The organism is Burkholderia sp. A2, from assembly GCF_001729305.1.
Taxonomy (GTDB): domain Bacteria; phylum Pseudomonadota; class Gammaproteobacteria; order Burkholderiales; family Burkholderiaceae; genus Burkholderia; species Burkholderia sola.
This window is the reverse complement of sequence record NZ_LZXX01000112.1, coordinates 1-56,452: the sequence shown is the minus strand read 5'-3', so window position 1 is coordinate 56,452 and position 56,452 is coordinate 1. Positions and strand designations below refer to the sequence as shown.

The 56,452-nt window shown below is 63.7% G+C and carries 52 protein-coding genes, 1 rRNA gene and 5 pseudogenes (1 of these 58 cut by a window edge); 23 read left to right on the top strand and 35 right to left on the bottom strand.

Annotated features, from left to right (window positions below; all coding sequences use genetic code 11):
• From A9Z05_RS25935 to A9Z05_RS25860, 17 genes are all read right to left on the bottom strand, one after another.
• A protein-coding gene (locus A9Z05_RS25935) for a hypothetical protein (RefSeq protein WP_069620613.1) crosses the window boundary here: on the bottom strand, positions 1-139 show its start. 287 nt of this gene lie to the left of the window's left edge; the window shows 139 of its 426 coding nt (coding positions 1-139); its start codon is at positions 137-139; its stop codon lies beyond the left edge, outside the window.
• The gene (locus tag A9Z05_RS36460) at positions 136-423 is read right to left on the bottom strand and encodes a flagellar biosynthesis anti-sigma factor FlgM (RefSeq protein ID WP_141723481.1); all 288 of its coding nucleotides are present in this window, start codon (positions 421-423) and stop codon (positions 136-138) included. The genes A9Z05_RS25935 and A9Z05_RS36460 overlap by 4 nt, the downstream gene beginning before the upstream one ends.
• A gap of 79 nt (positions 424-502) precedes the next feature.
• Positions 503-1,528, bottom strand: a complete 1,026-nt coding sequence (locus A9Z05_RS25930) for a flagellar motor protein MotB (RefSeq protein ID WP_084044443.1) — start codon at positions 1,526-1,528, stop codon at positions 503-505.
• Positions 1,525-2,397 (bottom strand): flagellar motor stator protein MotA, encoded by an 873-nt coding sequence (gene motA, locus A9Z05_RS25925; protein ID WP_069620612.1) that lies wholly within the window; start codon positions 2,395-2,397, stop codon positions 1,525-1,527. Before motA ends, A9Z05_RS25930 begins: the two co-directional genes overlap by 4 nt.
• A 55-nt stretch (positions 2,398-2,452) precedes the next feature.
• A complete protein-coding gene (locus A9Z05_RS25920) occupies positions 2,453-3,181 on the bottom strand; it encodes a FliA/WhiG family RNA polymerase sigma factor (RefSeq protein ID WP_069620611.1) in 729 nt (242 codons plus the stop codon).
• Between the two features lie 274 nt (positions 3,182-3,455).
• The gene (locus A9Z05_RS25915; protein ID WP_084044442.1) at positions 3,456-4,667 is read right to left on the bottom strand and encodes a flagellar hook-length control protein FliK; all 1,212 of its coding nucleotides are present in this window, start codon (positions 4,665-4,667) and stop codon (positions 3,456-3,458) included.
• Positions 4,664-4,963 (bottom strand): hypothetical protein, encoded by a 300-nt coding sequence (locus tag A9Z05_RS25910; protein ID WP_069620609.1) that lies wholly within the window; start codon positions 4,961-4,963, stop codon positions 4,664-4,666. The genes A9Z05_RS25915 and A9Z05_RS25910 overlap by 4 nt, the downstream gene beginning before the upstream one ends.
• Before the next feature lie 6 nt (positions 4,964-4,969).
• Positions 4,970-5,359: a flagellar export chaperone FliS gene (fliS, locus tag A9Z05_RS25905; RefSeq protein ID WP_069620608.1), complete on the bottom strand. Its 390-nt coding sequence runs from the start codon at positions 5,357-5,359 to the stop codon at positions 4,970-4,972.
• Positions 5,356-6,717 carry a flagellar filament capping protein FliD gene (gene fliD / locus A9Z05_RS25900; RefSeq protein ID WP_069620607.1) on the bottom strand — a complete coding sequence of 454 codons (1,362 nt, stop codon included), beginning with the start codon at positions 6,715-6,717 and terminating at the stop codon, positions 5,356-5,358. Before fliD ends, fliS begins: the two co-directional genes overlap by 4 nt.
• A gap of 15 nt (positions 6,718-6,732) precedes the next feature.
• A complete protein-coding gene (locus tag A9Z05_RS25895; protein WP_141723480.1) occupies positions 6,733-7,197 on the bottom strand; it encodes a hypothetical protein in 465 nt (154 codons plus the stop codon).
• Positions 7,194-8,501, bottom strand: coding sequence for a FliI/YscN family ATPase (locus tag A9Z05_RS25890; RefSeq protein ID WP_069620605.1), 1,308 nt, complete (start codon positions 8,499-8,501; stop codon positions 7,194-7,196). Before A9Z05_RS25890 ends, A9Z05_RS25895 begins: the two co-directional genes overlap by 4 nt.
• A complete protein-coding gene (locus A9Z05_RS25885; protein ID WP_069620604.1) occupies positions 8,498-9,175 on the bottom strand; it encodes a FliH/SctL family protein in 678 nt (225 codons plus the stop codon). Before A9Z05_RS25885 ends, A9Z05_RS25890 begins: the two co-directional genes overlap by 4 nt.
• Positions 9,172-10,224, bottom strand: coding sequence for a flagellar motor switch protein FliG (locus tag A9Z05_RS25880; protein ID WP_069620603.1), 1,053 nt, complete (start codon positions 10,222-10,224; stop codon positions 9,172-9,174). The genes A9Z05_RS25885 and A9Z05_RS25880 overlap by 4 nt, the downstream gene beginning before the upstream one ends.
• A complete protein-coding gene (gene fliF, locus A9Z05_RS25875) occupies positions 10,208-11,854 on the bottom strand; it encodes a flagellar basal-body MS-ring/collar protein FliF (RefSeq protein ID WP_084044440.1) in 1,647 nt (548 codons plus the stop codon). Before fliF ends, A9Z05_RS25880 begins: the two co-directional genes overlap by 17 nt.
• Positions 11,854-12,174, bottom strand: a complete 321-nt coding sequence (gene fliE / locus A9Z05_RS25870) for a flagellar hook-basal body complex protein FliE (protein ID WP_069620602.1) — start codon at positions 12,172-12,174, stop codon at positions 11,854-11,856. Before fliE ends, fliF begins: the two co-directional genes overlap by 1 nt.
• Before the next feature lie 213 nt (positions 12,175-12,387).
• Positions 12,388-14,787, bottom strand: a complete 2,400-nt coding sequence (locus A9Z05_RS25865; protein WP_069620601.1) for an ATP-binding protein — start codon at positions 14,785-14,787, stop codon at positions 12,388-12,390.
• A gap of 23 nt (positions 14,788-14,810) precedes the next feature.
• Positions 14,811-15,587: a response regulator transcription factor gene (locus A9Z05_RS25860; protein ID WP_371090919.1), complete on the bottom strand. Its 777-nt coding sequence runs from the start codon at positions 15,585-15,587 to the stop codon at positions 14,811-14,813.
• Between the two features lie 901 nt (positions 15,588-16,488).
• Here A9Z05_RS25860 and A9Z05_RS25855 point away from each other — a divergent pair.
• From A9Z05_RS25855 to A9Z05_RS35320, 10 genes are all read left to right on the top strand, one after another.
• The gene (locus tag A9Z05_RS25855) at positions 16,489-17,397 is read left to right on the top strand and encodes a flagellin (RefSeq protein WP_069620599.1); all 909 of its coding nucleotides are present in this window, start codon (positions 16,489-16,491) and stop codon (positions 17,395-17,397) included.
• Between the two features lie 219 nt (positions 17,398-17,616).
• A complete protein-coding gene (locus tag A9Z05_RS25850; protein WP_069620598.1) occupies positions 17,617-18,393 on the top strand; it encodes a FliM/FliN family flagellar motor C-terminal domain-containing protein in 777 nt (258 codons plus the stop codon).
• Between the two features lie 9 nt (positions 18,394-18,402).
• Positions 18,403-18,744: a FliM/FliN family flagellar motor switch protein gene (locus A9Z05_RS25845; protein WP_069620597.1), complete on the top strand. Its 342-nt coding sequence runs from the start codon at positions 18,403-18,405 to the stop codon at positions 18,742-18,744.
• A complete protein-coding gene (gene fliP, locus A9Z05_RS25840; RefSeq protein ID WP_069620596.1) occupies positions 18,741-19,487 on the top strand; it encodes a flagellar type III secretion system pore protein FliP in 747 nt (248 codons plus the stop codon). The genes A9Z05_RS25845 and fliP overlap by 4 nt, the downstream gene beginning before the upstream one ends.
• Positions 19,487-19,759, top strand: coding sequence for a flagellar biosynthesis protein FliQ (gene fliQ, locus A9Z05_RS25835; protein WP_054928525.1), 273 nt, complete (start codon positions 19,487-19,489; stop codon positions 19,757-19,759). The genes fliP and fliQ overlap by 1 nt, the downstream gene beginning before the upstream one ends.
• A gap of 7 nt (positions 19,760-19,766) precedes the next feature.
• A complete protein-coding gene (fliR, locus tag A9Z05_RS25830; protein ID WP_069620595.1) occupies positions 19,767-20,564 on the top strand; it encodes a flagellar biosynthetic protein FliR in 798 nt (265 codons plus the stop codon).
• A complete protein-coding gene (gene flhB / locus A9Z05_RS25825) occupies positions 20,561-21,700 on the top strand; it encodes a flagellar type III secretion system protein FlhB (protein ID WP_069620594.1) in 1,140 nt (379 codons plus the stop codon). Before fliR ends, flhB begins: the two co-directional genes overlap by 4 nt.
• Positions 21,697-23,787, top strand: coding sequence for a flagellar biosynthesis protein FlhA (locus A9Z05_RS25820; RefSeq protein ID WP_069620593.1), 2,091 nt, complete (start codon positions 21,697-21,699; stop codon positions 23,785-23,787). Before flhB ends, A9Z05_RS25820 begins: the two co-directional genes overlap by 4 nt.
• 137 nt (positions 23,788-23,924) lie before the next feature.
• On the top strand, positions 23,925-24,077 hold the full coding sequence (locus A9Z05_RS38470) for a DUF5993 family protein (protein WP_222150282.1): 153 nt from the start codon (positions 23,925-23,927) through the stop codon (positions 24,075-24,077).
• Positions 24,078-24,097: 20 nt separating this feature from the next.
• Positions 24,098-24,679 (top strand): disulfide bond formation protein B, encoded by a 582-nt coding sequence (locus tag A9Z05_RS35320; protein WP_256122091.1) that lies wholly within the window; start codon positions 24,098-24,100, stop codon positions 24,677-24,679.
• Between the two features lie 255 nt (positions 24,680-24,934).
• Here A9Z05_RS35320 and A9Z05_RS35315 read toward each other — a convergent pair.
• Positions 24,935-25,175 (bottom strand): annotated as a pseudogene (locus A9Z05_RS35315) (integrase core domain-containing protein); the annotation flags it as partial.
• On the opposite strand from A9Z05_RS35315, the pseudogene A9Z05_RS25815 reads away from it, so the two are divergent.
• Positions 25,170-26,155 (top strand): annotated as a pseudogene (locus A9Z05_RS25815) (IS256 family transposase); the annotation flags it as partial. The pseudogenes A9Z05_RS35315 and A9Z05_RS25815 sit on opposite strands and share 6 nt — an antisense overlap.
• Before the next feature lie 17 nt (positions 26,156-26,172).
• Here A9Z05_RS25815 and A9Z05_RS35310 read toward each other — a convergent pair.
• The 4 genes from A9Z05_RS35310 to A9Z05_RS25800 form a co-directional block, all read right to left on the bottom strand.
• Positions 26,173-26,505 carry a hypothetical protein gene (locus A9Z05_RS35310; protein ID WP_256122094.1) on the bottom strand — a complete coding sequence of 111 codons (333 nt, stop codon included), beginning with the start codon at positions 26,503-26,505 and terminating at the stop codon, positions 26,173-26,175.
• A gap of 14 nt (positions 26,506-26,519) precedes the next feature.
• A complete protein-coding gene (locus tag A9Z05_RS25810) occupies positions 26,520-26,960 on the bottom strand; it encodes a HEPN domain-containing protein (protein ID WP_212195597.1) in 441 nt (146 codons plus the stop codon).
• Positions 26,957-27,298: a nucleotidyltransferase family protein gene (locus tag A9Z05_RS25805; protein ID WP_069620592.1), complete on the bottom strand. Its 342-nt coding sequence runs from the start codon at positions 27,296-27,298 to the stop codon at positions 26,957-26,959. Before A9Z05_RS25805 ends, A9Z05_RS25810 begins: the two co-directional genes overlap by 4 nt.
• A gap of 298 nt (positions 27,299-27,596) precedes the next feature.
• Positions 27,597-27,845: a hypothetical protein gene (locus A9Z05_RS25800; protein WP_069620591.1), complete on the bottom strand. Its 249-nt coding sequence runs from the start codon at positions 27,843-27,845 to the stop codon at positions 27,597-27,599.
• A 749-nt stretch (positions 27,846-28,594) separates the two neighbouring features.
• On the opposite strand from A9Z05_RS25800, the pseudogene A9Z05_RS25795 reads away from it, so the two are divergent.
• Together A9Z05_RS25795 and A9Z05_RS38465 are read left to right on the top strand one after the other, a co-directional pair.
• Positions 28,595-29,429, top strand: a pseudogene (locus tag A9Z05_RS25795) (DUF932 domain-containing protein).
• Positions 29,430-29,955: 526 nt separating this feature from the next.
• The gene (locus A9Z05_RS38465) at positions 29,956-30,438 is read left to right on the top strand and encodes a transposase (RefSeq protein WP_069620590.1); all 483 of its coding nucleotides are present in this window, start codon (positions 29,956-29,958) and stop codon (positions 30,436-30,438) included.
• A gap of 98 nt (positions 30,439-30,536) precedes the next feature.
• Here A9Z05_RS38465 and A9Z05_RS25785 read toward each other — a convergent pair whose 3' ends face one another.
• Positions 30,537-31,904, bottom strand: coding sequence for a site-specific integrase (locus A9Z05_RS25785; protein ID WP_069620589.1), 1,368 nt, complete (start codon positions 31,902-31,904; stop codon positions 30,537-30,539).
• Between the two features lie 300 nt (positions 31,905-32,204).
• Between A9Z05_RS25785 and msrB the strand changes: the two genes are divergently transcribed.
• The 4 genes from msrB (at position 32,205) to A9Z05_RS25765 (ending at position 36,792) form a co-directional block, all read left to right on the top strand.
• Positions 32,205-32,735: a peptide-methionine (R)-S-oxide reductase MsrB gene (gene msrB / locus A9Z05_RS25780; RefSeq protein WP_069620588.1), complete on the top strand. Its 531-nt coding sequence runs from the start codon at positions 32,205-32,207 to the stop codon at positions 32,733-32,735.
• Between the two features lie 35 nt (positions 32,736-32,770).
• Complete coding sequence (locus A9Z05_RS25775; RefSeq protein ID WP_069620587.1) at positions 32,771-34,630, top strand: cytochrome c biogenesis protein DipZ; 1,860 nt, start codon at positions 32,771-32,773, stop codon at positions 34,628-34,630.
• A gap of 58 nt (positions 34,631-34,688) precedes the next feature.
• Complete coding sequence (gene msrA, locus A9Z05_RS25770; RefSeq protein ID WP_069620586.1) at positions 34,689-35,432, top strand: peptide-methionine (S)-S-oxide reductase MsrA; 744 nt, start codon at positions 34,689-34,691, stop codon at positions 35,430-35,432.
• 244 nt (positions 35,433-35,676) lie between these two features.
• Entirely contained in the window at positions 35,677-36,792 is a 1,116-nt protein-coding gene (locus A9Z05_RS25765) for an aromatic ring-hydroxylating dioxygenase subunit alpha (protein WP_050016159.1), read from the top strand.
• A gap of 33 nt (positions 36,793-36,825) precedes the next feature.
• On the opposite strand, the gene A9Z05_RS25760 is transcribed toward A9Z05_RS25765, so the two are convergent.
• The 8 genes from A9Z05_RS25760 to A9Z05_RS25725 form a co-directional block, all read right to left on the bottom strand.
• A complete protein-coding gene (locus A9Z05_RS25760; protein ID WP_069620585.1) occupies positions 36,826-37,215 on the bottom strand; it encodes a cytidine deaminase in 390 nt (129 codons plus the stop codon).
• 25 nt (positions 37,216-37,240) lie between these two features.
• A complete protein-coding gene (deoA, locus tag A9Z05_RS25755) occupies positions 37,241-38,557 on the bottom strand; it encodes a thymidine phosphorylase (RefSeq protein ID WP_069620584.1) in 1,317 nt (438 codons plus the stop codon).
• A gap of 39 nt (positions 38,558-38,596) precedes the next feature.
• Complete coding sequence (locus tag A9Z05_RS25750) at positions 38,597-39,871, bottom strand: NupC/NupG family nucleoside CNT transporter (protein ID WP_069620583.1); 1,275 nt, start codon at positions 39,869-39,871, stop codon at positions 38,597-38,599.
• 247 nt (positions 39,872-40,118) lie between these two features.
• A complete protein-coding gene (gene hydA, locus A9Z05_RS25745) occupies positions 40,119-41,576 on the bottom strand; it encodes a dihydropyrimidinase (protein ID WP_069620582.1) in 1,458 nt (485 codons plus the stop codon).
• A gap of 66 nt (positions 41,577-41,642) precedes the next feature.
• Positions 41,643-43,151, bottom strand: coding sequence for an NCS1 family nucleobase:cation symporter-1 (locus A9Z05_RS25740; RefSeq protein WP_069620581.1), 1,509 nt, complete (start codon positions 43,149-43,151; stop codon positions 41,643-41,645).
• 101 nt (positions 43,152-43,252) lie between these two features.
• A complete protein-coding gene (preA, locus tag A9Z05_RS25735) occupies positions 43,253-44,569 on the bottom strand; it encodes an NAD-dependent dihydropyrimidine dehydrogenase subunit PreA (protein ID WP_069620580.1) in 1,317 nt (438 codons plus the stop codon).
• Positions 44,570-44,624: 55 nt separating this feature from the next.
• Positions 44,625-45,962 (bottom strand): NAD(P)-dependent oxidoreductase, encoded by a 1,338-nt coding sequence (locus A9Z05_RS25730; protein WP_069620579.1) that lies wholly within the window; start codon positions 45,960-45,962, stop codon positions 44,625-44,627.
• A gap of 129 nt (positions 45,963-46,091) precedes the next feature.
• Positions 46,092-47,372, bottom strand: coding sequence for a Zn-dependent hydrolase (locus A9Z05_RS25725; RefSeq protein ID WP_069620578.1), 1,281 nt, complete (start codon positions 47,370-47,372; stop codon positions 46,092-46,094).
• Positions 47,373-47,692: 320 nt separating this feature from the next.
• On the opposite strand from A9Z05_RS25725, the gene A9Z05_RS25720 reads away from it, so the two are divergent.
• Positions 47,693-48,385: a TetR/AcrR family transcriptional regulator gene (locus A9Z05_RS25720; RefSeq protein ID WP_069620577.1), complete on the top strand. Its 693-nt coding sequence runs from the start codon at positions 47,693-47,695 to the stop codon at positions 48,383-48,385.
• A 125-nt stretch (positions 48,386-48,510) separates the two neighbouring features.
• On the opposite strand, the gene A9Z05_RS25715 is transcribed toward A9Z05_RS25720, so the two are convergent.
• Genes A9Z05_RS25715 through A9Z05_RS25705 form a run of 3 tightly spaced genes read right to left on the bottom strand, consistent with a single transcriptional unit; the run spans position 48,511 to position 52,168 of the window.
• Positions 48,511-49,701: an acetyl-CoA C-acetyltransferase gene (locus tag A9Z05_RS25715; RefSeq protein WP_069620576.1), complete on the bottom strand. Its 1,191-nt coding sequence runs from the start codon at positions 49,699-49,701 to the stop codon at positions 48,511-48,513.
• An 18-nt stretch (positions 49,702-49,719) separates the two neighbouring features.
• On the bottom strand, positions 49,720-50,487 hold the full coding sequence (locus A9Z05_RS25710) for a 3-hydroxyacyl-CoA dehydrogenase (protein WP_069620575.1): 768 nt from the start codon (positions 50,485-50,487) through the stop codon (positions 49,720-49,722).
• A gap of 13 nt (positions 50,488-50,500) precedes the next feature.
• Positions 50,501-52,168, bottom strand: a complete 1,668-nt coding sequence (locus A9Z05_RS25705; RefSeq protein WP_069620574.1) for an acyl-CoA synthetase — start codon at positions 52,166-52,168, stop codon at positions 50,501-50,503.
• A gap of 144 nt (positions 52,169-52,312) precedes the next feature.
• Between A9Z05_RS25705 and A9Z05_RS25700 the strand changes: the two genes are divergently transcribed.
• From A9Z05_RS25700 to A9Z05_RS25680, 5 genes and pseudogenes are all read left to right on the top strand, one after another.
• The gene (locus tag A9Z05_RS25700; protein ID WP_069620573.1) at positions 52,313-53,317 is read left to right on the top strand and encodes an AraC family transcriptional regulator; all 1,005 of its coding nucleotides are present in this window, start codon (positions 52,313-52,315) and stop codon (positions 53,315-53,317) included.
• Positions 53,318-53,436: 119 nt separating this feature from the next.
• Positions 53,437-54,690 carry a hypothetical protein gene (locus A9Z05_RS25695; RefSeq protein WP_069620572.1) on the top strand — a complete coding sequence of 418 codons (1,254 nt, stop codon included), beginning with the start codon at positions 53,437-53,439 and terminating at the stop codon, positions 54,688-54,690.
• A gap of 198 nt (positions 54,691-54,888) precedes the next feature.
• A complete protein-coding gene (locus tag A9Z05_RS25690) occupies positions 54,889-55,488 on the top strand; it encodes a hypothetical protein (protein ID WP_069620571.1) in 600 nt (199 codons plus the stop codon).
• A 51-nt stretch (positions 55,489-55,539) separates the two neighbouring features.
• A pseudogene (locus tag A9Z05_RS36455) lies at positions 55,540-55,674 on the top strand (DUF4440 domain-containing protein); the annotation flags it as partial.
• Positions 55,665-55,916 (top strand): annotated as a pseudogene (locus A9Z05_RS25680) (GNAT family N-acetyltransferase); the annotation flags it as partial. The pseudogenes A9Z05_RS36455 and A9Z05_RS25680, both read left to right, overlap by 10 nt.
• Before the next feature lie 235 nt (positions 55,917-56,151).
• Here the strand turns inward: A9Z05_RS25680 and rrf are convergent.
• Positions 56,152-56,264 (bottom strand): 5S ribosomal RNA (gene rrf, locus A9Z05_RS25675).
• Positions 56,265-56,452: the final 188 nt, after the last annotated feature.

Sequence of the window (56,452 nt, the reverse complement as noted above, 5' to 3'; positions counted from 1 at the left end):
CGAGCACGCCAAGCCTCACGGTATCGAGTTGCCGCGCCGCGGCAAACTGATCTTCCAGCAGTTGCACAAGCTTGCGGTAGCCGACGCAGTCGGCGATAACATCCACGAGCAGTTGGTGCGGGGAACCCGTGCCCGTCATTCGCTACCTCCGTGATAACGTTGAATCGTGCCCGCAAGCTTGCAGGCATCGAACCGGATTTTTCCGGCGGCCAGCGCGGCCTGAACGCGAGCCACCCGAACCATGTCGATTTCCGGCGTCTCGTCCAGCACGGCGCGTGCTGCATCCAGCACCAGGCGATCACGGGTCTTTTCGTGCACCACTTCGGTTGACGCCACAGTACGCTTGTGGCGCACGCCCTCGGAACGCTGTACGCCTTCCGCTCCATTGACTGCGGCGTGTGCCGCCAGATTAGCAATTCGCATGATGTCACCCTAAGGCCCCGCGGCCCTCAAAATTGTTACCCGTTCACACTCCTTCAGAACGAGCAAGCGGATCGATCTGTTAAGTCCTTTTTTTGTCGAGCTTCACACCGACCTCCGCACCGACTCGGCCCGCGTCAGGATCGCCGGCCGACGTGGCGTTAATGCCGGGCGTCAGCGGCACGACTTGGTCGACTGGGCCGAACATGGAGCAGATAGCGCGGGCGCGTTCCGGCGTCAGCACCAGAAATTCAATGCGTCGATTGATTGCGGCGCGAGGATTGTTCACCAGCGGCGCCCGGTCGGCCATGCCGATCACTTGCATCACTTGCTCGGCGTTCACGCCGCCTCGCAACAGCCACGACCGGGCGGACATCGCGCGATCCACCGACAGATCCCAGTTCGAACGCGAGCCGGCGTCCGAGTTGCGATACGGCACCGAATCAGTGTGCCCCAGTACGAACAGTGGATTGCCGATCGAGCCCATGAGCGCGCCCAGCTTGATCAGCATCGGTCGAAACGGCTCGGAAGGTACCGCACCACCACTGACGAACACGCCGCGCTCTTCGGTATCGTGCAGCATGACCCGCAGGCCCATTGGCGTGACGATCGCTTGAACGTTGTCGAGCACCCCCGCGTCCTTGCCGAGCTTGCGCACACGCTCGGCAAGCGCGTCCATCGCCTCGCGGCTGTCCGCCATCGGCTGGCCGCGCTTCACGTCGCCGGCCTCCTCGTTCGCCACGTGCGACGCCAACGTGTCCTGCAGCGCGTGAGTATTCGGCCCCAACGGCGCACCGGCCGGCATGTCCGAGTCGTCGTCGTACAGTGCACTGTCGACCATTGCGTCCATTTTGCGGCGCGTCTCCTCGTCGCGCGCACTGAGTGCCCACAACAACATGAACACACACAGCAGTGCGAGGCAGAAATCGGCGAACGCGACTTTCCAGCCACCGCCATGATCGTCGTCGTAATCGCGCCGAACCGGGCGTTTGACGATCAAGTCGATTGGGGCCGCCCGGCGTTCACCTCGCTTGGCAGGATTAGCCGTCGCGGGCGCGACGGGTGCATCTTCGGCTGTGACGCTTTCGTGGGTGCTATCCAAGCTCATTCACGCCCCGCGTCCAATTGCCCGATCCAGCCCTCGAGCTGCGCGAAGCTTGGCTTGCAGGCCGGTTGCATCATGCGACGGCCTGCATCGATCGCCAGCAGCGGTGGCTTGCCGCCAGCAAAGGCGACCAGTATCACTTTCATGCATTCCATTTCCGACATCTCGGCCTTCATCGCCTGCTTGATCAGGTTCGACACCGGATCCAAGACGCCATAACAGAAGAAAATGCCGATAAGCGTGCCAATCATGGCGGCTGCAACATTCTCGGCCAGTTCGGCCGCGCTGGCGCCGTCGCCAAGTCTGCCCATGGCAATCACCACGCCCAATACCGCCGCCACAATGCCAAAGCCGGGCATGGCTTCCGAAATCTTCTTGATCGAGCGCGACGGCAACTCGATGTTCTCTTGAATGGCAACCAACTCCTGCTCGAGCACGCTTTCCAGCTCGTGGGAACTGATCTTGCCCATCGCCATCAAGCGAAGGTTATCGACGATAAAGGTAAGCAGCTCGGGACCCTGTAGCACCAGCGGGTAGCGCTGGAACAGCCGGCTTTCGTGAGGGTTCTCGACGTGGTTGTCGAGCGCCTTGAGGTCTCTGCCGATGTTCAATAGCTCATACATCAGCAGCAGTTGCTGACGCTGGAGTTCCTTGTTGGCCGTGCGCTTGCGCCTGCCCATCACCTTACGCAATTGCTTGCCCATGTCGACGAGCACGTGGCGCGAATTGCCAAGCACCAGCGCACCAACGGCCGAGCCGACGACGATCAACAGCTCGACAGGCTGCCAGAGCTTGCGGAAATCGCCCCCCATGAATACGAAGCCGCCGAATACGCAGCCAAGCACGATCAAAATTCCAAATATCTGTTGCATGATTTCTTCCCGACCTGCGCGCCGTCCGATGCCAGCGGCGCAATATTCTTCAACGTCAATGCTGAGCGAGGCGCTTGCGCATCTTGACCAAAGCGCTCTTGTTGATCTGACAGACTCGAGCCCGCGTCAGGCCCAGCACCGCCCCGATCTCCGCTTGACTCAGATCGAATTCGTAATAGAGCTGGATAATCTGCTGCTCGCGCACATCGAGCACGCCCAGCGCCTGTTCAAGCGAGCGGCGCAGCATGGCCCGGTTTTCAATGCCGTCGCTGCCGCCGCACTCGTACCGTTCCGCGTCCTCTTCCAGCAAGGCGTCAAAACTCACAAACTCTTGTGCGCAGTCGTCCAGTTGCAACTGCTCGTATTCGTCGTCGCCGATTTCCAGCGCGTTGCACACTTCTTCTTTCGTAGGATCGCGGCGCAGCTCCCGGCGCAGTGCTCGCTCAGTGCTGCGCAGACGGTGAGCACCTTGGCGTGCCGAGCGCGGACGCCAGTCCTGGCGGCGCAGTTCGTCCAGAATCGCGCCCCGCACGCGAAATAGCGCAAAATGCTCGAATTCGTCATCGGGCTCGCCGTAGCGACGCAGCGCTTCGAGCAGGCCCATCAGCCCGAGTTGCTCGAGGTCGCAGGCCTCCATCGCTCCACCCGCCTGCGACGCGAGCTTGCGCACGATGCGCTTCACCAGCGGCGCATACTGCGTCATCCAGCGTGCCTCATCAGCAGGGGACAACGTCTGGTTCTCTCGCTGTACACTTTGGTATTCGGTGTAGATCGTTGCAGTCATCGTATTCGGTCCATCATGGCCTTCGTTACCGTCACGTTACGAGAGCGTGCGATTGGTGCCGCAGCACAATGTTCGTATTCCAAATTGAGCAATGCTGCTGATTCGAGCTATTCCATGCACTGCACATCGACCAGCGTGCACGCGGCCGGTACGCCTCGGACCATCTCGCTCAGCGCCGGCAGCCCTTCCCGCAATTCGTTTCGTTAGCCGAAAGCAGCAGATCCGGCATCAGATTGCACGGCCGCGTGTTGCCCTTGTTGCCGTGCGTTCCGATTCATGTCGTCATCCTCTTCACGTACGCTAATTCGCGAGGCGGCAATTCGAATATTGAATCGCCTCCTGCGGAGGCCAATCCGCCACCAGGCCCTCGCGTGGGCGCATCATCGCTTGGGGGGTGCTCGCGGCCGCCCGAGCCGCTCGCCTCCCCATGGCCTTGCCGACCTGCCGAGACCTGCACGGTCACGTCGCCACCATGGCGCGCGCCGAGATCCTGGCGCAAGCTTTCTCCGATCGCCTGCAACTGGAGAACGACCTCGGGATGAGTGGCCGACAAGTGAACTGCCATGCCGTTGACGTTCTGGCGTAGGTCGATGCGTATCGATCCGTTCGAACCCGGTTCGAGTCGGATCACGGCTTGACGCATGCCTTGAGCCATCTGCACGCTCAGGCGCTCTCCCAACGCGTCGATCAGCTTCTGCTGACGCGCGGTCGGCGCACCCGTAGCCGTTGTCGGTACCATTGCCGCTTCCGGTGCCTTTGCCAATTCCGGTACCCTTGCCGCGTCCGTCAACAGTTCGGCTTGTGTCGCGCGGGTGCCTACCTCGCAGTCGGGCGTGACGGCCGATGGCCCTGTCGGAGCGATTGCGTCACCGAACGCGAGCGGGCCGAAGATCGGCGACACGTGCGTCGTCGCGAGATTCATGCTTTGGTTCAACAGCGCCCCAGGTACCGCACTCGACCGATGGTCGAACAGGCGTGCGGCCAGCATGGGCGCGACCGGTTCCTTCGCACCAACTTGCGGCAAAGCCGCTTGCTCGATCGCGCCGCGCCGGTACAAGTCCACTGGGTGCGCTGTCCCATGCGTGTGTGCCGGCAACGAAACGATGGTGGAAAGGCGTTGCGTTGCTACGGTATCGACCGGTGTGTCGCTTGTCGTCCGGTCCGGTGCGACAGTGTCGACTGCACGTGCCTCAAGTGCCTGCATAAGGCCCGGTGCGGCCACCACGCCGTCCTGCAACGACGGCATGTCGCTAGCCGGCGGTTCGGTTTCAGGCGCTCGCGCCAGTGCCAACCACGGATCCAGCACCGACACCGGATCCGCCGTAGCGTCCGTGCCGTCGTCCAGTCCGGAGCCTTCCACCAGCAAGGACTCGAAATCATCGGTTAACACGGATGGCTGCACGCCGAGCACTGCAGCCAGCACGGCGCTACCGTCGGCTGCCGTTGCCGGCGCAAGGTCGGCCATTGCCGAAAGACCGCTCATCATTGCTGGCTCCCTTGAACTGCATAGGCCCGCCAGACTTCGCGGCGATCATTGAGATCGCTCATCGCCTCGATCAGCCGTTCGGATTCAATTTCCAATAACGAAATAGCGACGCGGTGCGCGATCGTCAGAAGTCTCAGTGCTTCCAGCTCGGCAGCGGTCAACGCCGTTCCGGTTGCCATGTTGCTCACGATATCGTGTACTTCGACGCTCAAGTACACCAGCGCGTCGAAATCGCACTTCGCAATTGCTTGTCGTACGCGCATTGCAAGTCGTAGCACATAGTCGCTCTGGTCCATGGCCTATCATCCGAATCGTTGATCGACGCCTTCCCACGCCGCGCGCAGCGTGCGAATCAGCATCGAGACTTCATCGATGAGGAGCGGATCCAGAGCGAGTCCGGCTTCATTCAAGCGTACCGTGCAGTACTCGTACAGCCGGGCAAGGTTGACGACGACCTCGTTGCCGACGTCGAAATCGAGTGCACTGGTCAGACCATGCAGCATGCCGATGCACTTATTCAGGCTGTTGCCCTTCTCTTCGTAGCGTCCAGCTTCGATATGGGCGCGCGCGCGCGCCATCTCGTCGAGCAGGCCATCCATCAGCACAATCACCAACCGCACCGGCGACGCGCTTGCCGCCTGACTCGCCAGGTTCGTCGTCTGGTAATTGCCGTAACCATGTCCGGTCATCATTTCTTGTTTCCGCTAAGGAGGTCGTCGAGCAACTGCTTCGTGTATTCCATCCGCTTCTGCAGTTCCGCCACGCGCGTGAACTGGGTCAGATATCGGTCATAGACCTGACGGTATTGCACTTCGAGCGAACGCTCCTTTTTCTTTAACGATTGCTGAATAAGCTCGGCGGAATCCTGACGACGCTTGACCTGACCGTCGACGGAGGAGGTCCATGTCTTCAGGTAGGCGTCCATGCGCGCGACGATGCCCTTCTCAGGATCGGCTAACAAGGCGGCGAGACCATTTGGATTCTTGTCCAGCGAGGCTTTCAGCTTGCCCGTATCGAGCGACAGCTTGCCGGTACGGTCCGCTGAGATGCCGTAGTCCAACATCCGCCTTTCGCCCACTGTGGCGCGCAACAGCGCGTTCATTCGCTGTTGAAGATTGCGCACACCGGCATCGCCAACGAACGGCCCCGCGTTGGATGGATTGTCAGGATTGACCTTGGTCAGCTCGGCCAGCACGCCCATTGCTTTGTTATATGCATCGACAAACGCCTGCACGGCGTCGGCCGTGCCGCCGTGGTCAAGCTTGATATCGAGCAACAATGGCGCGTCGCTTTCGACCATCGACTGCTTGAACGTGACGGACACGCCCTGAATGCCGGTGAAAGTATTGCTGCCCTGCTTGATTTCGACGCCGCTCTTTCCGCCAAGCTTGAATATGGCGTCTCGTGCTACCGACAGTTCGTCCGGCGTACCCGACAGGGCAGTTGACAGCGCTGTATCGCTGATGCCGCTGGTGTCGAGCGAAATGGCACCGGCCTCGCCTGTCTCGCCCGAGGTCAGCACGAGACGCTGCTCACCCTCGATCGTGACGATCGATGCAGATACCTTGCCCTTGTTGCCATCGGCCTGGTTGATCGCGCGAGCCAGTTCGGCCGGCGACACGTTGCCGCTCGCGTCCGCGTTGGCCGCCGATAGGTCCACCTTGAACGATTCGCCGTTCGCGAGTGCGATTCCGAGTGTGCCCGCATCCTTGGCACCGTATGACGAGAGGCCCTTGAAAGCCACCTGATGCGCCGACGCAAGCTGCTTGACGAAGAACGTGTAACGACCGGGCTGCGCATTGGCCGCCGCGGTGGCTTCGCCCAGCGCCGGGTTCGACAGCGCGGCCTTTTGTTTGACGATGCCACCAACACCGGACAAGCCCTTCAACGCGGTCTGAAACGAACTCAACGCGCCTTGTAACCGGGTAAGCCCGGCCTGGGCAACCGCGTTGCCCGCTTGCTGGCTTTTCAGGCGCTGAACTGCATTCTGCATGTACTTTTCGGTAAGCGCCTTGGCGCTTGCCACTGGGTCTCCAATACTGCCGAACATGGCGTCCTCGCTTGATCAGAATGGGTTGGATATCGAACGTTGCTGCGACAGCCGCCTGCGCAGCCATGCCTGGGAAGCCTGCTGGTCTTCGAGTTTGCGATCGCGTGCGCGCTTCTCGAGTTCGAGCGCGCCAAGCTTCTTGCTGCGAACTCGATCGATCTGCTCGTACCGTAGGCGTGCACGGCACAAATCCGCGCGCAAGCCCGCGACCAATGCCTCGTGCTTTGCCAATTGACGCTCGTGCAGATGAATCAGATTGGCGATCGCAGAGCGATAGCGCGCACCGTTCATCGCATGCTCAGGATGTACCTGCGTACCGGTGTCAACGCTTTGCATCAGCAAAGTCATTTGCAAAATATGATGGCGATAGCTAGCGGCTTCCGCGTCGCGCGCGGCGACATCGACTTCCAGCCGATCCACTTCCTTCGCACGCATCGCAACGAGTTGCGATAGTCCGGCAACGACATGTCGGGCGTTCATGCGGCAATCTCCGCCAGAATATCCAGCGTCGCCTGGCGCGGCGCGACCTCGTCCTGCGCCTGACACAGGAAGGCTTCGATCCGGTCGTGCATCTTCACGGCGTGATCGGTAACGAGATCCGCGCCGGTCACGTAGCCGCCCAGCGGGATCAGATCGCGAACATTGGCGTAGCGAGACATCATTTGCTTGACCTTGCGTACCGCGTCGATCTGCTCGCGCGGCGCCACGAGTGACATGCAGCGGCTGACCGAGCGCAGCACGTCGATCGCCGGGTAATGCCCCTGGGAGGCGAGATCGCGCGACAGCATGATGTGACCATCGAGAATCGCACGCGCCGTGTCGACCACCGGGTCCTGTTCGTCGTCGCCTTCAGCCAACACGGTGTAGATGGCACTCATGCTGCCAACACCTTCGCCGTTGCCCGCGCGCTCCACCAAACGTGGCAACATGCCGAACACCGAAGGCGGATAACCGCGCGTGGCCGGCGGCTCGCCCAGCGCCAGCGCGATTTCCCGCTGCGCCATCGCGTAACGCGTGAGGGAATCGATCATCAGCAGCACATCGTTGCCGGCATCGCGAAAGTGTGTGGCAACCGCGTGGCACAGCTCGGTCGCCATCAAACGCATCAGTGGGGATTCATCCGCCGGTGCGACCACGACGATGGCTTTGGACAAGCCTTCGAGGCCAAGCGAGTGCTCGATAAACTCTCGCACCTCGCGGCCTCGCTCGCCGATCATGCCAACCACCACCACATCGGCCGCGGCCTGGCGCGCGATCATGCCGAGTAGCACGCTCTTGCCAACGCCACTGCCAGCAAAAAGGCCAACGCGCTGCCCGCGGCCCAACGTCAGCATGCCGTCGATCGCGCGCACGCCTACGTCCATCACCCCCTCCACCGGCTGCTTGCGCAGCGGGTTCACGCGCGGGGGAGCCAGATCGAGCACGGCGTCGCCGACGAGCGGACCACGGTCGTCGATCGGTTCACCGAGGCCATCGACGATGCGGCCCCGCCATCCAGCGCCGATCGACAGCGTGCGCGCACTTTCATCGCCAAACACGCGCGCGCCCGCGGCCAAACCCTCTGCGGGCCTGAAGGGCATCAAATACGACACGCCTTCCCGAAAGCCGACCACGCGGGCGTCGAGCCAGTCATTCGATGCGGTTTCGATCCGTGCGAGTTGACCGGTCTCGAATGCATAGCCGGTCACCTCAAGCAGGAGGCCCGAGACGGCGGACAAGCGCCCTACCGGCCTTGCGACAGGCACATCGCCAAGGTGAAGCTTGCCGAGTACGGATTCGTTCATGCTGGCACTCCGTCCGAGTCATCGGCATGGGCATGCGCAAGCTGCGAGGTAATCCGTTCGATGCAGGCGACAAGGCGCTGACCACAGCCCGCGTCCATTTCGATGTCATCGGCCCGCACGCGGCATTCGCCAGGCTCGAGCCGGTCGTCCGGCACCACTTGCCAGCCCTGCACTCGATCGGGTGCCGCTTCGGCCAGGCGCGCGTAATCGGCCGGGTTCAGTCGCACGCTGACGGATTCGGGCGGTTTCGTCAGCGTGCCGACGGCTTCATCCACAAACGCGAGGATCCGCTCGGGACGAGTTTCAAGCTCCGCACGCACGACCTGCCGGGCAACGTCGCCAACGAGCTCAACCACTTCGCTGCGCACCTTGGCTCGATACGCTTCCTGCACGCGCTGGAAGCCACGAACCAGCGCGTCGACCGGTGCTACCAGCGCATCGAACCCAGAACGCACATCGCGGCGTGCGCCTTCGGCGCCGACTCGTTCGCCGGCGGCAAAGCCCTCCTCGTAACCCGCTTGCCGAGCTTCTTCAAGCAATTCCGCAGCCGGTGGTACATGCAGTTGCTCGGAGAGCAGATCCACCTCGTCGGGCGCCGTGAATCCGCCAAGCTGCTCGCTTGCCGCGCGAATGCGTGCCAGCGAGGGAAATGCATAGCGTCGGTACGTCCTCATCGAAGTGCTTCCTCCGCCACGAGCCGAAGTTCGATGTCGCCGTCGTCGGCAAGTCTTCGTACGATGTCCATGATTTCGCGGCGCGCCGACTCGACTTTGCTCGGGATTGCGGGTTCCGTCCGGCGCAACATCTCCTCGAAGGCCTGCACCGCGCGCCGCGGCATCGAGCGCAACAGTGCGTCGCGCACAGCTGGGTCGGCACCCTTGAGCGCCACGCCCCACAGCGCCGTGTCGACATGTTCGAGAATGACGGAGATCACCTCATCATCCTGGTTCGCGATCACCGCGAAATCGTAGATAAGGTCTTCCACCGCTGCCACCAACTCCGGGTCTCGGGCACGCAGAATTTCCACCATGTGGGCGCGGTCGCCCGGCATACGGTTAATGATGTCGGCGGCCTGCCGCACACCTTCGACCGCCGTGCTTTGTGTGCCAAGGTTAGCGATGCAGCCGTCGACTACGCCTTCCAAGTCTCGCAGCAGGTCATGATCGATCTCCGTCAGACGCGCGATATCGAGCAGCACTTGCTCGCGTCGCACTTCGGGCAGCGCCTGAATCACGCGGCTCGCCTGCTCCGACGGCAGGAAGACGAGGAATATGGCTTGCATGCGTACGTGCTCATCGCGCAGGCGGTCGGCAAGCCATTGCGGCTGTGCCCACTGCAGGCGCGCCATCTTCGGGCCTATCGCGTCGCCGTAGATCTTGTTGAGCACGCTATTAGCTACCACACCGCCGAGCGCCATCTCCAGCGAGCGCTGCAAGAACGAGCGCGAAGCGCCACGTACGCCGCTCTGCTCGCGAAAATTCGTGAAGAAGTGCTCGATGGTGTTCTGCACAGCCTCCACCTTGACGCCTTGCATGCGTGACATGGCGAGTGTCACGTCCAGCAACTCCTCGCGCGAGAGACATCGCAGCACGCCCGCCGCAGCTTCCTCGCCGATGCTGAGCAGGATGATGGCAGCACGCTCCACCGCGGCAAGAGTCTGGGTTGGCGGGCCTGCCGTTATGGCGGCGTCCACGGTCGCAGGTACGTCAGTTGGTGTGCTCATCGTCTCGAATCCAGGGTTTGATGACTTCGGCAACGCGCTCAGGGTCCTGAGCTGCCAGATGCTTCAGGTGTGCGATCAGCACGTCGGCGCCGGAGCCAATCGGCGGGAGATTCGCGTCGGCCAGCAGCAGGGGCTGCGTGTCGGCGTCGGCGGCTGCCGCAAGCGCCGGGGTTTCCGGACCGCCGGGTACGGCGTTGGCGCCTTGCGACTGCGGATCGCGCCCGCCGTTGGCCCAAATGCGAAGCACCTTAAGCAGTGGGCGGAAGATGAATACGAACCCGAGTAGCGCACCCAATGCCCACGCTGCCCAAGTACCAATCGTCACGATGTTGTCGGGCTGTTTCCACCACGGCTGCGATACGGTCACCGGCGTGCCGCGGAAGTCCAGCGACGACACCGTCAGTGCATCTGCACGGTCGGCATCGATGCCCAAGCCGTTGCGCAGGATCGTGTCCACCTGCGCAAGTTGCGCCGGCGCCCAAGCCTTTCCACCGCCGGGCGCGGCGGCGTTGTTCAGAACCACCGCCACGTTCAGGCGCTTCACGCGCACGGGACTGCGCTTGATCTGTACGACATTGCGGTCGTAAGCGTATTGGCGTGTCTGCGCGTTCTTGGCCGAGTGCGGCGCTTCGGGCATGCTGGCCGTCGACGGCGGTGCCGGGCGGTTCGACAATGAACCCGGTACCCCCAACGCTGCCTGACCGATGTCCTTCTCGTCGCGAATCGCTTCCTGTGTCACCTTCGGGGCCTCGCCGTATTGCTCGCGGGTCTCTTCCACGCGATCGTGGTCCAGCTCGACGGCAACGCTCGCGCGAAAGTTGCCGTCACCCAACGCAGGCGTGAGCAACTCGCGAATATTGCGCAATACCTGTTCACGCATTTGCGCACCCAACTCGCTGTCGAGTGTGGAATTTCCCAGTACCGGATCGATCTGCGCGGACAGGTGATTGCCGGCCTGGTCTATCACCGTCACGCGGGCCGGGTCGAGGTTCGCCACGCTGCCCGCTACCAGCGCGACTATCGCCGCAATCTGCTCCTTGCTCAGCTTGCGGTTAGGCTTGAGCGTGAGCACTACCGACGCCGAACTCTTGTCGCCATCGGCCAGAATGAACGACGCCGATTTGGCAATCGATAGATGCACACGAGCCGACGACACCGGCTCGAGCGCCATCACGCTCTGCGTCAGTTCGCCTTCGAGGCCACGCCGAAACCGGACGTCCTGCACGAACTGACTGACGCCCAGCGGATCGCTCTTGTCCACCTGCTCCAGCCCCTCCGGCAATTTGGCTACCACACCCTTGGCGGCCAGCATCATGCGGGCAGCACCGAGCTTCTGCTCAGGCACCAGCACCTGGCCACTGTCCGGGTGGATACGGTACGGAATGCCATCGGCGTCCAGCGCGGCCATCATGTCGGCGGCGACCACTGCTTCCTGGGAGCCAAAAAGCGGTTTGTAGCGCGAGTCCTGACGATGCATCAGCATCATGGTCAGCGCGGCCAGGCTAATCGCCAGGATGACGATGGGCGCCAGTTTGGACAACGCCGCGGGGGACGGCAATCGGAAATGGCCGGGAGGCGCGAAGCGCGCAATGCGAGCTTTGGCTTGAGCGAGCACGTTTGCGGTCCTCATCAAACCTGCATCTTGATGATGTCGTCAAAAGCACTCATGACCTTGTTGCGCACCTGGACCATTGCGGAGAACGACAGGCTTGCCTGCTGGCTGGCAAGCATGGCGCCCACGAGGTCATCGCTGGCGCCGGTTTCCACGGCGGTGACGAGATCGTCGGCGTGATGTTGTTGCGCATCCGCGCCACGCACGGCCTGCTTGAGTAAATCGGCGAAGCCTCCCGCGATGTCGGCAGAGGCGGCTTCGGTTTTCGGGTCATCGCTTTTTTGGATGACGGATTGGCGAATCGAATCGAGCATCGCGCTCGAGAGGTCGACAGTCATGGCGGCTCCGGATTGGCTATGGCGCAGATTCTGGGACGTCATCCGTCGTAGAACGAGAATGTTCAACGAAACATTGATTGGCCCGCTAACGGCGGCCCGTCACTGCTGCTCGTGCTCGATGGGGCAGAGCACGACCATATGGAAAATGAGCCGGTACACAATGGAGGAACATGGTTCGGGGCGGCTCCGCGCCCGAGCGCCCCTAGCGTCGCGCTATATGGCGAACCGGCAGTCACGCGCGGGCGCGGCAGCCATCGCCATCGTCGCAGGTCGGATTACGCTGACCGTTTCCAGCGATCCGACGCCTCGCTCCTTCGCCGAGATGCGCGGCAGGATCAGCTCGAACACGGTGCCGCTACCAAGCGCACTGTGCACGGCAACCGTGCCGCCGTGTCTTTCGATCACGGCCTTGACGAAAGGCAACCCCAATCCGACGCTGGCGCTGCCGTCGGCCTTGCGCTCGGCCTGGAAGAACGGCTCGAACAGCCGACGGACCGTGTCGTCGGTCATGCCGACGCCGCTATCAGTCACCTTCAGTACCAGCGCGCCGTCGCCAGCCGAGCCGATGGTGAGTGACACTACGGCACCAGGCGGCGAATACTTGATCGCGTTGTCCAACACATTGACGACCGCACGCATGAGCATGTCACCATTTCCGCTAACGAGGGTGTCCTCGACCAAAAATACCGGTGCGCGCAACACGACGCCCTTTTGCTCGGCGGCGAGCCAGTTCTGGTCGATCGCCTCTTCAACCACCTCGCTCAACGCCACTGGCTCGAATTCGGTCCGATCGAGTCGTTCGGCACGGCTCAACTGCATGAAGTCCTTCGCAATACGCAACGAATATGAAGCCTGCTGCCGTAGATCGCTCAGGAAGGCGCGATCCGACTCCACGTCCGGATTGCTGCCAACGGAAGCGCCCCGGCGGTCGATCAACGACAGGATGGCCGTCAGTGGACTACGCAGGTCATGCGCGATATGGCGCAACATCCACTTGTCGTGCGAGACAAATCCCTTCAGATCGCAAAGGTCGATCAGACAAACCAGGTGGGACATCTGCGTGTCGCCGTCAGACGAAGTATCCCCGCTCAGCCCACTCGACAGCCGTTCGCACATCAGCATATAGGTGCGACCGCCCCATTCGATTTCACGACTGGTGTCTCCGCCCTTGCATACGCTCTCGGCCACGAGCCGCTCGACTTGCATGAATGGCAATCGAGCGTCGGTCAGGTCACCTGCGGACTCCTCGCGCATTAAAGTGGCAGCCTTCGCGTTCCACACAGCAACGTGGCCGCCCATCGTGAGAAAGACTGGATACGGAAACTGGTTGACCATGTCGACGTAGAGCTTTTGCCAGCCGCGTACCTGCAGCAACGCGGCCTTGATGCCGACCAACTCGTCGGATCGCCCGGACGGCGCAGCGACCGCGGTGGTACCCTCTCGCGGATGGATTGCGGCGGCGATCGCTCCCCATTCGCGCAATTCGCCTCGCAACATCGAGAGCATGCGAGCATGTCGTTCCCACGCAAAAAAGCCGTAGATCAGCAGGCAAACAACCGGAAGCAGCCCCAGCGGCAACCAGATATGGAATACCAACATTCCCAGTGGAACGGCGAAGATCAGCGCGCCCCAGCCGAGCGCCGCCAGATGCACCGCCCGGCCGGGCACAAACACGCAGATCAGCACGACGCCGAACGCGAGGATCAGATAGATCGACACCCCGACGGCGGCGGGCGCTTCGCGCGCGAGATTGCCTGACGCCACGGCGTCGGCGATGAGCGCGTCGAGTTGTGAGCGCGTAACCTCGTGCGAGTTGAGCGACGAGATCTGGAACATCCCTCCGGCGCCCCACGCGTGACTACCGACGAATACGACCTTCCCATCGAACGCATCCGCAGGTACGCGTTGCTGCAGCACATCAATATCCGAATACTGCGTGAGGTGCATCGATGCGGGCAGCATTGTCATCACCGCCGGCGTGCGGGCGGCCCCGATCGACTGCGCGTACGGCCGGACGAAATCAACGACCGGCAACGGCGGTTCGATGCCTGCCACTCGCAGCGCGTCGAGTGCAACGTGTGCATAACGGACGCCCGCGGACAGACGGTAAGGTACGAAGCCACTCACCACACCGTAGTGACCCATCGTAACGATTCGCTGGCTGCGCGCGGCAGCAAGCGAACTGAGTGCCGGCGGCAGCAGGCTTGAACAGCTTCCTGCGTGCCCGGCGAGGGCTGGCTCGACCAACACGGTATGCGAACATGATCGCATGCCGGCGCGCAGACTCGAATAATCGAACCCGGGCCACAGCGGCAAATCGAGCGTGACGCTGCGCGCCTTCCCAAGAGCGCCGAGCAATTGCGCCAAATACGCGTCCATGCCATGCGGGTCCAGTTGTGCGATCACCCCTTCGTCGATGTTGACCACCACCACCTGGCGCGTCGACCGATGCGCAACCACCTGCGCCATCATATCGAACAGCACACGATCAAGCGCGCCCGACACCACGCCGCTGCCGGGGCTACCGCTCAACGCAGCCAGCGCCAGCATCGCAAGGACCACAATGCCTCGCAAGGGGCCGATCGTCATCAAGCGGGAAATGAGTGCACTCATGGAGCCACCAGCTTGTCGCAAGCTCAATCCAGGTCGTTGTCGGCACCATCCGCCAACCGCTCGAGGCGATACCCGTAGCGATACACGCTCGAAATTCTGAGCCCGTTCGGACGCAGGCGAAGGCCGTTTCGCACCCGCGTGATATAGGTCGCCAACGTGCCGACATTCGACGAATCCGCAGCACCCCAAACTTGCTTGAGCAGCACATCGCGACTCACCACGCGTCCGGCGTGCGCGAACAGATACAGCGCAATGGAAAATTCACGCTCAGGCAGCGAGACTTGCTCGCCGTCGGGCAACGTCGCCGTGCGCGTGGTCTCGTCCAAGATGAAGCCGGAAAATTTGATTTGTTGATTGCGCTGGACCCCCGGGTACCATTTGCGCAACTGGGCGATAACACGCGCAATCAACATTCGCTCGCTGATAGGCTTGACCAGATAGTCATCCGCCCCGCAGCTCAACCCGTGCAGGATGTCGCGCTCGTCGTCATGCTGAGTGAGCAACACAATGGGAATCAGATAGTCGACGCGCTTGCGCATGTCTATCAGCACGTCGATGCCGGTCATGCCGGGCACATCCCAATCGAGTAGAAGCATATCGACCTTCTCGTGGCCGATGCGGTCGATAAAGCGACTGCCGTCGTGCTCGACAATCGCATCGTAGCCCGCGGCCTCGAGCCAGTGCCGGACGGTTCTCGCATGTGCGACGTTGTCTTCCAGGAGCGCAATGCGCGGCTTTTTTGCATCGGCGGGTGTGACTGTCGACATGATTGCGAGACTGATGAGGATTTTGGGAGGCACCCACTGGCGTATCCCGTCAATACGCGATCGAACGGAATTCGTGGAGCCCACGGTTAAGCAGCGGAGTTCCCCCCGCAAGAATAGACAGAATGCAAACTACGAATTGCGGCGCCCTTGATGCGAAAAAATATCGCGAGGCCGCAGACATTTCAGCGGGGCCGAAATCGCTCGGCACTGCGTCAGCAGCCCATGCATGCACATGGTGCGAGAAAGGCCCTGAGAGTGAAGATTAGGCGTCAGTCAAACCGAACTCGCACGTTTCTCAACACGCGTTATGCGCAACGCTCGTCACCGCCGACGAATCGCCAGCAACCTAACGGACGGGCGACCCAAGTACGAACCGGCGGCAAGAGAAATGCCAAGTGTGAAATTTGCGCGGCGAGACCTGAATCTCAAACCAGCTCCTTTTGGACCTTCGATACAGATCCCAATGTAGAGCTAAAGTGTGAGCGACATCCGCCGTGCCCAATATCAGACAACTCTTATTTTCCGGAGTCGCCCCATTACACGGGCCGGATCAATAGCATGTCGCCACGCGCGGGAACGCCAGCACAGCAGTATTCACCGACACCCCCCCCCGTGGCGAGCCCACCTATCTCAGCGCGCACGGACATACGCGAGATCAGTCCACGGCAGAAAGCCACGGCCAGTTTTCACTGGCGCTATTGCAGCGACTCATAGCGCCATCGCTCGGCACCGCTCAAATGGCAAGCCTTCCCCCGCCAGCGGAGAAGCAATCTCGACGTTCGCACGTCCGCCGCGCCGCATCTTCCGCTTGGCCGACTCGATTCGATTTAACGTCTGTGGATTGCCTGCCGTCTTGAACAGGCGTCGCCTCCTGACAAGTGGGAAGCGACAAACAAATACCCCCAACCTAGTCTAGACTTAAGGATTACATACCATGCTGAGCCTGCACACCAACGCCGCCGCCATGAACATCAAAAAGGCCATCGGCAACACAAGCAGCAGCCTGAACACCACGATGACGCGCCTGGGTACCGGCTTGCGCATCAACTCCGCCAAGGACGACGCCGCCGGCCTGCAGATCGCCGTGCGCCTGCAAGCGCAAACCCGCGGTATGGGCATGGCCATGCAGAACACGCAAAATGCGTCGTCGCTGCTCCAAACTGCGGACGGCGCGATGAAGGAAGTCACCAACATTCTGTACCGCATGAAGGATCTGGCCACGCAGGCCGCTGACGGATCGTCCTCGGCAAACGAAAAGTCTGCCATGCAGGCCGAGTACGATGCACTGGGCAAGGAACTGTCGAACATCATGAAAAACACGTCGTATGGCGGCGCCAAGCTGATGCAGAAGGAAGTCCAAGATAAGGACAACAAGGTCGTGAGCGAGGGCGGTCGCCTGACCAAGGCAATCACCTTCCAGATCGGCGCCACCAAGGACGAAACGATGGCAGTCGATTTCTCCAAGCACGTCGCAAACGCGCACACCAAGTTCGAAGGGCTGTCGGCTAGTTACACGGGCCCGGCAGAAGGCACGCCTGAAGTGGCCGGCACGGAGCTGACTGGCAACGCCAATGCGACGATCGATCTGATCAACAACGTACTTGACGACGTCGGCGCGCTGCGCTCGGCTATCGGTGCAGCAGAAAACCGCCTCGAGCACACCCACAACAACCTCGCCAACATGTCGACGAACACGACTGACGCCGAAGGCCGCATCATGGACGCCGACATGGCATCGGAATCCGCCAAGATGAGCTCGCAGCAAGTACTGCTGCAAGCCAGCATGTCCATGCTCAAGCAAACCAGCAGCATGAACCAGATGGTCTTGTCGCTGCTCCAGTAAGCACTACCCCCGATTCACTGGAGTCCAAAATCGGCCCGCCACAAGCGGGTCGTTTTTTTTGGGGGTGTTCAAACTCTGTTCAACATTCTCCGCTCCGTGCCGCACGCTGCAGACAATGGCGCCAACTCTTCTTCAAAAAACGACCCCTTGACCGTGTCAGCATCTCCCTCCCACTCCCGCAGCAGCCGAGCCGCATCTCCGGTGGTGCTTGATCCGTGCATGCTGGGGCGTCCATACCATTTGCTCGAGGATGTGCTGCAAGATATCAAGCGCAGAATCGACCACTCCCTTCATGAACGGTTCAATCTGCGCCGTGGCACGCGCTTCGTCGTCACCGAGCTCTCTGTCGCCGCGATGCGGTCGCGCAATGCGGCCGTCTGGCGCACCTATGCATGCAACCATGGGCAGATTTCAGTGCGCTGCGACCGCACGCTACTGCTGGCGCTGCTGGCCTGTCATTACGGCACTTCGCTGGACGAAGCCGTGCCGAACGCCCCGGCGCCCGTGCCGGAAACCGGGGCGGAACGGCGTTTCGCGGCACAACAACACACCGCGCTGCTAGCCGCGTTTGCTTCAGCAATGCTCGGCGACCACGCAGAGCCCTTTTTGCCAAGTGGGGACATCCTGCCCGGCCCCGGTGTCCGCGTCCTGCGCATGACCATCTTGGACCGCTTGCGCAAAGTCGGTGGCGACGTTGAATTCGCATTGGAAGAAATGTGGCTCGACCGCTTGTTTGCGCGCCTCGATGCTCAGCATCAGCGTGCTGCACCCGATAGTGCTCCGGCCAACGTGTGCATCCCGGTCACGATGTCGGTGCACGTGCTGTCCAAGAACATGCGCCTCGACGAACTGCTTCGTATGAGGCCAGGCGACGTGCTGCCTGTTCGCTTGCCCGATACCGTCGACGTGCTCGTCAACAACGTCCGCCTCTACCGCGCGGCCTTGGCCGAACACCAAGGCGCGCTGTGGATTACTTCTTTCGAACCCGTGGAGTAACCCCCCAACATGACATCGACCACCGACCTTGATCTCTCCGCGTTGGGCGGTCTGGATCTGGGCGACGATCCCAAATCCATCACAGAACCTGCTTCGCCGCGCGACCCGATGCGTATGCTGCGCCGCATTCCCGTGCGCTTGACGTTGGAGGTGGGGGAAGCCACCGTACCGCTAGCCGATCTGCTGTCGTACGAAACCGGCTCGACGGTGGAGCTCAATCGCCTGGCCGGCGACCCCCTCATCATCAAGGTAAATGGTACGCCTGTGGGTTTGGGCGAAGTCGTCGTCTCGGGAGAACACTACGGGCTACGCATCATCGAACTCGACGACCTCAACTCGCTTGCGACATGAAGAATCGCGACCTCCTGCCCCACCTGGGTCTGGCGTTAGCCGTTTTCGCAGTGCCCGCACTCGTGCAAGCCGACACGCTGACGCTCACATCCGATGCCGTCGGCGGCCAAGGCTTCACGGTCAAAACTCAGATCCTCGTTCTGATGACGCTGCTCGGGCTACTGCCCGCGCTGCTGATGACGATGACGAGCTTCCTGCGCTATGTGATCGTGCTGTCACTGGTCAAGCAGGCGCTAGGCCTGCAGCAAGGATTGCCGGGACGCATCGTGACGGGTGTCGCGCTGGTGCTGACCATGCTTACGATGCGCCCGGTCGGCGAGGAAATCTGGCAAAAGGCCTTCGTGCCATACGACCAGGGCAAGATCAGCATGCAGGCCGCGCTCGCGACATCGGAACAACCGCTGGGCCGCTATATGCTTGTGCAGACGAACAAGGCCACGCTTGCGCAGATGGCCAAACTCTCCGGCACCGAAAAAATCACGGACCCGGAGAAGCAGCCGTTCCTGGTTAAATTGTCGGCGTTCGTGCTGAGCGAACTGAAGACTGCGTTCCAGATGGGCGCCATGCTGTTCATCCCGTTCCTGATCGTCGACATCATTGTCGCGTCCGTGTTGATGGCAATGGGCATGATGATGCTGTCGCCACTCGTCATCTCGCTGCCGCTGAAGCTGCTCTTGTTCGTACTGGTGGACGGATGGTCACTTACCGTCAACACCCTCATTACCAGCGTGAAGGCCTACTGATGCTGACTCCCGATCTGGCCGCCAGCTTCGCCGTCGACGCGTTGCGCCTGGTGCTCGTCATCATCCTCGTGCTTATTACACCAGGCCTGATCACGGGTGTGCTGGTGGCCATATTCCAGGCCGCGACACAAATCAATGAGCAGACGATGAGCTTTCTTCCGCGCCTGATCACGACGCTGGTCGCACTCGCGCTGGCTGGCCCGTGGATGACCGGCCGCGTCATGCATTACACGGTTGAGATCTTCAGCCGCGCCGCACAACTGACCGGGTGACTCGGCAATGGAAATTGTCCTTCCCCAGTTCCTGCCGCTCGCGAACACGATCTTCTGGCCTTTCTGCCGAATCGCTGCCGCGCTGGCCGCGTCGCCGATCCTGGGTGACGCAATGGTCCCTGTGCGCATTCGCCTGCTGATCGCCCTCATCCTCGCATTAGCCATACAGCCCGGTATTCCGGCGATGCCCGTGATCGACCTGCTGCAGTTCGAAGGTGTGGCTGCCGTGGCCGAACAGGTCCTGATAGGCGGCCTGCTCGGCTTCGTGTTCCATCTCGTGCTGGGCGCGCTGCAGATTTTCGGTACCGTCGCGTCGTCGCAATTGGGCCTGTCCATGGCGCAAATCAACGATCCGATGAATGGCCAGATGGCCGACGTACTCACCAGCATAATGTACGTGGTGTTCATCCTGCTGTTCTTCGCAGTTGACGGCCACCTGATCCTGACGGCTGTCATCGCGCGCAGCTTTGCAGTCTGGCCGGTCGGTCGTTTTGCCTTCGACCTCGACGCGCTCAAGCATCTCGCCTTCGCAGTAGGCTGGGTGTTCTCCGCCGCCGTGGCGTTGGCGCTTCCGGTGATGTTCGCTACGCTGGTAGTACAAGTCGGCCTGGGCCTCCTCAACCGCGTAGCACCCGCACTGAATCTTTTCGCGTTGGGCTTTTCGATCACGACCATGTTCGGGCTGTTACTGCTGACGCTGCTGTTGCCGTCACTGCCGGATCACTACGGTCGCATGGTGGAGCACGTTCTAGAACTCTACGATCGACTCGCGACGCGGCCCCTCGGCAACGGGGGAATGCAATGAGCGAGCAACAAACCGGCGACAAGACCGAAAAGGCCACCCCGCAGAAACTGCGCAAAGCCAGAATGGAAGGCCAGGTTGCACGTTCGCGAGATATCGGCACGTGTGTGGGAATTCTGATTGCTCTCAAGCTTATCGTCGTATTAGCCCCGGCGTGGCTGGTTGAACTCAAGCACATTTTCGCGCTGTCGTTTGCAGACCTTTCCGGCGACGACAGGATCGGCAATGCGGCGTCGATGCTATTTCCCGCAGCGGCACTGCTATTGTGCAAGATGCTTGCCCCGCTGGCCGCGGTGCCCGCCGGCATCATCGTCGCGTCGTTGGTACCGGGCGGCTGGGCCATAAGCCACAAGAACGTCATGCCGAAGCTGAACCGCTTGAACCCGCTTTCCGGGCTCAAGCGCCTGGTGTCCGGCAAGCATTACGTCCAGTTCGGCACGACCGTGCTCAAGGCCCTCGTATTGATGGCCACGCTCTTCATCGTCTGCCGCTCCAACTTGAGCGGCTTCATCCGCTTGCAAGGCGCGCCGCTCGCCGATGCACTGACCGGTGGGGCAAACCTGTTCCTGACCTCTGCGCTCACGCTGACGTGCATCATCATCGTGTTCGCACTCGTCGACATACCGGTACAACAAATCATCTTCAAGCGCGGCCAGCGCATGAGCAAGCGTGACATCAAAGATGAGATGAAGCAGTCTGAAGGAAAGCCCGAGGTCAAGAGCCGCATCCGCCAAATCCAGCGCCAGCTCGCGCGCCAGGGGATCCGAAAGACCGTGCCAACCGCCGATGTGGTGGTGATGAACCCGACTCACTATGCAGTCGCACTCAAGTACGACGTAACGCGTGCACAAGCGCCGTACGTCGTAGCCAAGGGGGTCGATGAGGTTGCGCTGTTCATTCGCGACGTCGCCCGAGGGCACAACGTCGAGGTGATCGAGCTGCCGCCGCTGGCGCGTGCGATCTACCACACCAGCCAGGTCAATCAGCAAATTCCGGCAGAGCTGTATCGCGCGGTAGCGCAGGTGTTGTCCTACGTTTTACAGATCAAGGCTTTCCGCAGCGGTGGACGCGACGTTTCACCATCGCTGCCCACCGGCATCACCATTCCCGAACACTTGCAAAAGTCCCAATCCCGATGAACGTGATCGACCTGCTCAAGCGCCTGAAGTTTGCTGCGCCTCTCGCCCTGTTCACCATCCTGGCGATGGTAATCCTGCCGCTTCCGCCAGCCGCGTTGGACATCATGTTCACGTTCAACATCGTGCTGTCCATCGTGGTGGTCATGGTAGCCGTGACCGTGAAGCGACCGCTGGACTTCTCGGCCTTCCCGACCATTATCCTGGCTGCCACGCTGATGCGCCTGACATTGAACGTCGCATCCACACGCGTTGTTTTGCTCAATGGCTACACGGGCCCGAGTGCAGCCGGCCAAGTGATCGAATCGTTCGCCAATGTAGTGATCGGCAGCAACTTCGTGGTCGGGCTGGTCGTGTTCGTGATCCTGATGATCATCAATTTCGTCGTGGTCACCAAGGGTGCGGAGCGCATCTCGGAAGTGTCGGCGCGTTTCACCCTCGACGCGCTGCCCGGCAAGCAGATGGCCATCGACGCCGATCTGAACGCCGGTGTCATCACACAGGCACAAGCCCAGCAACGCCGCAAGGACGTTACGACCGAAGCCGACTTTTACGGCGCCATGGATGGCGCCTCGAAGTTCGTGCGCGGCGACGCCATCGCCGGCATTCTGATTCTCATCACGAACATGATCGGCGGCGTGATCATCGGCGTAATCATGCACGGCTTGCCTGCAGGCGAGGCATTCCACAAGTATGCGCTGCTGGCCATCGGGGACGGCCTGGTCGCGCAAATACCCGCCCTCCTGCTGTCCGCCGCCGCCGCGGTCATTGTCACCCGCATCGACGATGCACGCGACTTCGAGGAACAGGTCGGCCAGCAATTGCTGGCTTCGCCGTTGGTGCTGTTCAGCGCTTCCGCACTGATGGCCGCGCTGGGTCTGATCCCGGGCATGCCGACATTGGTGTTTCTGTGCTTTGCAGCAGTGCTCAGTTACGTCGGCTATCGGATGACGCAGCGTACTTCGCCCTCCGCCGCGGTCGAGGCGGAAGAAACCGCCCGTGTCATGCAAGCCACGCTAGCCGCGCCCGGCAGCGAATCGTTCGACTGGAGCAGCCTGCCGTATGTGGACGCGCTTTCGGTATCCCTCGGCTACAAGCTGGTGGAGATGTTGGACCGCGCTCAGGGCGCGCCGCTGGTGCGCCGCCTGCATGGCACCCGACAAACCCTGTCGGAACAGCTCGGCTTCCTGCTACCGGCCATCGGCGCGCGCGACGACATGAGCCTGCCCCCCTCCAGTTACACCATCGTGCTCAATGGCACCACACTGGCTCAGGCCCAAGTGCAACCGGGAAAGCTGATGGCCATTCCGTCACCTACCGTCTACGGGGAACTGGATGGCACACCCGACATCGACCCTGCCTACGGCATGCCCGTCACGTGGATCGAGCCCGACCAGAAGGCCCATGCCCTCGGCCTCGGCTACCAGGTCGTCGATTGCGCGACGGTGATCGCCACGCATGCGGCCAAGTTAATTCGCGAAACGATTCCCGACCTGTTCAGCTACGATCATGTGACCGCCATCATCGAACGCCTGATGGCCATTGCGCCAGCGCTGGCCGATGCGCTGGGAAAATGCCTCACGCACAGTCAGTTGCGCAAGGTGTTCCGTACGTTGTTGGCCGAGAACGTGTCGATCAAGGACATCGAGACCGTGTCCGCCACGCTGGTGGAGGCCGCGGAAACCACCAAGGATCCGCTACTGCTCGTGGCCGAAGTCCGCTGCGCACTGCGTCGCCAGATCGTGGCCGGACTTGGCGCCCAGCACGAGGCGCTCCAGGGTTTCAGCCTGACGGTGGAACTCGAGAACATTCTGCTGAATGCCCTAAGTCTCGCGGAGCAATCGGGAACCCGTGTGCCGCTGGACAATTTCCCGGTCGAACCGAATGTGCTCTCGCAGTTGCAGACCCATATGCCGGCGGTGGTCGAACAATTGAAACAAATGGGCGCCGCCCCAGTGCTGATCGTGGTGCCACGCATTCGCCCGATGCTCGCGCGGTACGCCAAACTGTTCTCTCCGGACCTAACCGTCCTGTCGTACAACGAAGTTCCCGACAACAAGGAAGTCAGCATTGTCGGCACGCTTGGATGACGCCCCTGCCATGATCGCTACGGCGGCCTTGCCGGCTCTTCTATTCCAACCTGTGACAGGCAATCGATTTTCGGTCGTCTGACCCAACCTCGTTACGCTGTTCGTTTTAACCACCACCTGAAGGACTCGAAATTTTTATGTTTCTTCCGTTTCTGTTGTCACTCGCATCGTTCGTCTCAATGATATACGGTACGCGTTCACGTACGATCTCTTTGTTCGTCGTCGCACTGATCTCCACACTTTTCTCATTCTCTCATCACGCGACAGATTCGCTCAATCTATCCCTCTAAATGACATCGCGATAATGGAAATGAAGATTCTACGAAACGATAGCAACGACAACGCGACGACGAACAATACGCTAGATGTTCTTGCATTAATTGCGATTAGTGCAGCACTGCTCATCGCATTCTATTATCAACTTGCATTCAATGAGCTACCCTGTCCACTTTGCTTACTGCAGCGCGTCGGATTGATCCTCGCCGGGATCGGATTCGCAATGAACGTCAGATACGGCGTACGTGGCACACATTATTGCTGCGTGCTCGTCAGCGCTGTCGCAACCGGCGTCATCGCAGGTCGTCAGGTACTGCTACACATCGCACCCGATTCGGGAGCGTACGGTTCAGCTCTGTGGGGCTTGCATTTCTACACATGGTGCTTTATCGCGTCGGTGTTGATCATTTTGTATGTTTCCTTGCTGCTTGCTGTCCGCCGCACAAGCCATACTGTGCAACCCGCGTCGATGAGTACCAGCGGGCGAATCGCGATGGCAGTCTTCGGGCTTACGATCATCGCCAATCTCGTATCGACGTTACTCGAATGCGGTGGCGGTCAGTGCGCGAGCGATCCCGTCGAGTATGAACTGCTCGAACGTCTTCTAAATAATTGAGTATTCCGTAATGCGGCCCGTATTTCTATGATAAATGATGGTATTTTAAAAAAATCAATAGCTCAAGTGATACGCTCGTCCAAGCACCTGAGGAACTCCGGCGCATCCATCAATTCGATCCCGCACATTTTAAATTGCGGCCAGTAACTCGCTCAAAGTATGTGTGGCATCGAAATCGATGCCACACATACCGACCATACGGCGCAACGCGTGTGGGGGTGTCAAGTCATTGAATAGGTTGACAATATCGAGGCGCTAGCATGCCCGATGCATCGCATCGGGCGTTTTGTATTTCAGGGCTGCATGTGATCGTTCAGGGGTGTAGATGCGCGCCGACTGCTCGACCGTCTTGACGGCTTGAGCAAGGTCAGCGAGACGTTACAAGAGGAACTCGTACTGTGAGGATGCCGTTGATCCATTCGGCCAACTGGTTCTGATAGCAGTCGTAGCCATCCGTCCGTCTTCGAATAGCGCAGGCGTGACGCCGGAACTGATCAAGCAACTGGTGCCCGGGGCACTGGACGGCGACGATCAATGAGCAATTGGCCGCACTCAAGAAGGCGATCTTCGAGCGTGCGCTGGGCGGCGAACTGACCCACCACTTGGGTTACGAGAAGGGTGAAGCCAAGCCAGCGAGTAGCACGAACCACCGCAACGGCACCGGCCGTAAGCGCATCAAGACCGACGACGGCCTGCTCGACGTCGAGATTCCGCGCGACCGCGAATGCACCTTCGATCCGGTGCTGATCGCCAAGGGCGAGCGACGCTTCACCGGCTTCGACGACAAGATCATTGCGATGTACGCACGCGGCATGAGCGTGCGGGAGATTCAGGGTTTCCTGCTGGAGATGTACGGCATCGAGGTGTCGCCGGACTTCATCAGTACGGTGACCGATGCCGTGATCGACGAAGTGCGCGAATGGCAGCAGCGGCCGCTCGAGCCGATGTACCCGGTCGTGTTCTTCGACGCCTTGCGAGTCAAGATCCGCGACGAAGGCGTCGTGCGCAACAAAGCGATCTACCTGGCGCTGAGCGTGCGCCGCGACGGCACACGCGACGTGTTGGGCCTTTGGATGGAGCAGACCGAGGGGGCCAAGTTCTGGCTGAGGGTAGTGAACGGCCTTAAGCTGCGCGGCGTGCAGGATATCCTGATCGCCGTGGTCGACGGCCTGAAGGGCTTCCCGGAAGCGATCAACACGGTGTTCTCGGAAACGACGGTCCAGACCTGCATCGTGCATCTGATCCTGAACTCACTGGACTTCGCCAGCTGGAAAGACAGGAAATCGGTCGCAGCGGCGCTCAAGGAGGTCTATCGGGCACCGTCGGCGAAAGCCGCCGCCATGGCGCTGGATGCGTTCGATACGAGCCCCTGGGGTACAAAATACCCCCCGATTGCCGCTCTGGCGCCGGGCCTGGGATCAGGTGATTTCGTTCTACGCCTTCGCGCCCCACATCCGGAAAATTGTATATACGACAATCTTAGCGGCAAGCAGTCATCTGTTCGCATTCCTATTCGGCGAGCGACGCACCTCGCCATTAGCTGAGATTTTTAGCCGCTCCCCAGCACATGACGTTTCTGACACGGCCCTGACTTGAGAATCAAGCCCTTTTTTCGTCCAGTCCAAAATTTCTCGCACATAGGCCCATACCACATCAGGCATATTCCGAAAATCGCTTGTGCTCACCGGTGCCAACCACTTGTCCAGCGTCTTGATCGGAACGCTGATACGCTCTGCGAACTCCATACGCGTCATGCAGAGTGACGCCATCGCATCGCGGAGAAACACCTGCTGCGTGATCTCAGGAGGCGACTTATTGGTGGCCATTCGCGTCCCCTCGCTTACAAGTCCAGATCGGGCGTCGGAGACGCATCCGGATCATCGGGCCTTTGTTCCTGATCAGGCGTCAAAAGCTCCCGCACGACTGCAACGAAATTTTCCGCCTGCGTAACCGCCCAACGCGCCTTGTCCATGGGGATATTACCGACGCCATAATCTGCGATGCCGCGCAAACTCTCGACTTGTCTCAGTGATCGGCCGTATTCGGGCTGCACAAGCCCCTGATTCACAAGCTTTAGACCAAATGCCGCGATCACGCCGCTATGGGTTGCCGGCGATTGCTCAACGACTCCAACGCCGAGCAACGCGGCATGAGCGGCGTCGAACATCGCATAGTACGCGCGATTGCATGCGCCCTCGCGCCCACCGACCTGCAGCAATACATGGGCCTCCGCCAACGCGCGTACGGCTTTTGCCATATAGTCCGCGGAAGTCATCCTCATAGCGTGATTCCTTCGCGGCGGATGTTCTCGATCAAGACCGGATTACTGAACCGTTCCGGGTGCTCCAGTTCGTCCTCCCAAATCGGAAGGGCGCCGACCAGCACTCCCGTTTCCAGCAATACGTCAAACGACGTCCCCGCCATGTCCAGCACGATGTCCGTGCGTTCACCGTGAACGCCGCTCAGGATGACTGCGATATCAGCGTCGCTTTCGTCGGTATGCTCGTGACGCGCTCGGCTACCAAAGAGGATTGCCCGGCGGACCGGGTAGCGCTGCGCGATACGTTTTAGGAACACATCGGCCGCATGGGCGGTTTCAGGATCGACAGCCACGTCCATGTTGCTCTCCTCGACGAGACTTACTGTTATACCCCCCAATGGGGGGTCTTGCAAGACAAATTCCCTGCCATGACAATCTCTCCATCAGCAGCACATGTGCGTGTCGACGCCAAGATCGATACGCAGTCACACACGTGGGAAGTACCCCAATACAGCCACGCGACACTTCGAGTGCAGCAACAGGTCCGGAACGGACGCGAGCACTTCGGACACGCACTGAAGTATTCGACACAACGGCGCGAACGGCCGCTTGCTCCGCTTCGGAAGGAATATCGCTCATCTTGATCTCACGGATCGATCAGGCTGATTGATTGAGGACTTCGACCTCGAAGCCCTCCGGCCAGCCGTAATTCAAGACGCGCATCGCGTCCTCGGTGATCAGTTCAGGCACGACGTCTGCGTAGTCCGCGTCAAGCGGTGTGATCATCATGATCGCGCATGATTGCCTTTTTGCTGCTGCAATCTGCCCGGCCAACCGCTTCAGTTCTGCCGTCCACTCGCGGACTTGCCGCTCAAGGACCTGCTGCTCGTTGTAACTCTTCGTCATCCGTTTTCGGGATTCTCTTTCAGTGCCTCGACGCCATACAGTATTCGTGCTCGGAGGCACCGCGTTGCTCGTCCCAATCCAACAGCTCTCAAATAAAGCATGCTCGGCGAAACCATCCAGACATATCGCGCCCCGTGAATTTTCACAACACCAGCAAGGCGCGGTCATTCATGCATTTTTTCCCCCTCAGGCCTAACGCCCAAAATACCACCGGCGTCTATCAGCCTTGCTCACCATCCGTAGCTCACCGGTAACTTATCGGACACTTCACCGCAACACCGCCTCACGCGCAGTCAACCATGAGCAAAGCACGCGGCGGCGGCGCCGCGTCACCCTCGTCGCGATTTCTTGTCGCCGGCCTGCGCTGCAATGCAATAAAGCGTCACCCGTCTCGACGCTGGCAAGCCAACACGAGTGTCGCGCGGCGCGCCGAGTCCCATCTCACTACGCAGCCTGCGGTCAGCCCGGAGCATGGCACGCACCCGACTCCCAGCTTCGCGCCCTTGACCCGCGACCGTAGCCGATAGCGGGCAGCCATCAAGGGGCGCGGGACCGTGTTGCCCGCCCCCTCCCGCGCCTTTTTCCTTGACGCCTGCCCGCTATCGGCTCCTTCAGTCGCACGGGCGGGAACCCGGGAGTCAGGCGGCAGCAACGCCAACCCCGAGTTCCACCGGGAGATATCCAGCCGCAACGGCATGACATATCTCCTCGCTCGGTTCAAGTCCTCAACCTTGACTGTGGAGAACGTCATGCAACTCGCTTCCTCTTTCCATTACTGCGCACCGATGCTGCGCGCCAGTGCCCCCCTCTCAGACGACCAGATTCGCCGTGTGGCCCCGTCCATCTTCGCGGACGGCAAGCACGAAAGCCGCTCCGAGCGCTACACCTACATTCCCACCATCGACGTTCTGCGCGGCCTGCGTAATGAGGGCTTTCAACCGTTCATGATCTGTCAGACCCGCGTGCGCGACTCCAGCAAGCGCGAATTCACGAAACACATGCTTCGGCTGCGCCATGCCGACCAGATCACCGGTGAGGAAGCCGATGAAATCGTGCTGCTGAACTCGCACGATGGCACCAGCAGTTACCAGATGCTCGCCGGCACATTCTGCTTTGTCTGCCAGAACGGCATGGTCGCGGGCGAGAACATCGCCGATATCCGCGTGCCGCACAAAGGCAACGTGGTGCAGAACGTGATCAACGGTGCGTTCGACGTGCTCGACGGGTTCGAACTGATCCGCGAACAGAAAGACGGCATGCGCTCGGTGACGCTCGACCGCGACGAACAGCAGGCGTTCGCCCGCTCCGCGCTCGCGCTGCGGTACGACCCAACCGACGCCGAAGCGCCTGCTCCCGTCAGCGAAAGCCAGTTGCTGGCCCCGCGCCGCTTCGAGGATCGCCACGACGACCTCTGGACCGTCTTTAACCGCGTGCAGGAAAACCTGACCAAGGGTGGCCTGCGTGGCCGCTCCCGCTCGGGCCGCGCGATGTCCACGCGCCCCATTACCGGCATCGATCAGATGCGTGAAGCTCAACCGTGCGCTGTGGATGCTCGCCGATGCGATGCGGCAGATGAAGGCATAACGACTGACGGGCGGCGTTTGCACGTCGCCCGGCTGTTCGGTTCTGCAGGCAATGGCGGCCGCTAACGTCAAAAAACAAGCCAAACTGGAGGTCTCGACACATGCAAGAATTCGCCAGACTCGCCTGGAAACGAGAATATTTTTGCCTTTGTGCGCGAGCAAGCGCGTATTCAAGTGTGCGTGCCCACAAGCACCGGGTCACACCGCCGATCACACGATCGATTACGTTTCCAAGGCAACGACCACGTCTGAAGTTTGATGCAATCGGGCGTACACGTTTTTACGGATGCTAACGGCGGAACTCTGATCGATTGATTTAATCCTCGCGCCTTGTCTGTCGTTCCGCTTCGATACTGGCGCACCTGATTTGCGTTCGGACGATCGCCCTTCTTGCGCGATACGCAACCTGTGCGCTCTGCGCGATCGCTCTCAGCATTCGGTTTTCCTGTGGCAACAGATCAACCGATTGCCCCGGATCCGCACATGCGGCTGGGACACTTTTCGCATTGTTCAGTTCGCTTTGCTGTATGGCTCACACAATTTTCCTGCGCAAGCCGATTCGTCCTTTCTGCAGCCGAGCTCTGTTTTTTCCGTGCAGCAAAACTCACCAAGCCCGTGGGATTGGCGAACTTCAAAAGCAAAGACATGAAAAGGAGGTAACGCAGGATAGGCTTGCGCCGGTTTTTGGCGCCACGCACGCAATCGTACGACACGAGCAATACGTCACCGAGGTATCTCCCGACTTCATCATCTCGGTCACCGACGAGGTAATGGCCGATGCGCTGAGCTGGCAGAGCCGCCCGCTTGAGACGATGTATCCGGTGGTCTTCTTCGACGCGCTGCGGGCAATATCCGCGACGACGGCGTGGTCAGCAACTAGGCCGTCTCCGGCCTTAGGCATCCAGGCCGACGGCCAGCTCGACGTGCTGGGCCTCTGGATCGAACGGACCGAGGGCGCCAAGTTCCGGCTCAAGGTGTTCAACGAACGCACGCCTGCCAGGACATTCTGATCGCCGTGGTCGATGACTTGAAGGGGCTCACCAAAGCCATTAGCGCGGCTATCCGCGGACGACAGTTCAGACCTGCGTCGTCGACAAGCACTCTCCGATTACGGCGCAAACAGAAAGCGTACGTTTTCTGTACTCATGCCAAGCAAAACCGACAAACGATCGCCCCATCGCCGCCATGCATCGCGCATCTGCGCGTCATAGTCGAACTGCAGATAGATTCGATCAAGCGGATCGTTGCGCGCGTGGTTCAAGCACCGATGCACAATGCTTTCTGGGATGCCGAGAGACTGCATCATAGTCCCGCACGTCCGGCGCAAGTCATGACATTTCCACTGGCCGCCCGCGACAGTGAGCGCATCGGTTGCCGTTGTGCGACCTTCTGTCGGTGCATCCTTCGGGCGTTGCCGGTCATGGATCGCCCCGCAGGTCGTATGAATACTGACGTGCGGCAGTTTGCCCTTTTCCGAGGGAAACACGTATTCGCGGCGTGCGTTGCCTTCGGGCACGCCGGCGCGCACGGCTTGCTGCGCTGCAAACTGTGCCAGAGCGAAATCGGACAGATGAATCGTAATCGCCGTGTTCGATTTCGTGTGTTCCTTTGGAATCGTCCACGTTCGTGCTTTGAAGTCGAGATCGATCCAGCGCGTCAGGAGCGTTTCGCCGACGCGCGTTCCGCACGCGAGCATCACCCATACCGCTGACACGATGGAACGCGGAAGTCGCGCGGCCGGAATCAGTTCACCGAGTGACTGGATTTCATCGTCCGTGAGTGTGCGGTTACGCTCATTGCCACGCACCGGATCGTAATCACCTGAAACGACATCCTCTTTCGCAAGCGCAAGCACGTCGCAATCGATCAGCAAGCGCTTCCACGGCTGATTACGTTCTCCCCATCGAACCATTTGCTGGATCGTTATCAACATCTCGACCGCTTGACGGTTGTGTCCCACGTCGGAAATCGCGGTAAGCAGCGGCAGAACGTTCGACGCAAACACGTCTGCGATCCTGTGTGTACGGAGAGAGGGCAGCACATGCCTTTCCATCCCACCTCGAAGCAATTTACCGCCATCCTTTCGACCCTTTTTGCCGCGTTTCTTGTTGATGGTCACAAACCATGCATCGAATAAATCGCCGAACGTGAGATCTGCCGTCGCCGCTTTTTCGACCTTGGTCTGGCGTTCACGCTTCTTCGCTTCGAGATAGTCGACGCCGTCGCGCGCCTGGGAACGAATCATCGCGGCTGCCGTGCGTGCATCCTCTAGCGACAGCTGCGCAACGCTCGAGCAGCGCCCCCATACCTTGCCCAGCGGCTTGTCGCGTTGCTTGCCATTGATGCTGACGCGAACAAACCACGTTTTCCCGCCGGTCGGGCCGACGCGCAGGAACAGTCCACGCCCATCCGACAGGAAATACCGCTTTCCAGTCGCCCTTGCGGCTTCGATTTGTCTGACCGTCAGTGCACCCATGATCGCCCTCCATCGATTTCGTCATCAGGTCAACCCGCGCATCCCAAGCAGAGCCTACCCCACACGACGAACACTAAAAAGACACTAAAAAGTTGCGGCTCGTGCCGGATTTCCGTGGAAGTGAACGGACCACGAATACCCGGCAAACCCTTGTCAGACGGGGATTTGGCGGATTTCACCGGAACTATTCGGAGCACCCAGAAAATAATCACGATTCATTTAACTTTCCGTGAGGACTTCGACACCGGCAGCCGCCTACGATGGGCGCATGTTTTCAGGACCTGCTTCCAGGAGCCCATCATGCCCACCCGCAGACATCTGCTGTTCGCCGGCGCCACCGGCCTCGCCGCGCTCGCGGCGCTGTCGTCCGCCGGCCGCCGCGCGCTGGTCGGCCGCGCGTTCGCCGCGCCGCCGGCCGGCTCGCCGAAGGCCGTCCCGTTCGAAATCACGCTCAGCGACGCCGAATGGCATCGCCGGCTCACGCCCGCCCAATACACGGTCCTGCGCGAAGCCGGCACCGAGCGGCCGTTCACCAGCCCGCTGAACGACGAGCACCGGAACGGCACGTTCGCGTGCGCCGGCTGCGACCTCGCGCTGTTCTCGTCGGCCACCAAGTTCGACAGCCATACGGGCTGGCCGAGCTTCTGGAAACCGCTCGATCATGCGGTGGGCACCAACACCGATGCGTCGTTCGGGATGGTCCGCACCGAGGTGCACTGCCGCCGCTGCGGCGGCCATCTCGGCCACGTGTTCGACGACGGCCCCGCGCCGACCGGCCTGCGCTACTGCATGAACGGCCTCGCGCTCGCGTTCCACCCGGCTGCCGCCTGATCCGGCCCCACTCCCATCCGACTGGAGAACGCATCATGCTCCTCATCGTTCTTGCCTATCTCGGCGGCGTGCTCACGATCCTGAGCCCGTGCATCCTGCCCGTGCTGCCGTTCGTGTTCGCGCGCGCCGACCAGCCGTTCGTGCGCACCGGCCTGCCGCTGCTCGCCGGCATGGCGCTCACGTTCGCCGTCGTCGCGACGCTTGCCGCCGTCGGCGGCGGCTGGGTCGCGCAGGCCAACCAGGCCGGCCGCTGGATCGCGATCGTGCTGCTCGCCGTGTTCGGCCTGACGCTGCTGATGCCGCGTTTCGCGGAACACCTGACGCGCCCGCTCGTCGCCGCCGGCAACCGGCTCACCGGGTTCGCGCAACGCGACGGCCGCCCGGCCGGCCCTGCGTCGTCGCTGCTGCTCGGCGTCGCGACAGGCCTGCTGTGGGCGCCGTGCGCGGGCCCGATCCTCGGCCTCGTGCTGACCGGCGCCGCGCTGCGCGGCGCGAGCGTCGGCACGACGCTGCTGCTCGTCGCGTATGCGGCCGGCGCGGCGACGTCGCTCGGCGTCGCGCTCGTGATCGGCGGCAAGGTGTTCGCCGCGATGAAGCGCTCGCTCGGCGCCGGCGAATGGATCCGGCGCGGGATCGGCGCGGCGCTCCTGGCCGGCGTCGGCGCGATCGCGCTCGGCCTCGACACGGGCGCCCTCGCGCAACTGTCGACGGTCACCACGGGCGGGCTCGAAACGAAGCTCGTCGACCGCCTCGGCGGCCGCTCGAACGGCGCGTCGGCGGCAGCGGCCCCGAGCGCCGCTACCGACAACGCGACGGGCGGCGCGATGATGGCCGCCGCAGTGGATGGCGCGCAGGCCGGCGGTGGTGCGATGGCCGGCAGCGCAATGATGCGTGCGGCCGGCGCCACCGCGGCCGCGCTGCCGGTCGAAGGCACGCTGCCGTCGCTCGACGGCGCGGTGCAGTGGCTGAACTCGCCGCCGCTGACGGCGGCCGGGCTGCGCGGCAAGGTCGTGCTGGTCGATTTCTGGACGTATTCGTGCATCAACTGCCTGCGCACGCTGCCGTACACGGCTGCGTGGGCGCGCAAATACGCGCCGTACGGGCTGGTCGTGATCGGCGTGCACGCGCCGGAGTTCGCATTCGAGCGCGACATCGGCAATGTGAAGAAGGCCGTTCACGACCTCGGCATCGATTACCCGGTCGCGATCGACAACGGCTATTCGATCTGGCGCGCGTTCAACAACGAATACTGGCCCGCGCACTACTTCATCGATGCGCAAGGGCGGATCCGCCATCACCACTTCGGCGAAGGCGAATACGCGCAATCGGAACGCGCGATCCAGTCGCTGCTCGCCGAAGCCGGCCACCCGGACGCGCTGAACGTGCCGCTCGGGCTCGCCGGCGCACCAGCGAAGGGCGCGCTCGCGGCGGCCGACAGCGCGGACGTCCGTTCACCCGAAACGTATGTCGGCTATGCGCGTGCGGAAAGCTTCGCGTCGCCGGGCGGTGCCGTGCGCGATGCCGCACACCGTTACGACGCGCCGGCCCGGCCGGCGCTCAACGACTGGGGCCTCGCGGGCACGTGGAACGTCGGCGCCGAGCGCGCGTCGCTCGCCGCGCAGGATGGCCGGATCGTCTACCGCTTCCATGCACGCGACCTGCACCTGGTGCTCGGCCCGGGCACGAACGGCCGGCCCGTGCGCTTTCGCGTGACGCTCGACGGCGCGGCGCCCGGCGCCGCGCATGGCACGGACGTCGACGCGCAGGGCTACGGCACCGTCACCGGCCAGCGCCTGTACCAGCTCGTCCGCCAGCCCGGCGCGATCGCCGACCGCACGTTAGCGATCGAGTTTCTCGATCCCGGGGTCGATGCGTATGCATTCACTTTCGGCTGATCGCACGCCGCCGCCATCCCGGCGCCGCCTTTCCCAACGCATTCCGAAGGAGCAAAAGATGAACCCGATCCCTACCCGCGATGCCGCCGCACGCCGGCGCGCGACCATGCTGCGCCGCATCGGCGCCATCGCCGTCGCGGCGGCCGCCGTGTTCGGCTACCAGCGCATCGTCAATTCCGCGGAGCCGATGCGCACCGTGCCCGCGCCGACGCTCGACGAAACGCCCGGCGCGTCGCACGACGAGACGGCCGTGTTCGCCGGCGGCTGCTTCTGGGGCGTGCAGGGCGTGTTCGAGCACGTGAAGGGCGTGAAGCAGGTAACCGCAGGCTACGCGGGCGGCGCATCCGAAACCGCGCACTACGCGCTCGTCGGCTCGGGGCTGACCGGGCACGCGGAATCGGTGCGCATCGTCTACGACCCGACCCAGGTCACGTACGGCCGGCTGCTGCAGGTGTTCTTCTCGGTCGCGCACGATCCGACCGAGTTGAACCGGCAGGGCCCCGACGAAGGCTCGCAGTATCGGTCCGCGATCTTCCCGACCACGGCGCAGCAACGCACGGTCGCCACCGCGTACATCGCGCAGCTCGGCGGCGCGCATGTGTTTCCGGCGCCCGTGGTCACGCGTGTCGAAGCCTACAAGGGCTTCTATCCGGCCGAGGCCTATCATCAGAACTACCTCGAACTGCACCCCGACGCGCCGTATATCGCGTTCAACGACCTGCCGAAGGTCGCCGGGCTGAAGCAGCACTTCCCGGCGCTGTACCGTGCCGACCCGGTGCTGTGGCGCGAAGCCCGCTTATGAGCCGTTGATGAGCCGCTTGTGACCGTCCGCTCGCTGCATGACGAGGCTCCCGCCCGCCGCCCAGCAGAGCCGCAGGCACCCCGCACCAGCGGCTCCCGTTTGCGCCGGATCAACGAACCGGCGGACGCGATGCCGGGGCAAACCCGCATCGCATCCGCCGCGATCGGCAACTTCGCGTAGACTCTCCTGATTCCCGCCGCTTCTTGCGGCGCTCGACATTCAGTCCAGCCAGGAGGCGTCACGCATGCGCGCAGTGCCTTTGCCTGACAGCAACACCCTCGAAGAACCGTCCACCGGCGCGGTCGTGCGCGACCTGCGCCGCGTGCCCATTCACCCGGATCACTGGTACCCGCTCGCGTGGTCGCGCGAGCTCAAGCGCGGCAAGACGCTCGGCGTGCGCTTCGCCGGCGATCCGATCGTGCTCGTGCGCACCGAATCGGGCGCCGTGTATGCGCTCGAAGATCGTTGCGCGCACCGCCAGGTGCCGCTGCACGCGGGCGTCGTGAGCGGCGAAACGCTGCGCTGCTGCTATCACGGCTGGACCTACGCGTGCGACAGCGGCCGCTGCGTCGACGTGCCCTACCTCGGCCGCGAGCGCTTGCCCAACGGCGTGCGCGCGTATCCGTGCCGCGAGGCCCACGGGCTGATCTTCGTGTTTCCGGGCGACGCCACGCTCGCCGACGAACGGCCGTTCCCCGCGCTCGAATCGGCCGACAACCCCGCGTACAAGACGCGCCGCTTCGGCCGCGAGGTCAAGTGCCACTACTCGTTCATGCACGAGAACCTGATGGACATGAACCATCAGTTCCTGCATCGCAAGCAGATGGGGCAGATGCGCGCGCGCTCGGTGGGCCGCCGCCGCGGCGACGACTGGGTCGAGGTCGACTACACGTTCGCGCGGATGGAAGGCAAGCAGCCGGTCGGCGAGGCGCTCGTGTTCGGCGCGAGCAAGAAGCCGGCCGACCAGTCCGACAAGAGCGTGATGACGGTGCGCACCGGCTACCCGTACCAGACGCTGCAGATCCGTTCGAGCGAAGGCACGCTCGTGATGGACCTGTGGATCGTCTACGTGCCGCTCGACGCCGAGCAGCGCACCAACCGCACGTTCGGGCTGCTGTCGATCCACAAGCCCGGCATCCCGTTCGCACTCGATCTCGCGTGGCCGCTGCTCGTGTGGTTCACCGAGCGCATCTTCCGCGAGGATCGCTGGATCGTCGAGCGCGAGCAGGAAGCGCACGACGCCCAAGGCGCCGACTGGAACCACGAGGTGTTTCCGGTCATCAACGAGCTGCGCGACCTGCTGCGCCAGTGCGGCGCACGCACCGTGATCCCGATCCGCGACGCGCGCGACAGCGCGTGACGTGACGCATGCGGCTCGCCGCGGTGCGCGCCGTTACAGCGTGAACGCGCCCGGCAGCAATGCGCGGGCCGTCGTGATCTCGACGGCCCCTTTCAGGTTCGCGAGGATCACCTCGATGTCGGGCTTGCCGATCTCGATGATCACCTGACGACACGCGCCGCACGGCGCGATCGGGCCGTCCGTGTCGCCGACGACCGCGAGCCGCGCGAAATCCCCCGGCCGATAGCCGGCGGCGATCGCCGCGAACAGCGCCGTGCGTTCCGCGCAATTGCACAGTCCGTACGACGCGTTCTCGACGTTGCAGCCGTGGAACACCGTGCCGTCGCGCGCCAGCAGCGCCGCGCCGACCTTGAAGCGCGAATACGGCGCATACGCGCGCTCGCGCGCGGCCTTCGCCTGTTCGATCAGTTCGTCTCGTTCCATCGTGGTGATGCCTCCGCGAGCAGGGTCAGCCGATCTGCTGGTAAAGGGTCGGCGGCGCCTCGCCGGTCTCGCCGAGCACGTAGCTGCGGCGCACTGCGTCCACCGCGCGGGCCGCGGCCGCTTCGTCGCGGGCATGCACGAAGCCGAGCGGCTCGCCGGCCTCGATGCGCTGCCCGATCTCGGCGAGCGCCGACAGGCCGACGCTGACGTCGATCGCGTCCTCCGCACGCGTGCGGCCGCCGCCGAGCGCGACCACGGCCAGCCCGAGCGCGCGGCAATCGATGCGCTGCACCACGCCGCTCGCGGGTGCCGCCACCGGCACGATCGTCGCCGCGCGCGCCAAATGCCGCGCGGGCGCGTCGATCAGATCGGCCGGGCCGCCGAGCGCGACGACCATCCGCGCGAAACGCTCGGCCGCCGCGCCGGAATCGAGCGCCTGCTGCAGCTTCTCGGGTGCGTGGGCGACATCGGGCGCGAGCCCACCGGTCACGAGCAATTCGGCCGACAGCGCCATCGTCACGTCGTGCAGGCGCGAGGGACGTGACTTGCCCGTCAGGTAGTCGATCGCGCACGCCACTTCGAGCGCATTGCCCGCGCACGGCGCGAGCGACTGGTTCATGTCGGTGAGGATCGCGGTCGTCTTCATGCCGGCGCCGTTGCCGACGTCGACGATGCTGCGCGCCAGTTCCGCCGATTTCTCCGCGGTCGGCATGAATGCGCCGGAGCCGACCTTGACGTCCATCACGAGCCCGCCGAGCCCCGCCGCGAGTTTCTTCGACAGGATCGACGCGGTGATCATCGCGACCGATTCGACGGTCGCCGTCACGTCGCGGATCGCATAGATGCGCTTGTCGGCCGGCGCGAGCCGCGCGGTCTGCCCGATGATCGCGACGCCGACCTCGCGCACCGTGCGGCGAAACGCGTCCGTCTCGGGCATCACGTCGTAACCCGGAATCGCGCTGAGCTTGTCGAGCGTGCCGCCGGTGTGGCCGAGCCCGCGCCCCGAGATCATGGGCACGTAGCCGCCGCACGCGGCCACCATCGGCCCGAGCATCAGCGACACGACATCGCCGACGCCGCCCGTCGAATGCTTGTCGATCACCGGCCCGCCGAGATCGAGCGCGCGCCAGTCGAGCACGTCGCCCGAATCGCGCTGCGCGAGCGTGAGCGCGACGCGTTCGTCCGTGCTCAGGTCGTTGAAATACACGGCCATCGCGAACGCGGCCACCTGGCCCTCGGTCACGCTGCCGTCGGTCACGCCGCGCACGAACGCGGCCATCCCGTCGCGATCGAGCGGCTGCCCGTCGCGCTTCCTGCGAATGAATTCCTGCGGTAGAAACATCGTTGCCTCGCTTCGATCGGTCGGAGTCGACTGCACGGTTCAATGCAGCGAGAAAAACAGGCCGGCAATCGCCGCGCTCATCAGGTTCGACAGCGTCGCGGCCGTCAGCGCGCGCAAACCGAGCCGCGCGACGTCCGACCGGCGCTCGGGCGCGACCGCGCTGAAGCCGCCCGCGAGAATCGCGATCGACGAGAAGTTCGCGAAGCCGCACAGCGCGAACGACACGATCGCGAGCGTCTTCGGATCGAGCACCGGCAGGCCGGCCGCCGCCGCGTGCGCACCGCCCCTCAGGTACGGCGACAGGTCGCCGTACGCGACGAATTCGTTGAAGATCAGCTTTTCGCCGATGAAGTTGCCGGCCAGCGCCGCATCATGCCATGGCACGCCGATGATCCACGCGAGCGGCGCGAACAGGTGGCCGATGATACCGACCAGCGTGACCTGCGGAAAGCCCGCGAACGCGGCCGCGCCGCCGACGATCAGGTTCATCAGCGCGATGAGGCCCACGAACGCAATCAGCATCGCGCCGACGTTGATCGCAATGCGCAGGCCGACCGACGCACCGGATGCGGCCGCCTCGATCACGTTGGCGGCGCGCTTGTCGTCGAAATCGAGGCCGTCGACCACCACGCGGCTCGGCTCGACGGTCGGAAACAACAGCTTGCCGAACAGCAGCCCGCCCGGCACCGCCATGAACGACGCGGCGAGCAGGTACTCCATCTTCACGCCGAGGCCCGCATAGCCGACCAGCACCGATCCCGCGACCGACGCCATCCCGCTCGCCATCACCGCGAAGATCTCGGCGCTCGTCATGTTGCGCACGAACGGCTTCACGAGCGCGGGCATCTCGCTCTGCCCGAGGAAGATCGTCGCGACGGCCGAGCACGCCTCGATGCGGCTCACCCCGAGCAACCTTGCCAACCCCGCGCCGAGAATCGCGACGATCCACTTCATCACGCCGATGTAGTACAGCACCGAGATCAGCGCGGTGACGAAGATGATCATCGGCAGCACGCGCAGGCCGAACACGAACCCGCCATCGCCGAACAACTGGAACATCCGCGCGTCGACGAGCCCGCCGAACACGAACGCGATGCCGTGATTGCCCATGTCGAGCACGCGATTGACGCCGTTCGCGGCCGCGGCCAGCGCCGCGCGGCCGGACGGCACGAACAGCACCAGCGCGCCGATCGCGAACTGCGTGAGCAGCGCGGCGATCATGGTCCGCGCGCTGACCGCGCGGCGGTTGTTCGACAACAGATACGCGACCAGCAACAGAAACAGCATACCGAGGAGACTGCGCAGAATATCCACCTTGTGCTCCTTTCTCACTATTTGAACTGTCCGGCGGGCGGCCCGTGCCCGCGACCCGCGTGATCGGGTGGGTGGATGTTACTCGCTCGATACGCACGCCGGCAACGTCGCCAAAATCGCCGCGATCAATGGCATCGATCGTTTCCGTTTTCGTCTTCGTCAACTTGATCAGTTGTTCTATCTACGCGGCCAAAACACGCGCGGGGCGCGCCGTCGGAACGGACACGCCCCGCACGATACGCGTCGTTCAGCCCGCGCGCTCGACCGGATGCGGCTCACGCAGCCGGTTCGCGATCCGCGCGGCCTCGTAATACCCGGCCGCCGGCGGACGCTTCAGATAGCGGCCCGCGCCGCGCACCGCGCGCAATTCGCCGTCGGCCCACGCGAGTGCGCCGCGCGTGAGCGTGTGCGTCGCGACGCCCTGCACCGTCATCCCCTCGAACACGTTGAAGTCGACCTGCTGATGATGCGTCTTCACCGAGATCGTCTTCGTCGCGGCCGGGTCCCACACGACGAGATCGGCATCGGCGCCGACCTGCACCGCGCCCTTGCGCGGATACAGGTTGAAGATCTGCGCGGCATTGGTCGACGTAATCCGCACGAACTCGTTCGGCGTGATGCGGCCGTGGTTCACGCCGTGATGCCACAGCACCGACATGCGATCCTCGACGCCGCCGCAACCGTTCGGGATCTTCGTGAAATCCTCGCGGCCCATCGCCTTCTGCGATGCGCAGAACACGCAGTGATCGGTCGCCGTCGTATGCAGCTGTCCCGACTGCAGCCCGCGCCACAGCGCCTCGCGATGCTCGGCCGAGCGGAACGGCGGGCTCATCACGTGGGCCGCCGCGCGCGTCCAGTCCGGATCGCGATAGACGGCCTCGTCGATCACGAGGTGGCCCGGCAGCACTTCGCCGAACACGCGCAGCCCTTCGCTGCGCGCGCGCGTGATCACGTCCACCGCGTCCTTCGCCGACACGTGCACGATATACACGGGCACACCGAGCACCTGCGCGATGCGGATCGCGCGGTTCGCGGCCTCGCCTTCCACCTCCGGCGGCCGCGACAGCGGATGCGCCTCCGGCCCCGTGATCCCGCGCGCGAGCAGCGCCTTTTGCAGCTGGAACACGAGCTCGCCGTTCTCCGCGTGCACGGTCGGCAGCGCGCCGAGTTCGAGCGAACGCGTGAAGCTGTTCACGAGGACTTCGTCGTCGGCCATAATCGCGTTCTTGTACGCCATGAAGTGCTTGAAGCTCGAGACGCCATGCTCGCGCACGAGCGTGCCCATGTCGCGGTGCACGCTGTCGTCCCACCACGTCACGGCCACGTGGAAACCGTAATCGGAAGCCGCCTTCTCGGCCCAGCCGCGCCATTCGCGGAATGCTTCCATCAGCGGCTGCTTCGGGCTCGGAATCACGAAATCGATGATGCTCGTCGTGCCGCCCGACAACCCGGCAGCGGTGCCCGAATAGAAATCGTCGCTCGCGGTCGTGCCCATGAACGGCAGTTCCATGTGCGTATGCGGATCGATGCCGCCCGGCATCACGTACTGGTCGTGCGCGTCGACGACGGTTGCGCCGGCCGGCGCGTCGATCTGCTCCGCAATCTGCAGGATCGTGCCGCCGTCCTGCGGATCCGCGCAGAGCACGTCCGCGCGATAGGAGCGGTCCGCATCGACCACGGTGCCGCCACGAATCAGGATTGCCATTTCGTTGCCTCCTCGTTGACTGTCGGTGTGCCGCATGCCGCGCGCGAGTCGCATCCGGCCCGCGCGTCATGCGCTCGCGATCTGCGCGCGCGGTCCGGCGCGCCACTTCATCCAGGTGCCGTACACGCCGGACGCCAGCACGAGGCCGACGAACCACGCGTACGTGTAAAGCGTGTTGAAGAACGCCGGCACGTTCGGAAACGACGCCGGAAACGCCGTATGCAGGAAACCCGGCAAATTCGGCAGCACGCCGACCGCGAGCGCGACCAGCGCGGCCGGGTTCCAGCCGCGCGCGTAGCTGAAGTCGCCGCCCTCGTCGAACAGCGCGCGCGTGTCGAGCTGCGTGCCGCGAATCAGGAAGTAGTCGACCATCAGGATGCCCGCGACCGGCCCGAGCAGCGCCGAATAACCGACGAGCCAGGTGAAGATATAGCCGTCCGTCGTCGCGAGGATCTTCCACGGCATCATCACGATCGCGATCGTCGCGGTGATCATCCCGCCCGCGCGGTACGAGATCGCCTTCGGCCACAGGCTCGAAAAATCGTAGGCAGGACCGACGAGATTCGCGGCGAGGTTGCAGCACATCGTATCGAGCGTGAGGATCACGAGCGCGATGCCCACGCCGATGCCGGTCATCCGGCTCGTCAGGTCGATCGGATCCCAGATCGCGTTGCCGTAGATCACGACGGTCGCCGACGTGACGACGACCGACACCACCGACAGCAGCGCCATCGGCAGCGGCAGCCCGATCGACTGGCCGATCACCTGGTCGCGCTGCGAATGCGCGAAGCGCGTGAAGTCGGGAATATTCAGCGCGAGCGTCGCCCAGAAGCCGACCATCGCGGTCAGGCCCGGCCAGAAGGTCGCCCAGAAGAGCCCGGCCTTCTTGCCGCCCGCCGCGAACTGCGACGGCGCCGACAGCATCGAGCCGAACCCGCCCGCCTTCGACGTCGCCCACCAGACGAGCGCCACGCACATCACGACCTTGATCGGCGCGGACCAGCTTTCGAGCCAGCGGATCGAATCGGTGCCGTGCCAGATGAAGTACAGCTGCAGCACCCAGAACACGAGAAAGCACGCGAGCTGCCCGAACGAGATGCCGACGAGCGGCAGCGCAGCGCCGTGCAGCGCGTTGCCGGTCAGGATGTTCAGCAGCGTGTAGATCGCGCTGCCGCCGAGCCAGGTCTGGATGCCATACCAGCCGCAGGCGACGATCGCGCGCAGCAGCGCCGGCAGCTTCGCGCCCTGCGTGCCGAACGACGCGCGCACGAGCACCGCGTACGGAATCCCGTGCTTCGCGCCCGCATGGCCGATCAGCAGCATCGGCACGAGTACGATGAGGTTGCCGAGCAGCACCGTCATCACCGCCTGCCACGGCGACATGCCTTCCTGGATCAGCCCGGCCGCGAGCATGTACGACGCGATGTTCATCACCATCCCGACCCACAGCGCCGCGAAGTGGTACCACTTCCACGTGCGCTGCGCCGGCGTCGTCGGCGCGAGGTCGTCGTTGTACAGGCTGCCGCCGTGCGCCGCGGCGCTATCGGGATCGGCGGGAATCGCTGCGTGATTCATCGAACACACTCCACGAAAACGTCAACGCCGGCATCGTGCGATGCCGGCCCGGGTGGAACGAAAGGCGGCGGTGCAGGATGCCCCGCATCGCCGGACGCCGGTCAGGCAGCCTTCTTCGCGTGCTTCTCGGGTGCCGCGGCGCCTGCACTCGCCCCCGCCTCCGCGCTCGCCGGATTGTTCGGATGCGTGGTCCAGTTCGCGTAGTCGCCCGCGTCGACGCGCTCCATCGTGATGCATTGCTCGACCGGACACACATGCATGCAAAGATTGCACCCGACGCACTCCGAATCGATCACTTCGAAATGCCGCACGCCATCCTTCGTCGCCGTGATCGCCTGATGCGACGTGTCCTCGCACGCGATATGGCACAGCCCGCACTGGATGCAGCGGTCCTGGTCGATGCGCGCCTTGATGTCGTACTTCAGGTTCAGGTATTTCCAGTCGGTCACGTTCGGCACCGCGCGGCCGCGAATGTCGTCGAGCGTCGCGTAGCCCTTCTCGTCCATCCAGTTCGACAGGCCGTCGGCGAGATCCGACACGATCCGGAACCCGTAATGCATCGCGGCGGTGCACACCTGCACGCTACCGGCGCCGAGCACCATGAACTCGGCCGCGTCGCGCCATGACGAGATGCCGCCGATGCCCGAGATTGGCAGGTTCGGCGTTTCCGGATCGCGTGCGATCTCCGCGACCATGTTCAGCGCGATCGGCTTGACCGCCGGCCCGCAATAGCCGCCGTGCGTGCCCTTGCCGTCGACGGTCGGCATCGGCGCCATCTGGTCGAGATCGACCGCGACGATCGAGTTGATCGTGTTGATCAGCGACACGCCGTCCGCGCCGCCCTTGTATGCGGCGCGCGAGCCCATCCGGATATCGCTGATGTTCGGCGTGAGCTTCACGAGGCACGGCAGCTTCGTGCCTTCCTTCACCCAGCGCGTGACCATCTCGACGTATTCGGGCACCTGCCCGACCGCCGCGCCCATCCCGCGCTCGCTCATCCCGTGCGGGCAGCCGAAGTTGAGTTCGACCGCGTCGGCGCCGGTATCCTCGACGAGCGGCAGAATCCATTTCCAGTCGCGCTCGTTGCACGGCACCATCAGCGACACGATCAACGCGCGGTCCGGCCAGTCGCGCTTCACCTGCGCGATCTCTCTCAGGTTCACGTCGAGCGGACGGTCGGTGATCAGCTCGATGTTGTTCAGCCCCGCGATGCGCTGGCCGTTCCACTGCACCGCACCGTAGCGCGAACTGACGTTGACGACGTGCGGATCGAGCCCGAGCGTCTTCCAGACGACACCGCCCCAGCCCGCCTCGAACGCGCGATTGACGTTGTAGGCCTTGTCGGTCGGCGGCGCGGACGCGAGCCAAAAGGGATTCGGCGAAGTAATGCCTGCGATGGTGCAGCGAAGATCGGCCATGTTCGGCTCCGTGAGAATGGGGTCGTGTTCGGTGTGCGTGCGGTGCGTCGCGCGTTCAGGCCGCCTTCGCGTCGCGCGCGGCGAGCGTCGCGTCGATCGACGCGGCCGCGCGCTTGCCGTCCTGCACGGCCTGCACCGTGAGGTCGATGCCGTCCGTCGCCGCGCAGTCGCCACCGGCCCACACGTCCTGCAGCGCCGTGCGCCCGTCCGCATCGACCGCGATACGCGAACCGTCCGCGGTCAGCAATTCCGCCGCGATGCCGTCCGGCACGAGCGTCTGGCCGATCGCCTTCAGCACCATGTCCGCGTCGATGGTGAAACGCTCGCCCGACGCGACCTCGAACTCGACGCCCGTGACCTGCCCGTCCGTACCTGCGATACGCACCGGCCTCGCGTGCGTGACGAGCGTGACGCCGCTCTTCTGCGCGAACTCGCGCTCGGCCCACGTCGCGCTCATCGCGTCCACGCCGCGCCGGTACACCATCGTCACGCGCTCGGCGCCGAGCTTGCGGCTCTGCACCGCCGCATCGATCGCCGTGTTGCCGCCACCGATCACGACCACGCGCCGTCCGACCGGCACGTTCTCCAATCCGTCCGCCTGCCGCACCTGCTCGATGAAGTCGACCGCGTTCATCACGCCGCCCAGTTGCTCGCCGTCGATCGCGAGCGCGCGCACACCGCCGAGCCCCATCGCCAGGAATACCGCGTCGTGTTGCTCGCGTAGCGCGTCGAGCGTTACGTCGCGTCCGAGCGCCATACCCGTTTCCAGCGTGATGCCGCCCACCGACAGCAGCCACTCGACTTCACGCTGCGCGAAATCGTCGACGGTCTTGTACGCGGCGATCCCGTATTCGTTGAGTCCACCGGCCTTCGGCCGCGCGTCGAACAGCGTGACGCGGTGCCCGGCGAGCGCGAGCCGGTGCGCACAGGCGAGCCCGGCCGGCCCCGCGCCGACCACCGCCACATGGCGGCCGGTCTCGGGTGCGCGCCGGAACTGCACCGCACCGGTCTGCATCGCCCAGTCGGTTGCGTGCCGCTGCAACGCGCCGATCGCGACCGGTTGCGCATCCTGATGGTTGCGCACGCATGCGCCTTCGCACAGGATCTCGGTCGGGCACACGCGCGCGCACATCCCGCCGAGCGGATTCGCGGACAGGATATCCATCGCCGCGCCTTTCAGGTTGCCGTTGCCGATCTTGCGGATGAAGCTCGGGATGTCGATCTGCGTCGGGCACGCGTGCACGCAGGGCGCGTCGTAGCAGTAATGGCAGCGGCTGGCGGCAGCCGCCGCGGCGGTCGGATCGAGCAGCGGCGCGATATCGGCGAATTCGCACGAGAGTTGCGTGGACGACAGGCGATGCGCGGCGATATCGCCGGTTGGCTGGGTGGTCATACGCGTTCCTTCGACTGGGTGGAGACAAAGCCGTCCCCGCCGGCTGCGGATGCACAGTCGGGGCGGTCATGCTTCGGGGTGCTACGGTCAGGCGACGCGCAGCCTGCCTGCTGCGCTATGTCCGGTCGGTCATGAAGCCGGCTCGCACGCACGCGACAGCATCGCGTGCAGCAGCACGTTCGCGCCGGCCTCGATCCATGCGGGCGTCGCGTCCTCGATCTCGTTGTGGCTGATGCCGTCGATACATGGCACGAACACCATCGACGTCGGCGCGACCTGCGCCAGATAGCACGCGTCGTGGCCCGCCCCCGACACGATGTCGCGATGCGAGTAGCCGAAGCGGTCGGCCGCATCACGTACGGCCGCCACGCAGGCGGGGTCGAACGCGACGGGCTTGTAGTAGAAAATCTGCTCGAGTTCGGTGTCGAGCCCGATGTCGCCCGCGATGCGCGCGACGCCATCGCGCAGCGCCGCGTCCATCTTCGCGAGCACGGCGTCGTCCGGATGACGGAAATCGACGGTAAAGAACACGCGGCCGGGAATCACGTTGCGCGAGTTCGGGTGGACTTGCATCATGCCGACCGTCGCGCAACCGAACGGCGCATGATCGAGGCCGATCCGGTTGACGAGATCGACCACCCGCGACGCGCCGAGCAGCGCGTCGCGACGGCGCGGCATCGGCGTCGGCCCCGCGTGCGCTTCCTGGCCGGTGAACGTGATCTCGTACCAGCGCTGCCCCTGCGCGTCGGTCACGACGCCGATCGTCTTGCACTCCGCTTCGAGAATCGGCCCCTGCTCGATATGCAGTTCGAACGCCGCGTGCAGCTTGCGCCCGCCGCACGGCACGTCGCCCGCGTAGCCGATGCGCGCCAGTTCCTCGCCGATCGTCTTGCCGTCGACGTCCTTGCGCGACAGCCCGTAGTCGAGCGTGAACACGCCCGCGAACACACCCGATGCGACCATCGCCGGCGCGAAGCGCGACCCCTCCTCGTTGGTCCAGATCACGACCTCGACCGGATGCTCGGTCTCGATGCCGTGATCGTTCAGACTGCGAATCACCTCGAGGCCGCCGAGCACGCCGTAGATGCCGTCGAAGCGCCCGCCGGTGGGCTGCGAATCCGCGTGCGAGCCCGTGACGACCGGCGCCGCGTCGGCCACGCGGCCCGCACGACGCATGAACACGTTGCCCATCGTATCGACCGTCACCGTGCAGCCGGCGGCCTTCGCCCAGCCGACGATCAGGTCGCGGCCGGCCTTGTCGAGATCGGTCAGCGCGAGGCGACATACGCCACCCTTCGGCGTCGCGCCGATTTTCGCGACTTCCATCAGGCTGTCCCACAGCCGCCTGCCGTCGACCTTGATCGACGTGTCGAAAGCTGCCCGCTTCACTGTTTCCGATACCGCGCTCATTCGTATCGCTCCTGTGGGGTCGGTGATGTCGTCAGCCCGGTCTGTGCCGGTGCATGCGAGACCTGTTTCGGGGCGCGCCGCCCGGATGCGGTGCATGCTCGGTCGGTTCGCGAAATGCGTCAAATCCTGTCCGATTGGACAGGTTTTAGACGATCAAAATGCGCAGCGCAACGTCTTTCTTGCGCAACGCACGGGAGCGAGAAACGTGCCATCGCAACGCAGCATCGCCGCGGCGTGGCGGCATTCACGTGCGTGCGCGCGACGCGAATCAGCGGCTAGAATGAAGCCCAACGCGGCATGGCCGCCGCGCGAGGGTAACGATGAGACATGACGAGGTGACGATCGAAGCCACCGACCGGGACGAAACGCCGGCGCCTTTGCGGCGACGCAAGGCGCACATTCGCGAGTCCAACGAAGCGCACCTGCTCGCGTGCGCGGAGGCCGTATTCGCGGAACGCGGGCTCGCCGGCGCCAGCACCGCGATGATCGCGGAGCGCGCCGGCCTGCCGAAGGCGAATGTGCACTACTACTTCCCGACCAAGCTCGCGCTGTACCGACGCGTCCTCGACGACCTGTTCGAGGACTGGCATCGCGCGGCCGGCTCGTTCGAGGCCGGCGACGATCCGGTGGAGGCGATCGGCGGCTACGTGCGCGCGAAGATGGCGCTGTCGCAGCGGCGCCCGCTCGGCTCGAAGGTGTGGGCCAACGAGATCATTCACGGCGCGGAGCACATGCAGGACATCCTGTCGCAACGTGTGAAGCCGTGGTTCGACACCCGCGTGAAGGTGATCGAAGGCTGGATCGCGAGCGGGCTGCTCGCGCCGATCGACCCGCATGCACTGATGTACCTGATCTGGGCGACCACGCAGCACTATGCGGATTTCGATGCGCAGATTCGCGCGCTGAGCGGCAAGCGCGCGTTCACGAAGAAGGCGTTCGACGAAAAGACCGAGCAGGTCGTGCAGCTCGTGATTCGTGCGTGCGGCGCGGTGTCGCCGAACGCGAAGCCGTAGCGCGACACGACGATCCGCCGAATTAAAAACGGGCGGCGAGCACCACACGGGGATGTCCCGTGCGATACGCGCCGCCCGTGATGCCGCGTTCGCGCGTGCGTAAAGCGACGTGTTGCGGCAACGTATTACGCGATGCGCTCGATCGCAATGGCCGTCGCTTCACCGCCGCCGATGCACAGCGATGCGATGCCGCGCTTCAGGCCATACGTGTCGAGCGCGGCCAGCAGCGTCACCATCACGCGCGCGCCCGATGCGCCGATCGGATGCCCGAGCGCGCACGCGCCGCCGTGCACGTTCACCTTCTCGTGCGGCAGATCGAGATCTCGCATCGCGGCCATCGGCACCACCGCGAACGCTTCGTTGATCTCGAACAGATCGACGTCGCGCAGGTTCCAGCCGGTTTTCTCCGACAGCTTGCGCAGCGCGCCGATCGGCGCGGTCGCGAACAGCCCGGGCTTGTCCGCATAAGTCGAATGCCCGACGATCACGGCCTTCGGCGTGAGGCCGAGGCGCTCGGCTTCCGAGCGGCGCATCATCACGAGCGCGGCCGCGCCGTCCGAGATCGACGATGCGTTCGCGGCCGTCACCGTGCCGCCTTCGCGGAACGCCGGCTTCAACGTCGGGATCTTGTCGAGTTTCGCCTTGCCCGGCTGCTCGTCGATCGACACGACGCTTTCCGTCTTGCCGGCCTTCACGGTCACCGGCGCGATCTCCGACACGAAATGCCCTTCCGCGATCGCGCGCTGCGCCCGCGTCAGCGACGCAATCGCGAACGCATCCTGCGCTTCGCGCGTGAACTGGTAAGCCTGCGCGCAATCCTCGGCGAACGTGCCCATCAGGCGGCCTTTTTCATACGCATCCTCGAGCCCGTCGAGGAACATGTGGTCGAGCACCTGCCCGTGCCCCATGCGCATGCCCGCGCGCGCCTTCGGCAGCAAGTACGGCGCATTCGTCATGCTCTCCATCCCGCCCGCCACGGCCACGCCCGCCGAACCCGCCAGCAGCAGATCGTGCGCGAACATCGCCGCCTTCATCCCGGAACCGCACATCTTGTTGACCGTCGTCGCGCCCGCCGCGAGCGGCAGCCCGGCCTTCAGCGCGGCCTGGCGCGCGGGCGCCTGGCCCTGGCCGGCTGGCAGCACGCAGCCGAACACGATTTCATCGATGCGTTCGGCCGGCACGTTCGCGCGTTCGAGCGCCGCGCGAATCGCCACCGCGCCGAGGTCGCTGGCGCTGGCTGCCGCCAGATCGCCCTGAAAACCACCCATCGGCGTGCGCGCCGCACCCACGATTACGATCGGATCCTGAGTCGTCATGATTCGCTTCCTCCAGTGTCAGCGCGGCGCCATGCGCAACGCGCCATCGAGACGGATGACTTCGCCGTTCAGCATCGTGTTTTCGGCGATGTGGCGCACCAGCGCCGCAAATTCTTCCGGGCGGCCGAGCCGCGGCGGGAACGGCACGCTCTTGCCGAGCGCGTCCTGCACGTCCTGCGGCATGCCGGCCATCATCGGCGTCGCGAAGATGCCGGGCGCGACCGTCACGACGCGAATACCGAAGCGCGCGAGCTCGCGCGCGATCGGCAGCGTCATGCCGACCACGCCGCTCTTTGACGCCGCGTATGCGGCCTGTCCGATCTGCCCGTCGAACGCCGCGACCGACGCGGTGTTGACGATCACGCCGCGCTCGCCTTCCGCGTCGGCGTCCTGCTTCGACATCGCTTCGGCGGCCAGCCGGATCATGTTGAACGTGCCGACGAGGTTGATCGATACCGCGCGTGCGAAGCGGTCGAGCGAATGCGGGCCGTCGCGGCCGACGACCTTCTCGCCCGGTGCGACGCCGGCGCAATTGACGAGCACATCGACGCGGCCATACGCGTCGCGCGCGGCCGTGACGGCCGCCTGAGCGTCGGCTTCGCTCGTCACGTCGGTCTTGACGAAGCGCGCGGCCGCGCCGAGTTCGCTGGCGAGACGCGCCCCCGCCTCGTCGTTGACGTCCAGCAGCACGGCTTTGCCGCCTTGCGCGACGACCATGCGCGCCACCGCGGCGCCGAGGCCGGAACCGGCGCCCGTAATCAGAAAAACACGATCCTTGATATTCATTCGCAGTCCGTATTCAGGGTTGAGCGATCTTCTCGGCTTCCATCTTGCGCAACACGAAGCGCTGGATCTTGCCGCTCGGGGTTTTCGGCAGCGCGTCGACGAAGTCGATCGCGCGCGGATAAGCGTGAGCGGACAGCCGCCGCTTCACGTGCAGACTCAATTCCTCGGCCAGTCCGGGCGTGCCGTCGAACCCTTTCGACAGGACGACGAACGCCTTCACGATTTCCGTGCGCTCCGGGTCGGGCACGCCGATCACGGCGGCCTCGCTGACGGCCGGATGCTCGATCAGCGCGCTCTCCACGTCGAACGGGCCGATCCGGTAACCGGACGACGTGATCACGTCGTCCGCGCGGCCGATGAAGCTCACGGCGCCGTCCGGTTCCAACTCGACGTTGTCGCCGGTCCGGTAGTAACCGCCCGCTATCGCCGGCGTGTCCTGCTGCCAGTAGCCGCGGAACCACAGCAGCGGCGAGCGCGCGATGTCGATCGCGAGGTTGCCGGGCTCGCCGGGCCCGAGCTCGCGGCCCGCTTCGTCGAGTACCGCGACACGGTAGCCCGGCATCGCGAAGCCGGCGGAACCGACGTGCACCACGTGCGCAAGGCCGTGATGGTTGTTCACGACCATTCCCAGTTCGGTCTGGCCGTAGTGATCGTGGATCGGCGCGCCGAGCGCCGCGTGGAACCAGCGCACGACTTCCGGATTCAGCGGTTCGCCCGCGCTGCTCACCACGCGCAGCTGGCCCTTCATGCGCGCGGCCGCTTCCGTCCCCGCCGCCATCAGCATCCGGAACGCGGTTGGAGAACCCGCAAGGCTCGTGATGCCGAGACGCTCGATCACGTCATACGTGCTGTCGACCGTGAAGCTGCCCTCGTAGAGCGTCGTCGCATGGCCGAGGAGAAGCGGGCCGGTGATCGCGTAATAGAGACCGTACGCCCAACCCGGGTCGGCGATATTCCAGAACCGGTCAGTGGCGCGCAGATCGACCGCTTCGCGCATGTACGCGCCGAACGCGAGCAATGCGTACAGCGGCACCGGTACGCCCTTCGGCAAGCCCGTCGCGCCCGACGTCGACATCATCATGAACAGGTCCGACCCCTTGCGCAGCACGGGCTCGAACGTATCGGACCGCGCGTCGAGCGCCGCGCGGAAATCGATGTCGTGCGCCGGCAGCGTCTCGCCTGCTTCGCGCACCGTCGCCACCGGCGGGCAATCGGCAATTTCGTCGAGCTTCGCGCGATTCGCCACGTTGGTCACGATCAGCCGCGCGTCGCTCATCCGCAACCGGTGCTCGATCGCCTTCGGGCCGAATGCTGTGAACAGCGGCTGATACACGGCGCCCGCGCGCCACGTGCCGAGGATCGTCGCGACGAGCTCCGGCGTGCGCGGCAGCAGCCCGGCCACCACGTCGCCCGGCTGCACGCCCTGCGCGACGAGCAGGTTCGCGACCCGAGCCGACAACGCCTGCATCTGCGCGAACGTGAAGCGGTGATGCTGCCCGCCGGCGTCGATCCAGTCGAGCGCGATCGCGTCCGACTTCGCGTGCCGGTCGCAGCATTCGACGCACGCGTTCAAGCCGCGCTCCAGGTCGCCGCTCAGTTGCGCGGCGGCTGTCTCGATACTGAACCGGGCCACGGCGTCGGCGTAAGCCGGCACCGGCTGCGCGGTAGCTCCTTCAGGCATGCGTGTCTCCTGTTCGTTATGGTCACCGGCGAGCCAGGGGCGCGACGGGGATACATCGATAGTAGACAGCCGCTACATTGCAATCAATGACAAACGGAATCTAGAATCGTGATCGCTTTTGCCATGTCGGGGGGACGCAGGAAAATGGGGCCGCAGATGATTTCGCCGGATTTCGTCGACGATGCGCTCGCGTGCCTGCGCCGGCACGACCTGCCGACGGCGCCCGTGCTGCGCACCGCCGGGCTGCCGGCCGTCGTGCGCGAGTCCGTCACGCCGCAGCAGTACGGCCGCCTGTGGCTCGCGATCGCGGGCACCCTGGACGACGAATTCTTCGGGCTCGCCGCGCGTCCGATGCGGCGCGGCAGTTTCACGCTGCTGTGCCACGCGGTGCTGCATGCCGGCACGCTCGACAAGGCGCTGCGGCGCGCGCTGCAGTTTCTCCGGGTCGTGCTCGACGAGCCGCACGGCGAGCTCATCGTAGCCGACGGGCACGCGCAGATCGTGCTGGCGCAATCGGGTTCGCCGTACCCGGCGTTCGCGTACCGGACGTTCTGGCTCATCCTGCTCGGCGTCGCGTGCTGGCTGATCGGCCGGCGCATCCCGCTGCAGCGCATCGATTTTGCGTGCTCCAGCCCCGGCCAGCGCAGCGACTATCACCAGTTCTTCGGCGTCCCCGTGCATTTCGACCGGCCCGACAGCCGGCTCACATTCAACGCGGCCTATCTCGCGCTGCCGACGATCCGTTCGGAGCAGGCGCTGAAGACCTTCCTGCGCGGCGCGCCCGGCAACCTGCTCGTGCGCTACCGGCACGACACGGGCTGGGTTGCGAAGACGCGCGCATATCTAAAAGCGCTGCCGGCCGCCGAGTGGCCCGACTTCGATACGCTGGCCGTACGCCTCGACACGACGCCCGCGACGCTGCGGCGGCGTTTGCGCAGCGAAGGGCAAAGCTTCGCGGCGATCAAGGACGAGTTGCGCGGTGCGCTGGCCCAGTCGCTGCTGCGCGGGCGCGCGCTCAGCGTCGCGGAGATCGCGGCCGAGCTCGGCTTCACCGAGCCAAGCGCGTTTCATCGCGCGTTCCGGAAATGGACGGGCACGAGCCCCGGTGCATTTCGGCGCGACGTGCATGTGGCGAACGCGGAGTCTTGAATGGCGTGCAAGCACGGAGCGTCTCGCCCCGCACCGCTGATACGATGCAAACTTGCGGCTGCCGTCCATTGTCCCCGGACCGCGGCGAACACCGATCAACCCTCACCGCTCACGCTCCGATGCAAGCCACCTCCTTTTCCGACACCGAACTGGCCGATCTGCGCGCGCACGGTATCGTGCTGTTTGCCGGCCGCGTGATCTTCGACGCACAGCCGCCGATGGCGCCTGACCAGATCGCGGCCGTGCAGGCCTGCTGTCACGGCGATATTCCGCTCCCGTTGCTCGAGTTGTGGCGCATCACGGCCGGCGGCAGCCTCGACTACGACCTGACGCTGGAGATGAACGGCAATGTCGAAGCCATCAGCTGGAGCGAACTGTTCTACAACGGCAGCGACGGTTACCGCGACCTGCAGGGCTGGATCGACCACGAACTCGAACTGGCCGAAGAAGCCGCGGAAGAGAACGCGCGCACGTGGAACGGCAAAATCGATGCGCTGCCGTTCGGCGGCTTCGAATATTGCGACCGCATCTACGTCGTGACGGAGCCCGGCGCACACGACTATGGCCATGTGCTTGCATGGAAACAAGGGTTGCCGCCCGCGTGGCGCGGCGCGATGCACGAGGACGGTCTCGCGACGATCGCGCCCGATCTGTACGCAGCATTCGGCGCGCTGCAGCTTCATGCCGATCCGCTGGCGCCCGGCGGCGAACCAGGCACCGGTGTCGCGCTGCTCGAATACGTCGATGAACGCCGCGACGATCATGGCCTGCCGCCCCCGCTGGCCGACAAGCTGATCGCGTTCTATCGACAAGCGGTGATCGACTGGCGCACGCCGCTCGCCGACGGCACACTCGGGATGCAGCCGGTACTCGCACGGCACGCATTACGCCATGCGATCGATCACGACGATGCGGCACTCGTCGCGCGACTGGCGCCTATCGTCGCCGATCTTGGCGTGGCGCTCGCGGGCAGTTCGATCCCGACGGATTACGCGTTGCGACGCCAGAAGTTTTCCGCAGCCGCCGCGTTGCTCGCCGCGGGCGCGCCAGTCGTGCCCGATGCGCTGGCATCCGTGTCCGGCGCCGTACCGGTCAAGCTGATGCGCATGCTGCTTGAAGCCGGCGTGCGGCCGGATGCCGACGCAATGGCGCGTTGCGTCGCGGGCGGCGGCACCGATAGCGCACGGCTGATCGGCGCGGCGCTGTCGGCCCATGGCGTCGATACGGCAGTTGCCTACCGCACCGCGAGCGACAAACTGCTGGACGAGTTGAAGGCCGACATCCGCAAGGTTCGCGCCGGCAAGCTCAGCCACTATCTCGGGCTCGACGGGCTCGAAGCACACGCCGAGCGCCTGCGGATGTTCGATTGCTGACGTCAAGCAGGCGCCGATGCGCCGTGGGTTTGCCTGCAGCATCGCAGTCAGGGTGCCGTTTGTTTGGATTGGATTGGATTTCTTGCACGTTCCGGTGCGAATCTGCATGACGCTCACCGCACCGCAGCGCGCGTATGACGTTGCACCCCGATCCGTCAGACCACATACTGGTCGGCCAGTCTGAACGAGGTTGCGCGGATGGTGAATGTCGATGGGAGCGCCGCTTCGATCTTCGGCGTGATCGGAACGGCCGTGTCGTTGCTGGCAGCGATTCCTTACGCGCTCGCGATCTACCGGCGCACCATTCGCCCGCATCTGTTCACGTGGCTCGTGTGGTCGGTCGTCACGGCGATCGCGGCCGCTGGCCAGTTCGTCGCGGGCGCGGGGCCGTCCGCGTGGTGCACGGCGGCGATTGCCCTCACGTGCTTTCTGACGCTGATCGCCAGCCTGTTTCGCGGTGAGCGCGGCTGGACGGGCCTCGACTGGCTGTTCCTGTGCGCGGCACTGTCGGCCATTCCGCTGTGGATGCTGACCGACGATCCGACGGTGTCGATCTGTCTGGTCACGCTGATCGAGCTTGCCGGCCTTGGTCCGACCGTGCGCAAGACGATCCGCGATCCGTGGAGCGAGAGCCTCGCCTATTTCGCGCTGTGCGTGCTCAAGTACGCACTGGCGTTGCTGGCATTGAGCACGTGGAGTGTCGCGGTCGCGTTCTATCCGGCCGTCAACCTCATCGCGTCGATCGGCATCTGCCTGGTGATGCTGGTGCGGCGTCAGTCGTTGCCGAATGCGCGGTAGGCTGCGTTTGTCGCCGTACCGCTACCCCTCCGAAATGATGCGAGGCCTGACATGGATGCGATCCGTACCGTCATCGAACCCTGCGAAACCGCACTTCGCGCGGCGATGCTCGCCAACGACGTCGAAGCGCTCGAGGCGCTGCTGGACGACGATCTGGTGTTCACAGTCCCGACCGATCAGTGGATTCTGGTCGACCGACACCCGGATGGTTGTTCGTTCATCCCGATCATATGGGCCGGGGTGTCGCCCGTGCGCTGTGGGAAGCAGTTCGGACTGAGGCCGCCGCGAGAGGAATCAAAAGCTTTGTGATCGAAGCGGATCCCAATGCTGTGCCGTTCTATCTGACGCTCGGTGCTGAAAAGATCGGCGAAAAGGAATCCAGCGTCGTTCCGGGAAGGTTTTTTCCGATCTTGCGGATCACGGTCTGATGGGTAGTGAAAGCAGCAAGATGGTTCGCTGTGCGTGTGGCCGATGGGATTGAACTGTCGGTGGTGACAAGCGAAGTTGCGGCGGAGAAATGCCTGAGTTCGATCAGTCCGACCGGGCGGTCTAATGACGCTTTCTACGCCCCGCCTCACATAGAGTTCGCCATCCAGCATGTTTTTTGGACGCCGAAATGCAAAAACCCCCGCCTGTTCGGGCGGGGGTTTCTGGCTTGAGGGAGCCTGACGATTACCTACTTTCACACGGGAATCCGCACTATCATCGGCGTAGAGTCGTTTCACGGTCCTGTTCGGGATGGGAAGGGGTGGGACCGACTCGCTATGGTCATCAGGCAAAGAGGGTTGTTGCGTTGCTTCGCAGCGCAACCAATCTGGGAAGAAGCAGTAATTTAGGTTGTGAGCTGTATCTCACACATACGCGGTACTTCAACCGCAGTACGTCGAGTGCCTCGCACTCGACGCTCGATATCCGTAAGCGCTGAAGCGCTAACGGCTATCGAGACAGACTTGTTATAGGATCA

What these genes read in the sequence shown, in the direction of transcription:
- A9Z05_RS38470 (WP_222150282.1), top strand. Translation starts at nt 23,925, where the DNA reads ATGTTTCTTCCGTTTCTGTTGTCACTCGCATCGTTCGTCTCAATGATA.
- msrA (WP_069620586.1), top strand. Translation starts at nt 34,689, where the DNA reads ATGAACCCGATCCCTACCCGCGATGCCGCCGCACGCCGGCGCGCGACC.
- A9Z05_RS25800 (WP_069620591.1), bottom strand. Translation starts at nt 27,845, where the DNA reads ATGACGAAGAGTTACAACGAGCAGCAGGTCCTTGAGCGGCAAGTCCGC.
- A9Z05_RS25720 (WP_069620577.1), top strand. Translation starts at nt 47,693, where the DNA reads ATGAGACATGACGAGGTGACGATCGAAGCCACCGACCGGGACGAAACG.
- A9Z05_RS25710 (WP_069620575.1), bottom strand. Translation starts at nt 50,487, where the DNA reads ATGAATATCAAGGATCGTGTTTTTCTGATTACGGGCGCCGGTTCCGGC.
- A9Z05_RS25865 (WP_069620601.1), bottom strand. Translation starts at nt 14,787, where the DNA reads ATGAGTGCACTCATTTCCCGCTTGATGACGATCGGCCCCTTGCGAGGC.
- A9Z05_RS25850 (WP_069620598.1), top strand. Translation starts at nt 17,617, where the DNA reads ATGCTGGGGCGTCCATACCATTTGCTCGAGGATGTGCTGCAAGATATC.
- A9Z05_RS25700 (WP_069620573.1), top strand. Translation starts at nt 52,313, where the DNA reads ATGGGGCCGCAGATGATTTCGCCGGATTTCGTCGACGATGCGCTCGCG.
- A9Z05_RS25785 (WP_069620589.1), bottom strand. Translation starts at nt 31,904, where the DNA reads ATGGGTGCACTGACGGTCAGACAAATCGAAGCCGCAAGGGCGACTGGA.
- A9Z05_RS25885 (WP_069620604.1), bottom strand. Translation starts at nt 9,175, where the DNA reads ATGAGGACGTACCGACGCTATGCATTTCCCTCGCTGGCACGCATTCGC.
- deoA (WP_069620584.1), bottom strand. Translation starts at nt 38,557, where the DNA reads ATGTTTCTACCGCAGGAATTCATTCGCAGGAAGCGCGACGGGCAGCCG.
- fliP (WP_069620596.1), top strand. Translation starts at nt 18,741, where the DNA reads ATGAAGAATCGCGACCTCCTGCCCCACCTGGGTCTGGCGTTAGCCGTT.
- motA (WP_069620612.1), bottom strand. Translation starts at nt 2,397, where the DNA reads ATGCAACAGATATTTGGAATTTTGATCGTGCTTGGCTGCGTATTCGGC.
- A9Z05_RS38465 (WP_069620590.1), top strand. Translation starts at nt 29,956, where the DNA reads ATGGCTCACACAATTTTCCTGCGCAAGCCGATTCGTCCTTTCTGCAGC.
- msrB (WP_069620588.1), top strand. Translation starts at nt 32,205, where the DNA reads ATGCCCACCCGCAGACATCTGCTGTTCGCCGGCGCCACCGGCCTCGCC.
- A9Z05_RS25845 (WP_069620597.1), top strand. Translation starts at nt 18,403, where the DNA reads ATGACATCGACCACCGACCTTGATCTCTCCGCGTTGGGCGGTCTGGAT.
- fliS (WP_069620608.1), bottom strand. Translation starts at nt 5,359, where the DNA reads ATGATGACCGGACATGGTTACGGCAATTACCAGACGACGAACCTGGCG.
- A9Z05_RS25725 (WP_069620578.1), bottom strand. Translation starts at nt 47,372, where the DNA reads ATGAGCGCGGTATCGGAAACAGTGAAGCGGGCAGCTTTCGACACGTCG.
- A9Z05_RS25910 (WP_069620609.1), bottom strand. Translation starts at nt 4,963, where the DNA reads ATGGACCAGAGCGACTATGTGCTACGACTTGCAATGCGCGTACGACAA.
- A9Z05_RS25705 (WP_069620574.1), bottom strand. Translation starts at nt 52,168, where the DNA reads ATGCCTGAAGGAGCTACCGCGCAGCCGGTGCCGGCTTACGCCGACGCC.
- A9Z05_RS25715 (WP_069620576.1), bottom strand. Translation starts at nt 49,701, where the DNA reads ATGACGACTCAGGATCCGATCGTAATCGTGGGTGCGGCGCGCACGCCG.
- A9Z05_RS25695 (WP_069620572.1), top strand. Translation starts at nt 53,437, where the DNA reads ATGCAAGCCACCTCCTTTTCCGACACCGAACTGGCCGATCTGCGCGCG.
- A9Z05_RS25920 (WP_069620611.1), bottom strand. Translation starts at nt 3,181, where the DNA reads ATGACTGCAACGATCTACACCGAATACCAAAGTGTACAGCGAGAGAAC.
- fliR (WP_069620595.1), top strand. Translation starts at nt 19,767, where the DNA reads ATGGAAATTGTCCTTCCCCAGTTCCTGCCGCTCGCGAACACGATCTTC.
- fliQ (WP_054928525.1), top strand. Translation starts at nt 19,487, where the DNA reads ATGCTGACTCCCGATCTGGCCGCCAGCTTCGCCGTCGACGCGTTGCGC.
- fliD (WP_069620607.1), bottom strand. Translation starts at nt 6,717, where the DNA reads ATGTTCGGCAGTATTGGAGACCCAGTGGCAAGCGCCAAGGCGCTTACC.
- A9Z05_RS25765 (WP_050016159.1), top strand. Translation starts at nt 35,677, where the DNA reads ATGCGCGCAGTGCCTTTGCCTGACAGCAACACCCTCGAAGAACCGTCC.
- A9Z05_RS25740 (WP_069620581.1), bottom strand. Translation starts at nt 43,151, where the DNA reads ATGAATCACGCAGCGATTCCCGCCGATCCCGATAGCGCCGCGGCGCAC.
- A9Z05_RS25880 (WP_069620603.1), bottom strand. Translation starts at nt 10,224, where the DNA reads ATGAGCACACCAACTGACGTACCTGCGACCGTGGACGCCGCCATAACG.
- hydA (WP_069620582.1), bottom strand. Translation starts at nt 41,576, where the DNA reads ATGGCAATCCTGATTCGTGGCGGCACCGTGGTCGATGCGGACCGCTCC.
- A9Z05_RS25820 (WP_069620593.1), top strand. Translation starts at nt 21,697, where the DNA reads ATGAACGTGATCGACCTGCTCAAGCGCCTGAAGTTTGCTGCGCCTCTC.
- A9Z05_RS25730 (WP_069620579.1), bottom strand. Translation starts at nt 45,962, where the DNA reads ATGACCACCCAGCCAACCGGCGATATCGCCGCGCATCGCCTGTCGTCC.
- A9Z05_RS25930 (WP_084044443.1), bottom strand. Translation starts at nt 1,528, where the DNA reads ATGAGCTTGGATAGCACCCACGAAAGCGTCACAGCCGAAGATGCACCC.
- A9Z05_RS25890 (WP_069620605.1), bottom strand. Translation starts at nt 8,501, where the DNA reads ATGAACGAATCCGTACTCGGCAAGCTTCACCTTGGCGATGTGCCTGTC.
- preA (WP_069620580.1), bottom strand. Translation starts at nt 44,569, where the DNA reads ATGGCCGATCTTCGCTGCACCATCGCAGGCATTACTTCGCCGAATCCC.
- fliE (WP_069620602.1), bottom strand. Translation starts at nt 12,174, where the DNA reads ATGACTGTCGACCTCTCGAGCGCGATGCTCGATTCGATTCGCCAATCC.
- A9Z05_RS25915 (WP_084044442.1), bottom strand. Translation starts at nt 4,667, where the DNA reads ATGATGAGCGGTCTTTCGGCAATGGCCGACCTTGCGCCGGCAACGGCA.
- A9Z05_RS25775 (WP_069620587.1), top strand. Translation starts at nt 32,771, where the DNA reads ATGCTCCTCATCGTTCTTGCCTATCTCGGCGGCGTGCTCACGATCCTG.
- A9Z05_RS25855 (WP_069620599.1), top strand. Translation starts at nt 16,489, where the DNA reads ATGCTGAGCCTGCACACCAACGCCGCCGCCATGAACATCAAAAAGGCC.
- A9Z05_RS25805 (WP_069620592.1), bottom strand. Translation starts at nt 27,298, where the DNA reads ATGGACGTGGCTGTCGATCCTGAAACCGCCCATGCGGCCGATGTGTTC.
- flhB (WP_069620594.1), top strand. Translation starts at nt 20,561, where the DNA reads ATGAGCGAGCAACAAACCGGCGACAAGACCGAAAAGGCCACCCCGCAG.
- A9Z05_RS25760 (WP_069620585.1), bottom strand. Translation starts at nt 37,215, where the DNA reads ATGGAACGAGACGAACTGATCGAACAGGCGAAGGCCGCGCGCGAGCGC.
- A9Z05_RS25810 (WP_212195597.1), bottom strand. Translation starts at nt 26,960, where the DNA reads ATGAGGATGACTTCCGCGGACTATATGGCAAAAGCCGTACGCGCGTTG.
- fliF (WP_084044440.1), bottom strand. Translation starts at nt 11,854, where the DNA reads ATGAGGACCGCAAACGTGCTCGCTCAAGCCAAAGCTCGCATTGCGCGC.
- A9Z05_RS25895 (WP_141723480.1), bottom strand. Translation starts at nt 7,197, where the DNA reads ATGAACGCCCGACATGTCGTTGCCGGACTATCGCAACTCGTTGCGATG.
- A9Z05_RS36460 (WP_141723481.1), bottom strand. Translation starts at nt 423, where the DNA reads ATGCGAATTGCTAATCTGGCGGCACACGCCGCAGTCAATGGAGCGGAA.
- A9Z05_RS25690 (WP_069620571.1), top strand. Translation starts at nt 54,889, where the DNA reads ATGGTGAATGTCGATGGGAGCGCCGCTTCGATCTTCGGCGTGATCGGA.
- A9Z05_RS35320 (WP_256122091.1), top strand. Translation starts at nt 24,098, where the DNA reads ATGAAGATTCTACGAAACGATAGCAACGACAACGCGACGACGAACAAT.
- A9Z05_RS35310 (WP_256122094.1), bottom strand. Translation starts at nt 26,505, where the DNA reads ATGGCCACCAATAAGTCGCCTCCTGAGATCACGCAGCAGGTGTTTCTC.